We start from the raw sequence: 57,671 nt of genomic DNA on the forward strand, positions 1-57,671 counted from the left end.
CGCCACTGGAACCTCTCGACGTGCTCGATGGCGTGGGCGAAGGTGTGCCCGTAGTTGAGGATCTCCCGCAGGCCCCCCTCACGCAGGTCCTCCCCCACCACGCGCGCCTTCACGGCGACGGCGCGCTCGACCAGCTCGAGCAGCACGGGCGACGAGGCCGCCGCGACCGGGTCGGTGAGCACCTCCGTGTTCGCCTCGACGAGCTCGAGGATGCGCGGGTCGGCGATGAAGCCGCACTTGACCACCTCGGCCAGGCCGGCGACGAAGTCGTGCTTCGACATCGACTCCAGCGCGGCGAGGTCGCACAGCACGCCGGCCGGTGCGTGGAAGGCGCCGACGAGGTTCTTACCCTCGGCCGTGTTGATGCCGGTCTTGCCGCCGACGGCCGCGTCGACCATGGCCAGCAGCGTGGTCGGCACGTGCACGACGCGGATGCCGCGCAGCCAGGTCGCGGCGACGAACCCGCCGAGGTCGGTGGTCGCTCCCCCGCCGACCGCGACGACGGCGTCGGTCCGTGTGAAGTCGGCCTGGCCGAGCACCTGCCACAGGAACGCGGCGACCTGCGCGGTCTTCGCCTCCTCGGCGTCGGGCACCTCGGCGATGAAGGCCTCGTACCCGTGCGCGCGCAGGTCCTCGCGGACGGCGTCGGCAGTCGTGGCCAGAGCGGCCGGGTGCACGACGAGCACCCGCCGGACCCCGGGGCCCACCAGCTCCGGCAGCGCACCCAGCAGGTGCCGCCCGATCACCACGTCGTACGGACGCTCGCCGGGCACGTGGACGGTCCTGGAGTCGGTCATGACGGGCTCCCTTCGCCGCGGCGCAGGACCGCGAGCTCTTGCTCGATCAGCTCCGCGACGTCGGCGGGCCGCAACCCGTCCGTGAGGACGCGGACGGTGGACAACGCCTCGTAGACCGGGCGACGGGCCTCCATGAGGGCCTGCCACTGCGCCCGCGGGTTGCCCAGCAGCAGCGGGCGCGACTGGTTGAACCCGACCCGGGGTGCGGCATGGGCGAGCGTGACGTCGAGGAAGACGACCACCCCTCCGCCGGCGACGTAGCCGACGAGGGCCTCCTGCGTGGCGGGGTCCAGGACAGCTCCCCCACCGAGCGCGAGGACACCGTCGTGCTGCGCGAGGGCCAGCCGGACCGCGTCGCGCTCGAGCGCCCGGAACACGGGCTCGCCGTCCTCGACGAAGATCTCGGCGATCGCCTTGCCCGCGGTGCCCTCGACGTCGTGGTCGGTGTCGCGGACGGCCAGGTGCCAGCGCTCGCCCAGCGCGGCGGCGACCGTGGACTTGCCGGAGCCAGGCGGACCGACGAGGACGATGGCCGGACCTGCCGAGAGGAACTCGGGCATCAGGCCAGCAGGTCCGGGATCGACGTCACGTACGCCTCGAGGTTGCGGCGCACCTCCGCGACCGAGTCGCCGCCGGTCTTCGCCAGCAGCGCGTCCGCGAGCACGAGCGCGACCATGGCCTCGGCGACGACGGCGGCCGGCGGGACCGCGCAGACGTCGGAGCGCTGGTGCTGCGCCTTGGCGGGCTCGCCGGTGGCGGTGTCGACGGTGTCGAGCGCGCGCGGGACCGTCGAGATCGGCTTCATGGCCGCGCGGACCCGCAGGATCTCGCCGTTGGTCATCCCGCCCTCCAGGCCGCCGGCCCGGTTGGTGCGGCGCACGATCCGTCCGGAGGCGTCGCGCTCGATCTCGTCGTGCGCCTGCGACCCCCGACGCGCGGCCGTGCGGAAGCCGTCGCCGACCTCGACCCCCTTGATCGCCTGGATCCCCATGAGCGCGGCCGCCAGCAGGCCGTCGAGCCGCCGGTCGGAGTGCACGTACGAGCCGAGGCCCGACGGCAGCCCGTAGGCGAGCACCTCGACGACCCCGCCGAGCGTGTCGCCGTCCTTGTGGCACTCGTCGATCTCGGCGACCATCGCCGCCGACGCCGCCGCGTCGAAGCAGCGCACAGGGTCGGCGTCCAGCGCGGCCGTGTCGTCGGGCGTCGGCAGCGCGGCGTCGTCGGGCGAGGACACCGGGCCGATGCTCACGACGTGAGAGACCAACCGGACCCCGGCAGCCTGCTCGAGGAACCGGGCAGCCACGGTGCCGAGCGCGACCCGGGTGGCGGTCTCCCGCGCGCTGGCCCGCTCGAGGACCGGCCGGGCGTCGTCGAACCCATACTTGCGCATGCCCACGAGGTCGGCGTGCCCGGGTCGCGGTCGCGTGAGCGGGGCGTTGCGGGCCCGGAGCAGCACGTCGGTGTCCTCGACCGGGTCGGACGACATCACGTCGACCCACTTGGGCCACTCGGTGTTGCCGATCTCGATGGCGACGGGCCCGCCCTGGGTCCGACCGTGCCGCACCCCGCCGAGGATGCGGACCTCGTCCTGCTCGAACTTCATGCGGGCGCCGCGGCCGTAGCCGAGCCGCCGCCGGGCGAGCGCGTCCTGGATGTCCGAGCTCTGCACCTCGACGTCGGCCGGCAGCCCCTCGAGGATGCCGACGAGCGCGGGGCCGTGGGACTCACCGGAGGTCAACCAACGCAGCATGGGGCGATCCTTCCATGGGCGCGGCGCGGGTCCGTACCGCGTCCGCTGGACGAACGAAGGGGCTCCCCCGCCTGAGCGGGAGAGCCCCTTCGTGGTGCCGCGTCGACTACGGCAGCGGCAGGAGCGGGTTGCGACCGTTGGCCGGCGGCAGCGGCGCGGGCGCCGCGGGGGTGGCCGCCGGGTCGGGCACCGGCACGTCGGCCGCCTCGGGGGGCAGGACGTAGACGGACCCGGTCACGAGCACCTCGAGGTCCCCCTCGTTGATCTGCGGCTTGCCGTTACCCGCCTCGGCGGGAGCCTGGGCGGACCCGGAGATCTGCTCGACGAGCAGGAGCCGCGGCGTCGCGTTCTGGAGGTCCTGCAGGAAGGCCAGGACGTTGTCGTAGGTGCCGACCACGTCCATGGTCACGGGCACCGCGAACATCGACGGGGCCGGCGGGGGCGGCGTGACGGCCTCGGTGTCGGTGGCAGCACCCTCGGCCGGAGCCGCCGCGGGGTCCACCACGGGCGCGGGGGCCGCCGGAGCCTCGATCGCGACGGCCGGGGCCACACCGAAGGAGACCACGGTGACCGCGTGCGCCACGGCGACCGCGTCGACCTGGCGCTTGTAGGTCGACATGTCCTGCGTCGACGGGACCTGGAGCTGGAGCGCGGCGAGCTCGGCGCGCAGCGCGTCGATGTTCTCGAACTGCTCCTTCAGCTTGCCCAGCTTGATCTTGGCGATCTCGTTCTGGTCCAGCTGGGCCTGGGCGGCCTCGCGCGTCTCCGCGGCCGTGGCCAGCGTGGGCGAGACGAGGACGAACCACGCCGCCGCGAGCAGGAGGACGCAGGCGAAGGCTGTTCCGGCGATCCAGCCGCCGGCCTTGTTCTTGGTCATGTCAGCTGCCTTCGGGGGTCGTGGCGGGGAACCGGTTGGCCAGCGCGGACAGGTTGACCTGCACCATCGACGTGACCGTGTACGCGATGCTGCCGTCGGTCTCACCGAGGGTGTCGGTGCTGGTCGAGGCCGCGTAGAAGCCCGGGATCGTGTTGAGGGCCTCGGTCCACGCCGCGCTGTCCGGGAGGGTCTTGGCGCGGGCGGAGAACTGCACCGTCGCGACACCCTGCTCGGTCAGGGCGTCCGGGGCCGCGGGTGCCGGCGCGTTGAGGCCGGTCTGCACCACCGAGAACGTCGTGATGCTCACGTTCGCCGGCAGGACCGCGGCGATGGCGTCGAGGTACGGCTTCCACATGATCTCGGGCGCCATGCCCTGGGCGCGAGCGTCCGTGGTGCGGCGCAGCCCGTTGAGGACCGGCTGCACCTCGGAGTACTTCTTCTCCTGCGCCTGCAGCTGGCTCGCCTCGTCCTGGGCGTCCGCGAGGGCGGAGTCGGCCGAGGTGCGGGCCATCAGGGCGAACGCGTACATCACGGCCGCGACCGCGAGCACGATGAGCAGGACCACCACGAGCCACTGCTTGACGTGCCGCAGGGCGCGGGCGGCCTTGACCTCCGGCGGGAGGAGGTTGACCTGGGGCAGACCGATCGTGAGGGCGCCGGCCGGGCGCTTCTGCGGCCGGGCACGCTCGAGCATGGTGGTCATGCGGCAACTCCGTACGCGAGTCCGACGGGGAGGGCGATGAGCGACTCGTGGCCGTTCAGGGAGTCGCGGCTGACGGTCTTGGCCATCCGGAGACCCGCCAGCGGGTCTCCGAGGGTGACCGGCAGGCGGCTGGCGCTCGACAGGTACTGACCGAGGCCCGGCAGGTGCGAGCCGCCGCCGGTGAGGACGACGACGTCGATCCCCTGGCCCGGGTGGCTGCCCGAGTAGTAGACGAACGTGTTGCGGATCGACTCGACCAGCGACGTGACCACGGTCGTGATGGCCTCGGCCGCGTCCGCCCGCTCGGGGCCGACCGCGTAACCGATGCCGATCTCGCGCTTGAGGATGTCGGCCTCGGTCGCCGGGATCTTCAGCGCGGTCGCGACCGCGTTGGTGACGTTCATGCCGCCGGACGGCAGCGCACGCACGAGGCGAGGCGAACCCTGGGCGGAGATCACGACGGTGGTGAGGCTGGCGCCGATGTCGACGAACGCCGCGGTCGCGTTGTTCAGGTCGCCGCGCGACAGCGCCCGGATCAGCGCGAACGCGTTGAGGTCGACCATGCGCGGCTTGAGCCCGGCGCCCTCGACCGCGACGACGTTGGAGGCGACGGTGTCGCGCTGCGCGGCGACGAGCATCCCGCGGACCATCCGGCCCTGCGGACCCTCGACCTCGCCCGTCGGGAAGAAGTCGAGCAGCGCGTCGTCGGTGGACATCGGCAGCAGCTCCATGACCTGGAACGGCAGCGACTCTTTGAGCTGCGCGAGCGGCATCCACGGCAGGTCGAGGTCACGCACGATGACCCGCTGGTTGCCGACGCCGATGATGACGTCCTTCGACTCGAACTTGGCCTGCGCCCAGAGCTGGCGGAGGGCCTGCGAGACGATCGAGGGCTGCTGCACCTCTCCGTCGCGCACGGCACCGACCGGGAGGGGCGCCTGCCCGAAGCGGACGAGGGTGGGGGCGTTCTTGCCGCTGGGGCCGCCGCTGCCGAACTCCAGCTCGGCTGCGCGCACCGACGACGAGCCGATGTCGAGCCCGATGACACGTGACGTGGCCACGAGGGTCCTTCCGAAGGGTCGATGCGTTCCCTGGTGCTATCGGGTGGAACGCAGGGTGACTTGAGCACTTCGTGCAGCAGCACGCGATCTGTCAGAGCAGCTGGAGGTACCAGTCCGCGACGACGGGGCCGAGCACGAGCCCGACCGCCGCGCCGGCGAGCATCCACGGGCCGAACGGGATCCCCGAGCCGCGACCCGCGCGGCGGGTCACGAGCAGGGCGACGGCGTACAGGCCGCCCAGCAGGAACGCCGCGAACCACCCGACCACCAGCGCGTCCCAGCCGATCCACCCGAGGTACAGGCCCAGGACGCCCGCCAGCTTCACGTCGCCCAGGCCCATGCCGCGCGGGTACACCAGCACGAGGACGAAGTAGACGACGAGCAGGATGACGCCGCCGAGCACCGCCCGGACCAGGGCAGCCCAGTCGGCCTGCCCGGTCGGGTTCCACGACGCCAGGGCGAGCAGGACGAGCGCGACCGGGTAGGACGGCAGCACGATGGCGTCGGGTAGCCGGTGCACGTCGATGTCGATCAGCGCGAGGGCCACGGCGATCGCCGCGAGGTACCAGTAGGCGGGCAGCGCCCACGACGCCCCGAGCCACAGCGTCGTGAGCCCGAAGAGCACCCCGGTGCCCAGCTCGACCGCCGGGTAGCGGACCGAGATCGGCGCCGAGCAGTCGCGGCACCGACCCCGCAGCACCAGCCACGAGACGACCGGGACGTTGTCCCAGGGCCGGATCGCGTGGCCGCAGCGCGGGCAGGCGCTCGGCGGGGAGACGACGGACTCCCCACGGGGCACCCGCCACACCACGACGTTCAGGAACGAGCCGATCACGCACCCGATCACGACCGAGAGCCCGATCAGCGCACCCGTCACGTCATGTCCCCCTCGTGCATCAGCTGGTCTCCTCGAGGTAGTTGCCCACCTCGGCGTCGACATTCTCCGCCGGGGCGTTCCACTTCTGCGCGGTGCTGCCGTCGCACGCGGCCATCACCAGCGAGGTCCAGTTGCCGTTGTACTTGCCGCCCGCCGCGGAGACGCAGCGCCCGGAGTTGTCGCGGATGGTCCAGCTCGTCGTCTTGTCCCCGGTCGCCATGCTCCGGGTCCACTGCTGCTCGACGGTCGAGAGGTTGCACGAGCTGGTCAGCGTCGGGTAGTACCCCACCCCGACGCCCGTGTACCCGCTCGGCGTCGACTGTGCCGTCGGCGTCTGGAGGCAGTACTGCGTGCCGCCCGCGTCCTTGATGTAGATGAGCTGCTTGGGTGCGACGGCGCCCACGAGGGGCTCGTTGTAGAACCACTTGTGGTTCCACTTGAGGCCTGCGCCGGCGGGCGGGTCCTGCTTGCACGGGTACGAGATCATGAACGGCCGGCTCGTGGTCTCGTCGGTCACGTCGAAGCAGCGGCCGAACTCGAGGTAGTTGACGATCTGGTGCGTGTTCACGCTCGCCGCGCCGGGTCCGACCGCCGGGTCCGGCGAGAACGAGCCCCAGGGCTGGTTGGCCACGCAGGTGTCGTTCATCACGAGCAGGTCGCCGTCCTGGGGCGTCCCGGACGTCCGGATGGAGCCCAGGCAGTCGGAGCTGTCCGCGATGCCCGACGTCTGACCCTGCCACGTCGCCTTGCCGCTCTCGTCCCACGACCAGAGCTGCTGGTAGGTCGGCGAGGTGCAGGCCTTCAGCTTGACCGACGTCCCGACGGTCGTCAGGCAGAGCGGGGTCGTCGTCAGCGTCGAGCTGGCCAGCTTGATCGTGTAGTCAGTGTCGTAGATCCACAGCTCGTAGTCGGTGTTCGCCGCCGTGCCGCACGTCGAGCCCGTCTTGTACGCGACGTCGGAGCCGTCGACCAGGCCCGTCGCGCGCAGGCAGAACTGCGCGACGCTCGCGCTGTTGCTGTACGAGTAGATCCGGCCACCCTTGACGTTCGTCGTGGTGGTGGAGAACTGGTAGATCATCGAGATGGACCGGTCGGCCAGGCCGCTGCCCACCCGCGCGGAGGACACGGCCTGGCCGTGCGAGGAGATGTAGGCGTACGCGGGCAGGACGGTCCCGGTCCCGGTGCCGTTCGTGCAGCTGATCGCCTTGGCGGTGCGCCACGCCGCGGTCTGCCCGGCCGGGTCCTCGCCGAAGTACTGGATGACGACGTCGTAGGTCGTGCCGGTGGCGGCCGTGTCGACGGCGCCGGTCATCGTGCACGGCAGCTTCTTCGGGTCGCCGTAGATCTTGCCGGTGAAGTCCGCACCGCCGACGGCCGTCCGGATGCGCGCGAGGCTCGACTCGACCCCCGCCTCCGCGGCGAAGATCGTCCGCGTGCTCTTCTCGGAGAACTGCGTCGGCTTGATCTGGCTCACGACGAGGCCGAGCACCAGGATGCTCATGGCGCTCATGATCATGACGAGCAGGAGGGCTGCGAGGAGCGCGACCCCGCGGTCCTGCTCCTCCCCCCGCGTCCGCGCCTGCAACGCGCGCACGGCGCGCCGCAGCACGAGTCCCTGACGGGTCATGGCCGCACTCCTGTCTTCCAGCACACGGGGTTGTCCGAGACACCGTCAGCCGGCGGGCTGTCGACGTTGCTGATCGATTCGACCGAGCTGTTCCGTGCCACGAAGCTCGAGGACGCCGACACCTTCGCGCCCTCGGCACCGGTGACCAGCAGCGAGAGGGTGACCTCCTGCCGCGGGTGGACGGGTGTGGCGAGATCCATCGCGAAGGGGTACTTCGTCACGGACGGGTCCGCGACGATGCCCTTGGCCACGGAGACGAACGGCGGCAGCACGGCCGCGCCGTCGGCCCAGGAGCGCATCTCCATCAGCTTGGTCGTCGGGTCCCAGCGCCACTGCGTGCAGGTGGTGACCCCGCTCTTGGCGACCGTGGCGGGCGTCCGGAACTCGATGTACTGGCGCCCGAGCGTCCCCGCACCGGGCAGGTTGATCGCGTCGGCGTAGCGGACCTGCTTGTCGAACCGCTGGATCACCAGCCGCGCGCTGTCACCGGCATTCACCGTCACCGTGCTGCGGACCGCGTTGTTGGTCATCATCACGACGCCGCTCATGAAGATCGCGATCACCGTGACGAAGATGCCCATCGCCACGATCAGCTCGACCGTCGTGATGCCCGAGTCGCGCTCGTCGCCGCGCGCCTGGCGCAGTGCCGCGCGCATCAGTTGGTCACCGTCAGCGTCACGTTGACCGTGTTGGACGTCGTGTAGCTCGTATCGGTGGGCACGATCTTGTAGCTGAAGTTGCAGCTCTTCGCTGTCGTCGGCGACGTGTACTTGACCTTGCCGGACGTCGCCCACGTGGTCAGGTCGAGGGAGCCGCAGCCGGACGGCATGGCCGTCACGACCGTGAAGGTCGTCCCGACGTAGGCACCGTCGTTGAGCCCCAGGTCGAGGTCCGTCTTCACCGCGGTCCCCGTCGCCGGCGACTTCTTGGCCGACACCACGTCCGCGACGGCGACGGGCTGTGCGCGGACCGTCGCCACAGCCGTGCCCGAGCTGTTGCCGTCCGGGTCGAGGATCGCGTAGGTGAACGTGTAGACGGCCAGGGTCTTGGCCTGCGGCGAGAACGTGGCCGACGCGCCGACCGTGCCGGTCCCCGACGCGCCGTTGCCGTCCACCTTCAGCGAGGTGCTCGACGACGGCGACGCCGGCCCGAAGACCTTGACCTTGTAGGTGCTCGCGTTGCCCGACGCCGTCTGGAGGTTCAGCGCGAAGTCGGTCGAGTTCGCCGGGATGCTGATCGACAGAGGACCGACCACCGGGGGCGCGTAGTTGGTGACGTGCAGCGACACCGTGCCGGGGCGGCTCACCATCTGCTCCGAGTCCGTGTACGTGTAGGTGATCGTCGGGTCACCGGCGGTCGTCGGCGTCCACTTGATCGTCGTCCCGCTGATGGTCACGCCCGGCGGGGGCGTCCCCACGAATGCGATGGAGGTCGGGTTGGTGCCGTACCGGGTCTTGACCGCGACCGAGCCGGCGACGCCCACCACGGCGTTGCTCGAGTAGTTCACCGCGAGCGGGTTCACGTAGGCGTGCACGGTGCCCGTCGCGGTGCGGGCACCGATCGTCAAGGTGTAGTTGAACGTGACCTCGCCGTGCGCGTCGTCGTTCGGGTCGAACTTGATCGTGCCGTTCCCGGTGTTGATCGTCGCGGTCCCCATGGACGGCGTCGCGGTCGACGGCTTGAGCGGCTGCGTGATGGACGCGATCGGGTTCGCCGTCAGGGCGGGCAGCGTGTCGTTGTCGAGGACGTCGATGTCGACCGGGGCCGCGTCCGCGTCGATGGACAGCGAGTCGTCGGCGGCCAGGATCAGCGTGGTGTTGTTCCACTCGAGGTCCTGGTTCGGGTCGATCAGGGACGAGATGTTGTAGCTGCAGGTCCCACCGCAGTTCCCGGTGACGTCGGCCCAGGTGACCATCACGGCCGCGCGGATCATGCGCTGGTAGCCGGAGCTGGCCACCCAGGCGGCCGACCCGCCGGTCTTCGTGCAGGGCGCCGACGCGAGCGTGGTGCTCCGGTAGCACGAACCGAACAGGGTGGTCACGGTGTACTTGATGCGGGACTGCGTGACCTGCTGGGTCAGCGGGACCGCGTCGTCCGCGGTTCCGGTCAGCGGGGCGGGCGCGGTCGCCGCGTCCCAGTCGGGGTAGGCGTCGACGAGCCCGTTGACGCCGGCCGCGACCGCCGCCGTCCAGGCCGCGGTCACCTCGGCCTGCGTGCGCCCGACGACGACCCCGGAGGTCTTCGTGGTGGAGAACTTGGCGACGCGCGAGTACGCGTCCTCCATGGCCTTGTTCGCGACCGACGTCGCGTTCTGCTGCCGCTGCTGCGTGGTGACGCTGCGCGTGCCGTTGATGAAGAAAGCCAGGGATGCGCTGGCCACGATCGCGATGATCGCGAGGGCCACGAGCACCTCCATCAGCGTGAAGCCGGCGTCCGGCGCGTCGTCGCGCTGCAGTCGCTGGATCATGGCTGGCCTCCTCTTGTCGGCGTGTCGTGCACGGAGGCGGTGCGGAGATGGACGTGTCGCCATCTCCSCACCGCCCGCTACTACGTGGTGCTGATCAGCAACCAGCGGCCTTCGCGGCCGCGGCGCCCGGCTGCAGGCCACCGGTCGCGCTCAGGTAGCTGAAGCCGGCCGTCGCGGCACCGGTGCCCTTGGCGTTGTAGCCGTAGACGCAGTACGCGTCGGTGCCGATGATCTTGTAGCTGACGACGTTGCCGGCGCTCAGCGAGATCGTGCTGCCCGTCGTGACGACGATCGTGTTCGGCGAGGTGCCGGTCGACGCCGCGACGGTCGCGGGGTACGCCTGGTTGTCGGTGTAGTACGTCTCGACCTCCTGGGCGACCGTACGCAGGTCGGACTTGATCGACGCGTCGACCGCCTTCTTGCGCTGGTTGAGGAACACCGGGATGGCGATGGCCGAGAGAATGCCGATGATGATGATGACGACGAGGAGCTCGATAAGGGTGAAGCCCTTGTCCTTCTCCGCGATGGACTTCTGCATGCGAGCGATCATGTCCGTCTTCTTTCGTGAGGTCTGGGTGTTCAGGATCTAGCCGAGCCGTTCGCTACTGCAGGGGATCAGGGCTGGACCTTGGGGTTCAGTCCGCCGAGCGCGCTGTCGTACAGGAAGTACTTGCCGGCGGTCGCAGTGGACTTGTCATTGGTCCCCTGGAGCGTGTAGGACTGCCCGCTCGCGTCGAGCGCGTACACGATGACGTTGTTCGCGCTGACCGAGACCGTGTCGCCGAGGGTGATGGCGAACTTGGTGCCCGCGCCACCCGTCTGCGCCGCGTCCGCCGTCAGCGGGTACTTCTGGTTGTCCGTGTAGTACGTCTCGATCTCCTGGGCGACCGTGCGCAGGTCGGACTTGATCGACGCGTCGACCGCCTTCTTGCGCTGGTTCAGGAACACCGGGATGGCGATGGCCGAGAGAATGCCGATGATGATGATGACGACGAGGAGCTCGATCAGGGTGAAACCCTTGTCCTTCTCCGCCATGGACTTCTGCATGCGTGCGATCACAGTCAGCTCCTGAGTGTGCTCGAGGGGTCAATTGTCTGAATCAGTCCGGCGGAGCCGGTTCGGTCGTGCATCACGTGTATCGACCCTGTTCGGAGCGTTCTTGACGACGTTCGGGAACCTTTTTCGACCAGTCACCCGGACGGCGCAACGAAGGCACGGCAGCCGCGCTGCCGTGCCTTCGTAGAGGTATTTCCTGGTATCAGGAGATGAGGTTGAAGATGCCGAAGATGGGCATGTACATGGCGATGACCATGGCGCCGATGATCGCGCCGATGACCACGATCATGAGGGGCTCGATGAGGCTGGTGAGCTGCTCGGTGGTCGCCTCGACCTCGGCGTCGTAGAAGTCGGCGATCTTGCCCAGCATGGTGTCCAGGGCACCGGTGTCCTCACCGACGGCCATCATCTGCACGACCATCGGCGGGAAGACGTCGTGCTGGGACAGCGGCCCGGACAGCGACTCGCCGCGACGCACGGACTCCTGCACCGCCTTGGCGGCCTTCTCGATCACCAGGTTGCCGCTGGTCTCGCCGACGATGTCGAGCGCCTGCAGGATGGGCACGCCGGCGTGGATCATCGTGCCGAAGTTCCGGGTGAACCGGGACACCGCGATCTTGCGGAACAGGTTGCCGAAGACCGGCAGCTTGAGCTTGAGCGGGTCCAGCCGCATGCGGACCGACTTGTCGTTCTTGTGCTTGCGCCACCAGAACGAGAACCCGATGAGCACCACGACCGTCGGGATGATGGTCACCTTGAGGATGGCCGAGAGGGTCATGAGGATCCGGGTGGGCAGCGGCAGGGTGCCGCCCAGGCTCGCGAACATGCCGGCGAACACCGGGACGATGAAGAGCAGCATGCCCGCGACGGCCAGGATGGCGACGATGAAGACGACCACCGGGTAGGTCATGGCCGACTTGATGGTGCTGCGCAGCTTGACCTCCGACTCGAAGTTGTCCGCGACGCTCACCAGCACCTGGTCGAGGAAGCCACCGACCTCGCCGGCCTTGACCATGTTGATCATCAGCGGCGGGAACGTCTCGGGGTGCTTCTGCAGCGCGACCGAGAACGCCGTGCCGACCTCGACGTCGTTGCGCACCTGGGCGACGACCTTGGCCAACGGCTTCGACTCGGTCTGGTCGGCCAGGATGCTCAGCGCCCGTAGGAGGGACAGGCCCGAGTCGATCATGGTCGCCAGCTGGCGGGCCATGATCGCGAGGTCCTTGAGCGAGACCTTGTTGTTGCCGAACCCGGGGATGTTGATCTCGGCGTTGAGGCCGCCGGTGCCCACCTCGGAGATCGAGACGGCCGCGAGGCCCATCTCGCGGAGGCGGTTGGCCACCGCGGCCTGGTTGTTGGCCTCGACGCGGCCCTTGACCAGCTTGCCGGACTTGTCGCGGACCGCGTACTCGAAGGTCTTCTGCGCGGTAGCCATCAGAAGGCCTGGTTCCCGTAGGAGGTGCCGCCCATGGAGACCGCGTCACCCATGCCCGCGGCACCCTGCGACCCGCCGGAGAACCGGCCGGTGAGGCGGTTGAAGTCCTCGACGTGGTGGCACTTCTCGAGGCCCATCTCGTACGAGATCTTGCCGACCTTCACCAGGTCGGCGAGGTGCTGGTCCATCGTGTGCATCCCCTGCTTCGCGCCGGCCTGCATGGCGGAGTAGATCTGGTGCGTCTTGCCCTCACGGATGAGGTTGCGGATGGCGGGGGTGGCGACGAGCACCTCGGTGGCGACGGCACGGCCGGGGGCGTCCGAGCGCTTGGCCAGCGTCTGGCAGACCACGCCCTGGATCGCGCCGGCCAGCTGCGTGCGCACCTGCGCCTGCTGGTGGGCCGGGAAGACGTCGATCACGCGGTCGATGGTCTGGGCCGCGTCCTGCGTGTGCAGGGTCGCGAAGACCAGGTGACCGGTCTCGGCGGCCGTGAGGGCCACGGAGATCGTCTCAAGGTCACGCATCTCACCGACGAGGATGATGTCCGGGTCCTGGCGCAGCACGTGCTTGAGCGCGTTGGCGAACGAGTGGGTGTCCTGGCCGACCTCGCGCTGGTTCACCACGCACTTCTTGTGCCGGTGCAGGAACTCGATCGGGTCCTCGACGGTCATGATGTGGTCCTGGCGCGTCCGGTTGGCCAGGTCGACGATCGACGCCAGCGTCGTGGACTTGCCGGAGCCGGTCGGGCCGGTGACCAGCACGAGACCGCGGGGCAGGCCCGCGAAGGTACCGACGATCGCCGGCACGCCGAGCTCCTCGAGCGGCTTGATCTCGTACGGGATCACGCGGAAGGCCGCGCCGATCGACTCGCGCTGCTGGTAGATGTTCACGCGGAACCGGGCCAGGCCGCGGACCGCGTAGGAGAGGTCGAGCTCGAGGTTCGTCTCGAACTTCTCGCGCTGCTTCTGCGTGAGGAACGCGTACAGCGACCGGCGCAGCCCGTCCGGGGTGACCTGGCCGAAGCCCTCGAGCGCGGACAGCGAGCCGTTGATGCGGACCATCGGGGTGGTCCCGGTGGTCAGGTGCACGTCGGACGCGCCGACGCGGACCATCTCGGTGAGGATCGCGTCGATCGGGAGGTCGCCCTCCTGCTTGTCCTCCCCCATGCCCCGTCGCGGGCCCCGCTCGCGGCCGGGGGCCGGCGCTGCGGCGCGCTGCGTGGGCGCACCCTCCGGCGGGGTCGCCGGCGCGGCGACCGGGGCCGCGGGGGCCGGCGGCTGCACGGGCATGAAGACCTTGGTGGCGGGAGCCGCCGACGGACCGGCGGGCTGGAACGTCGCCGGAGCCTGCGGGGCGCCGTAGGCGGGCGCGGCCGACTGCGGCGGGAGGTAGGCGGGCGGGCCGGTGGGCGCCGCCTGGTAGGCCGGAGGGCCCGAGGGCGCGGCCTGGTACGAGGGAGCGGGCGCCGCGGGGGCACCGGGCGCGCTCTGCGACGGGATGGGCGAGAACATCGCTGTCGCGCCTGGCTGGACGGGGGCACCGACCTGCGGACCGGCGGGCCGGTACGGCGGCAACGGCCGCGAGGGCTCCCCCATGGGTGCCGGATAGTTCTCGCTCACGTCATTCCCTCCACGTGGTCGCGGTGTGCGACCGGCACGGACGTGCCGCTGGACCGTTCATCGGCGGCGCCGATGCCCGACTTGAGACTTCGGTGCACGTTGGGGTGCACCGACGGGGTCACGCCACGACGCGGAGGATCTCCTCGATCGAGGTCTGACCGAGCACGACCTTCTGCCAGCCGTCGTCGCGGAGCGGGATCATGCCCTGCTTCACGGCGGTGGCGGAGATGTCGGCCGACGACGAGTGCGCGACGGCGTGGCGCTCGATGTCCTCGGTGACCTGCATGACCTCGTGCAGCGCGAGCCGCCCGCGGTAGCCGGTCTTCGAGCACGTCACGCAGCCGGCCGGCCGGTAGAGCTCGGGGATCGGCTCGCCCGGCATCCACGGGAAGCGGGCGCTCATCATCTCCTCGGGCGACGGCTGGTACAGCTCCTTGCACTTGCTGCACAGGCGCCGCGCGAGCCGCTGGGCCACCACGCAGTCCAGCGCGGAGCCCACGAGGAAGGGCTCGATCCCCATCTCCGTGAGACGCGTGACCGCCGACGGCGCGTCGTTGGTGTGCAGCGTGGAGAGCACGAGGTGACCGGTGAGGGCCGCCTCGATGGCGATCTGCGCCGTCTCGTGGTCGCGGATCTCACCGAGGAGCACGACGTCGGGGTCGGAGCGCAGGATCGAGCGCAGCGCGCCGGCGAACGTCAGGCCGGCCTTCGGGTTGACCTGGACCTGGTTGATGCCCGCCAGCCGGTACTCGACCGGGTCCTCGACGGTGATCACGTTGATCTCGGGCTTGGAGACCGCGTTCAGCGTCGCGTACAGCGTCGTCGACTTGCCCGAACCGGTCGGGCCGGTGACCAGGATCATCCCGTAGGGCTTGGTGTACGCCTCGCGGTAGACCTCGTAGTTGGAGTCGAGGAACGACAGGTCGCGCAGGTCGAGGCTCGCCGTGGAGTTGTCGAGGATTCGCATGACGATCTTCTCGCCCCACACGGTGGGCAGCGTCGCCACGCGGAGGTCGATCTTGCGACCGTTGTGCACCACGGACATGCGGCCGTCCTGCGGCTTGCGGCGCTCCGCGATGTCGATGTCGCTCATGATCTTCACGCGGCTGATCACGCCGCTCTGGATCTGCTTGGGCGCCCGCTGGGTCTCGTGCAGCACGCCGTCGATGCGGTACCGGACGCGCAGGTCCTTCTCGGACGGCTCGATGTGGATGTCCGAGGCGCGGTCGGTGATCGCCTGCGTGACCAGCAGGTTGACGAATCGCACGATCGGGGCGTCGTCGTCGGCGATGTCCCCCATCTTCGACAGGTCGGCCTCGGGCTCGGCGGTGAACTCCTCGAACGCCTGCGAGAGGTCTTCCATCTCGTCGTCCGCGCGGCAGAACCGGTCGATCGCCCGCAGCAGGTTGTCGTGCGTGGCGATGACGGGGATCACCGGCATGCCGGAGACGTTGCGCACGTCGTCGACGGCCATGACGTTGCCGGGGTCGGACGTCGCGAGCACGATCGAGCCGCCCTCGAGGGCGACCGGGAGCACCGAGTACCGGCGGCACAGCGCGCTCGGCACCAGGCTCACCGCGGTGCGGTCGACCGGGTAGTCGTCGAGGTCCACGAAGTTCATGCCGACCTGGGCGGCGAGGGCCTTGACCAGCTGGCCCTCGGAGAGCACGCCCAGCTCGACGAGCGTGCGGCCCAGCGACGAACCTCGGGCCTGGGTCTCGTCCAGCGCCGCGAGCAGCTGCGCCTCCGAGACGAGGCCTTCGTCGAGCAGAATCTCTCCGAGCTGCTTCACGCGCGTCCCTCCGCCTCTGCCGGCGGCCGGTGACCGCGCGGATGTCTCCTCGGGTCAATCGGCAGGTGCAGCGACCTGCGTGAGCGGATCAGTGGGTCAGTTTGCCCTCGAGCGCCGCCGACATGGCGGCCAGGGGGGCCGACCTCCCGGTCATCAGGCGCACCTGCTCGGCCGCCTGGTGCAGCAGCATCTGCTCCCCACCGACGACCGCCCCCCCGGCGGCGGCCCAGGCGACGGACAGCGCGGTGGGCCGCGGGTCGTAGGCGACGTCGAGCAGCACGCCGCCGACCGCGCTCAGGCCGGCGGCGAGATCGTCGGCGGCGTGCGGCGGCAGGGTCGACACGACCACGTCCGCCCGACCGATCTCGGACGGCGCGGTGTCGAGGTTCCGGTACACCGGTGTGACGCCCATCCGGTGGGCCGCGCGCATGAGACCGCCCGCCCGGGCGACGGACCGCACGTACACCACGGGCGACGTGCAGCCCAGCTGCGCGAGGGCGGCGAGCGTGGACGACGCGGTCGCGCCGGCCCCGAGGACGGCCGCGGTCCGGACCGGGCCGTCGAGCGCGAGCGCCGCGACGATGCCGTGCACGTCGGTGTTCGCGCCGATGAGCGTGCGGCCCTGGACCAGCACCGTGTTCACCGCGCCGACCACCTCGGCCAGCGGCTCGACGTGGTCGAGGAGCGGGATCACCGTCTGCTTGAGCGGCATGGTGAGGCTGAGCCCCGCCCAGGTGCCGTCGAGACCGGCGACGAACGCCGGCAGCGCCTCCTCGGTCACGTCGATCGCGTCGTAGCGCCAGTCGTCGAGCCCGAGCGCGGCGTAGGCGGCACGGTGCAACGTCGGTGACAGCGAGTGCGCCACCGGGTGTCCGAGCACCGCCGCCCGTCGGGGGGCGGAGGACGTCACTTCCCGTTCGCCGCCTGCCACTCGCGGAGCTGCTCCACGTTCGCCTGGTGGTCGGCCAGGTTGTTGGCGAAGAGCGTCTCGCCCGTGTCGAGGTTGACGGTCACCCAGAACAGCCAGTCGCCCTCGGCCGGCGAGAGGACGGCGTCGATCGATGCGGTGCCCGGCGACGCGATCGGGGTCGGCGGCAGGCCCAGGTTCTTGTACGTGTTGTACGGGTTGCTGGGGTCCTGCGTGTCCGCGGTGGTGACGGCCGTGCCGGGCTTGCCCAGGCCGTAGGCCACCGACGAGTCGATGTCGAGCGGCATCTCCTTGGCCAGCCGGTTCTCGATCGCGCGGGCGACCTTCGGCCGGTCCTCGGCCAGGCGCGCCTCGCGCTCGACCAGGGACGCCTTGGTGAGCACGGTCTCCCACTGGTCCTGCGGGACACCCTTCTGGGTGAGGACGGCGACGGTCTGCGCGGTCATCTGCGAGAGCACGCTCGCCGCGGTCGCACCGGGCTCGACGTCGTACGTGGCCGGGAACAGCCAGCCCTCCGAGTTCCCGTTCGCCTCGGCCGGCAGGCCGATCGCGGTCGGGTCCGCCAGCGCGGCGGTGATGTCCTCGACGGGGATCAGGGTCTTCTCGTTGATCTTGGCGACGATCTGGTCCCGCGTGAGCCCCTCGGGGATGGTCACCTTCATCGAGACGCGGCTCGACGGGTTCAGCAGCGCGATGACCGCGTCCGACGCCTTCATCTCGAGCAGCATGCGGTACGTGCCCGGCTGGATCGAGCTGGCCTGCGGGTTGGCGGCGAAGGCCTCGTTGAACGCCGTCGCGCTGGCGACGACACCGGCATCCACCAGGGTCGACGCCATCAGGGCGCCGGTGTCCCCAGGCTTGATGACCACCTCGACGCTGCCGTGCCCGACACCCGAGTAGTCCTCGACGTTGCCGCCGGCGTTCGAGCCGCCGACGTGGAACATCCCGCCCATGAGCTCGACGACGACGTAGGCGGCGCCGGCGACCATGAGGACCGCGACGACGAGCACCCAGATCGAGCGGCGACGGCGGCGCTTGCGCTCACGCTGCTCCTTGGCCCGGCCTCGGGCGCGCGAGGGCCGGTGCTCGACGGGCGCGACGCGGGTGTCGCCACCGAACAGGTCGCTCACCTCGTCACTCCGATCTACAGGGGCCCAGCGGTCGGTCTGGCTGTTGGTCACGTGCGCGTCACTCCACTGTCGTCCGTGCGTCGCCCGCAGCCCCCCCGCGCGCCACCGGACCGTGCTTCGCTGGGTCGACGACGACCCGCTCACCGGGACGACGCCCCGACGCACGCTCCGCGTCAAGCGCGGACTGCAAGATCACCACCGCGGCCGCCTGGTCGACGACCTGACGGTGGCTGCGTCCGGATCGGCCGGACGCATGCAGCGCGTGATGGGCGGACACCGTGCTCATCCGCTCGTCGACGAGCCTCACCGTGACGGGTGCGACTGCCTGCGCCAGTTGGACAGCGTACGCGCGCGCGGCCTCTGATGCTGAGCCTTCGGTCCCCGACAGGTGCATGGGAAGTCCGACGTACACAACACCCACACCTCGCTCCTGCACCTCGCGCACCACCTCGGCGATGTCGGCCGGCAGCCGGCCCTTGCCGCCGGTGGCTCGCGCCAGCGTGGCGACAGGGGTCGCGATCAGGCCGTCAGGGTCGCTCGTCGCGAGCCCCACGCGCACGGAGCCGACGTCGACCCCGAGGCGCCGCCCGCGGGCGACGACCTCACCGGGGTCGGTGTGTCCCTGCACGTCAGCCGTTCGCCGCAGCCGCGACCGCAGCCAGCGCCTCGGCCAGGCGAGCGGGGTCGGTGCCGCCGCCCTGCGCCAGGTCGTCCTTGCCGCCACCGCCGCCGCCGAGGATCCCGGAGGCCGTGCGGACCAGCGCGCCCGCACGCACGCCGCGCTCGCGGGCGCTCGCGTTCGTGGCCACGACGACGACCGGCCGACCCTTGCTGATCCCGCCGATGGCCACGACCGCGGGCGTGCTCTCGCCCAGGCGCGACCGGACGTCCAGCACGAGGGTGCGCAGCTCGTCGCCGCCCACCTCGCCCGCGTCGTGGGTGACCACGCGGGTCTCCCCCACCGTCGCCGCGCCCGAGGCCAGCGAGCCCGCCTGCGCGAGGAGCGACGCCTGCCGCAGCGTCGCGAGCTCCTTCTCGGAGTCCTTCAGCTTGGTGAGCAGCGAGGACACCCGCTCGGCGAGCTCGTCGGGACGAGCCCCCAGCAGGCCGGAGAGCTGGCCAACGACCGCGCGCTCCTTCGCCTGGTAGCCGTAGGCCCCGGCACCGACGAGGGCGTCGACGCGCCGCACGCCGGAGCCGATCGCCGACTCGGACAGCAGGGTGACGAGCCCGAGCTCGCCGGACCGCTTCACGTGCGTGCCCGCGCACAGCTCCAGGGACCAGCCGTCGCCGATGTCGACGACGCGGACCTCGTTGCCGTACTTCTCGCCGAACAGGGCCATCGCCCCCCGGCCGCGGGCCTCGTCGATCTGCATGACGGAGTCGGTGACCTCGAGGTCGTCCTGGAGCCGCTCGTTCACGCGCGCCTCGATCTCCGCGACGACCTGCGACGGGGTCGCCGACGGGGAGCGGAAGTCGAACCGGAGCCGGCTCGGCGCGTTGAGCGATCCCGCCTGCGTGGCGCTCTCGCCGACGGACTCGTGCAGCGCCTTGTGCACCAGGTGCGTGGCGGTGTGCGCACGGGCGATCGCGCGCCGCCGGTCGACGTCGATCGACGCCGTGCCGGACTCGCCGAACGTCACCGTGCCGTCGACCAGCCGGCCGTGGTGCACGGACAGCCCCTTGACGGGCGCCTGCACGTCGTCGACCTCGATGCGCGCGCCGCCGTCCAGCAGGATCGTCCCGGTGTCGGCCAGCTGGCCGCCCGCCTCGGCGTAGAACGGCGTCACGTCCAGCACGACCTCGACGTCCGCGGGCGCGGTCGCCGCAGGCGCGGGCACCCCGTCGACCAGCAGGCCGACCACCCGCGACCGCGCAGTCGCGTCCGTGTAGCCGATGAACTGCACCGGCTTGGCGTTCTCGGTGCTCAGCGTGCTGTGCAGGTCCTGGTAGGCCGCGTTGTCCGCGCGGCCCGCGCGCTTGGCCAGCGCGTCCGCCCGCGCCCGGTCCCGCTGCTCCTTCATGAGCGTGCGGAACGCGGTCTCGTCGACGGCCACACCCTGCTCGGCCGCCATCTCGAGGGTCAGGTCGATCGGGAAGCCGTACGTGTCGTGCAGCTGGAACGCGTGCGAACCCGAGAGCACCGAGAGCGCCTTCTGCTTGACGTTCTGCACCGCCGTGTCGAGGATCGTCGTCCCCGCTGCCAGCGTGCGACGGAACGACTCCTCCTCGGCGTACGCGACCTGGCTGATCCGCTCGAAGTTCTGCGCGAGCTCGGGGTAGGACGGGCTCATCGCGTCACGGCTCATCGGCAGCAGCGTGGGCAGCGCGACGTCGTCGACGCCCAGCAGGCGCATCGAGCGGATGGAGCGGCGCAGCAGACGGCGCAGGACGTAGCCGCGGCCCTCGTTCGAGGGGGTGACGCCGTCGCCCATGAGCATCAGCGCGCTGCGGACGTGGTCGGCGACGACCCGCATGCGCACGTCGTCGTCGTGCACCGCGCCGTACCGCTTGCCGGACAGCTCCTGCGCACCCTGGATGACGGGGAAGACCTCGTCGATCTCGTACAGGTTGTCGACGCCCTGGAGCAGGTACGCGACCCGCTCGAGCCCCATGCCCGTGTCGATGTTCTTCTGCTTGAGCTCGCCGAGGATCGGGAAGTCCTCCTTGCCGCCCCCGTTGCCGCGCTCGTACTGCATGAACACGAGGTTCCAGATCTCGAGGTAGCGGTCCTCGTCGACGACCGGGCCACCCTCCGCGCCGAACTCCGGACCGCGGTCGACGTAGATCTCGGAGCACGGACCCGCGGGGCCGCGCGCACCGGTCGACCAGTAGTTGTCCTTCCAGCCGCGGCGCTGGATCCGCTCGTCGGGCAGGCCCGCGATCTGCTTCCAGAGCGCCGCCGCCTCGTCGTCGTCGTAGAAGACCGTGACCCAGATGCTGTCGGGGTCGAAGCCGAAGCCGCCGTTCTCGCGCGAGCCCGTGACAAGCTCCCAGGCGAAGGTGATCGCGCCTTCCTTGAAGTAGTCGCCGAACGAGAAGTTGCCGTTCATCTGGAAGAACGTGCCGTGGCGCGTGGTCTTGCCGACCTCCTCGATGTCGAGGGTGCGCACGCACTTCTGCACGCTGGTCGCCCGCTTCCACGGCGGCGTCTGCTCGCCGAGCATGTACGGGATGAACGGGACCATGCCGGCGATGACGAACAGCGTCGACGGGTCCGGGGAGATCAACGAGGCCGAGGGCACGACGACGTGGCCGTTGCCCTCGAAGTAGTCGAGCCAGCGCTGGCGGATCTCGGCGGTACGCATCGTGTCCTCGTCGTCCATCTGTCGTGTCTGTGGTGCAGCGTCAGGTGACGCCCTGGGTGTTCCCGGTAGCTCAGAAGAAGGTGTAGCCGTCGTCGTCGTCGGGGTCCTCGGTGGGTCCGGCGGCCCAGTCCTCGTCGCGGTGACGGGCCGCGGACCAGGACCGGCGCAGGTTCTCGACCCGTTCGGGTCGCTCGGCCTTCAGGGCCTCCACGTCGACGTCGCCGACGAGGTCGTGCCGCAGCTGCTGCTCGCGCTCGGCCATGCCGGCGAGGAACTCGCTCTTGAGCGTGGCCACGGCGTGCGAGACGCGCTGGACACCGTCGAGCGCGTCCGTCGTCCCGGCGGGGAGGTACGTCTCGACGATCGTGCGGCCCTTGCGGATCACGATCACCGTGACGACGACGCCCAGGGCGAGCCAGGTCAGTCGGCGCGCCATCATCGGCTCCGGCGCGCGCTCGCCGCGAGGCCCGACAGGGCGCGGCGCACACCGTAGGAGAAGGCGGCGACCTTGATCATCGGCGAACCGACGGTCGCGGCGAACAGCGACGTGAGCGCCGACACGTTCTCCGACACCTGCGCGGCGGCGGTGGTGACGGTGTCGATGTTCTCGAGCTGCGTGTTGGACGAGGCGACCAGCGTGGCGGTCTCGTCGAGCACCGGCACGGTGTGGTCGGTGATCTCCTTGACGGAGGTCCGGGTCTCGTCCAGCACCCGCCCGAGCTTGATGAGGGGCACCGCCAGGAAGCCCACCAGCAGCACGAACGCGATCGCGGCGATCAGCCCCGCGACGTCACCCACCGACATGTCTTGCCTCCTGGTCCCGGGGCCTTCGACCCCGCGGAAACCCTACCGGTCCCGGACGCACGGACGCCCCGCAGCGCAGGTGCGCGGCGGGGCGTCAGTGAGAGATCGGATCAGCGGGCGTAGTACTCGACGACCAGCTGGACCTCGCACGTCACGGGGATCTCCGCGCGCTTGGGGTGGCGGACCAGGACGGCGCTCAGCTTCTCGAGCTGCACGTCGAGGTAGCCCGGGACGGCCGGGAGGACGTCGCGGTGGGCGCCGGCGGCGGCGACCTGGAACGGGACGGTCGCCTGGCTCTTCGGCTTGACCTGGAGCGTCTGGCCCGGCTTCACGCGGAAGGAGGGACGGTCCACGATCTTGCCGTCGACGAGCACGTGACGGTGCACGACGACCTGGCGGGCCTGGAGGATCGTGCGGGCGAAGCCCGAGCGCAGGACGAGCGCGTCCAGGCGGGTCTCGAGGTTCTCGACGAGCGCCTCACCGGTCAGGCCCGGGGCCTTGCGGGCGTCCTCGTACGCACGAGCCATCTGCTTCTCGCGCAGCGCGTACTGGGCGCGCAGACGCTGCTTCTCACGCAGACGGACGGCGTAGTCCGACTCGGTGCGACGACGCGCACGGCCGTGCTCGCCGGGGGGGTACGGCCGCTTCTCGAAGTGCTTGACGGCCTTGGGCGTCAGCGCGAGGCCGAGGGCGCGGGAAAGGCGCACCTGGCGACGCGAGCGGGTCACGCTGCTCACAGAGTTACTTCCTGTCGTTGTAGACGTCACACCCGGAGACGGAGATGTTCCGCCGGGCGTGGGGCCGACCGTGGATGCGTCGCGTCTGTTCTCGACGCTGGCTAAGGCCCCAGGTGGTCGTCCGGCCGGGGGCGTGCTGCACGTTCAGAGCACACCCGTCCCGCGGACGACCTCGACACTCTACCCTGCGACGACCCCGATCCCCGAATCAGGCCTGGTCGTCGAGGATCGCGCGGATGCGGTCGAGGCGTTCGGTGACCTGCCGCTCGTAGCCGCGGTCGCTGGGCTCGTAGTAGCGCGTGCCGAGCAGCTCGTCCGGCAGGTACTGCTGGGCGGCGACGGCGTGCGGCTGGTCGTGCGCGTACAGGTACGAGGTCCCGTGGCCGAGCTGCTTGGCGCCCGGGTAGTGGGCGTCGCGCAGGTGCTGCGGGACCGAGCCGATGCGGCCGGCCCGGACGTCGGCCAGGGCGCGGTCGATCCCGAGGTACGCGGCGTTGGACTTCGGCGCCGTCGCCAGGTGGACCACGGCCTCGGCCAGGATGATCCGCGCCTCCGGCATGCCGATGAGCGCGACGGCCTGCGCCGCCGCGACCGCCGTCTGCAGCGCGCTGGGGTCGGCCATGCCCACGTCCTCGGCCGCCGCGATCACGATGCGGCGGGCGATGAAGCGCGGGTCCTCCCCCGCGGCGATCATCCGCGCGAGGTAGTGCAGGGACGCGTCGACATCGGACCCGCGCATCGACTTGATGAACGCGCTGATGACGTCGTAGTGCTGGTCGCCGTCGCGGTCGTAGCGGACCGCGGCGACGTCGATCGCCCGCTCCATGGTCGCCAGGTCGACGCGCACGGGCGGGACCGCGTCGTCCTCGGACAGCGCCGAGCCCGCGGCCGCTTCCAGGATGGTCAGGGCCTTGCGCGCGTCGCCGCCGGCGAGCCGCAGCAGGTGGTCCTCGGCGTCGTCGGCCAGCGTGATCGAGCCGTCGAGGCCGCGCTCGTCCTCGACCGCCCGCCGGACGAGCCGCCGCACGTCCTCGGTGTCGAGCGGCTGGAGCGTGAGCAGCAGCGACCGGGACAGCAGCGGGGAGTTGACCGAGAACGACGGGTTCTCGGTGGTCGCCGCCACCAGGGTCACCCACCGGTTCTCCACGCTGGGCAGGAGCGCGTCCTGCTGCGCCTTGGTGAACCGGTGCACCTCGTCGATGAACAGGACCGTCTCGGTCCCGTCGGTGGCGAGCCGGCGCCGGGCGTCCTCGATGACGGCCCGGACGTCCTTGACGCCGGCGGTGACTGCCGAGAGCTCGACGAACCGACGGCCCGAGGTCGCGGCGATGAGGTACGCGAGGGTGGTCTTGCCCGTGCCCGGAGGGCCCCAGAGGACGACGGACGTCGGCGCCGCGCGCCGGGCCGCCTCGTTGGCGGGCTCCACCAGGCGGCGCAGCGGGGAGCCCGCCACCAGCAGGTGCTCCTGGCCCGCGACCTCCGCCAGCTCCCGCGGGCGCATCCGTACGGCGAGCGGAGCGCCGGCACCGACGGCGGGCAGCCCCGTGGCCGTCTGCGTCACCGCATCGAACAGGTCCATGCGGGCAGGGTACGCACGCGGACCGACGTCCGAGAGCCGCGGGCGCGCCGAACGGGTGCCCCGTGTGCGCACCGGTCGTTCCACCTGCGACGATGGCCCGCGTGTTCGCCCGTGTCGGTCGCGCCGTCGCCCATCACCCACGCCTCACCGTCGTCGCGTGGCTGGTCCTCGCCGTGCTCGGATACGGCCTGGCCGTCGTCGGGGTGCACGGCGAGAACCTCTTCGACCGCCTGAGCACGGGTGCGCCCTCGGTCCCCGGCTCGGAGTCCGCCGAGGGACGCCAGATCCTCGAGGACGCCGACCAGAGCGGACCGTCGCTCACGCTCGTCCTGCAGGGTGTCGACCCGACGGACCCGGACGTCGCCACGGCGATGGTGCCGGTACGAGCCGAGCTGACCGCGATCGACGGGGTGGCGTCGGTCATCGACCCGCTCGGGCTGCCGGACGGCGCGGCCAACCCCGCAGCCGCTCCCCTGGTGGCCACCGACGGGGACGGCTTCCTCGTCGTCGTCGAGATCGAGCCGGACCTGTCGGCCGACGACGAGCAGGCCGCGCTCGACGAGGTCGAGGCGCGCCTGCGCGACGTCCCCGACGACCTCGAGGTGGCGGCGCCCGGCGTCACCGGGATCGTCGGCGGCAACACGCTCATCGTGCAGGCCATCACGGACCAGGTGGAGACCGACCTGCGCACGGGCGAGACGATCGCCCTGCCCGTCGCGCTGCTCATCATGGTGCTGGTGTTCGGCGGGTTCCTCGCCGCCGCGATGCCGATGGCCGGGGCCATCGCGTCGATCGCCGGGGGTCTCGCCGCGCTGCTGGCCTTCTCGTACGTGCTCGATCTCGACTCGTCCGTGGTCAACATCGTCACGGTGCTCGGGCTCGGTCTGTCGATCGACTGGGGCCTGCTCATGGTGTCCCGGTTCCGCGAGGAGCTGCACCGCCTGGTCGACGACGACGGCGGTCAGGGCAGCCGGCGGCGGCGTGGCGACGGCGCCGTGCTCACCGCGATCGAGCGCACCATGGCGACCGCCGGGCGGACCGTGACGTTCTCCGCCCTCATCGTCGCGATCTCGATCGCGGGCCTCCTCGTCTTCCAGCCACCGATCCTGCGAGCGTTCGGCGCGGCCGGCGTCGCCGTGATCCTCGTCGCGATGGCGACCGCGCTGACCCTCGTGCCGGCCCTGCTGGTGCTCGCCGGGCGGCGCCTCATCCGGCCGAGCATCCTCGCGCGCGTCCCCGGCCTCCGCGGGATCCTGCGCCGGACTGCCGACGTGCAGACGGAGGAAGGCGTCTTCTCGCGGCTGACCGGCCGCGTGCAGCGCCACCCCTGGCTCGTCCTCACCGGGTGCCTGGTGGTGCTCGGCGTGCTGGCCCTCCCCCTGCGGCACCTCGAGCTGCGCAACTCGACCACCGAGCTCCTGCCCGCGGGCAGCACCCAGCGCGAGTTCGTCGACACGCTGGCCAGCGACTACCCCGCGGCCTCCACGCCCGCGATCACGGTGGTCACCCAGACCTCCCTGGAGGACGCGACCGCGTGGGCGACGACGCTCGAGGACATCGAGGGCGTCGTCTCCGTGGACCCGCCCTCGCCGGTCGGGTCGTACGTGGTGATCGGGGTCCGGCCGGACACCGACGACCCCGGTGACGCGGTCGCCCGGGGCGTCGTCGAGGACATCCGCGCACTCGATGCCCCCTTCCCGACGTGGGTGACGGGCCAGGCCGCCGCGCAGATCGACTTCACCGCGGCCGTCGTCGCGCGGGCGCCGTGGGCGATCGGCATCGTGGCCCTCGCGACCCTCGTGCTGCTGTTCCTCATGACCGGCTCGGTCGTCGTGCCGGTCAAGGCGCTGCTCACCAACGCCTTGTCCCTGGCCGCGTCGCTCGGCGTGCTCGTCTGGGTCTTCCAGGACGGACACCTCTCCGGCCTGCTCAACTTCACGTCCACGGGCGGCATCGAGACCTACGTGATCGCCCTGGTCATCGCCTTCGCGTTCGGGCTGGCCATGGACTACGAGGTGTTCCTGCTGTCCCGGATCAAGGAGTGCGTCGATGCCGGCATGCCCAACGACGCGGCCGTCCGGCTCGGGCTGCAGCGCTCGGGCCGCATCATCACGTCCGCGGCGCTCATCGTCATCGTCGTGTTCGCGGGCTTCGTCGCCGGTGACCTGCTGGTCATCAAGGAGGTCGGGTTCTCGCTGGCCGTCGCCGTGCTCATCGACGCGACCCTCGTCCGCATGCTCCTGGTGCCCGCCACGATGACGCTGCTGGGCAAGGCCAACTGGTGGGCGCCACCGTTCCTGCGCCGGCTCTACGCCAGGCTCTCGATCACCCACTGAGGAGCACCGTGCCGACCGACCACGCCACCTACCGCCGGGCGCTGACCTGGGCCGTGCTCGCCTCCGTGGCGGTCGCGTTCTACGTCTACCGCCTGGTCCGCAAGATGGTCGTCCTCCAGAGCGACGGGATGGGTCCCCTCGCGACGATCACGTTCCTCATGCTGTCCGCGGTCCTGATCGGCGCGTGGTTCGGGCTCCGGCACCTGTGGCGCAGGGCTCTGCGGGCCCGCCCCCAGCAGGTCGCGCCCGAGCCCGAGGAGCCGTCCGGCCGTCACCTCACGCTCGACGGGTCCGAACCGCCGCCGACGCGCTGGTGAGTCAGTCCGGCGGCCGGTCCGCCGTCGCGGGCGCGAACGAGGACAGCTCCGCGTCGGTCCGGTAGCCCAGGCGGTGGTAGATCCGCCGGGCGTCGTCGTTCTGCGCGTACATGCCGAGCGACACCCACGCCGCGCCCTCGGCCAGCCCGGCACGGGTCGCCGCCGCGGTGAGCGCGGTCCCGACGCCGCTGCCCCGCAGCCCGGGCAGCACGCCGAGTCCGTGGACGTGCCACGAGAGGCCGTCGCCGGGCCCGGCCCGCTCGGCGACACCGACCACGCCCGCCAGGGCGCCGTCGCCGTCCACGCCCCACCAGCCGACCTCGCCCGGACCCGTCGGGTCCGCCGACGTGCCCGGGTTGGCCAGGCGCAGGCACGCCCGGATCGCGTCGGCGTCGGCCACGGGGTCGAGCCGACGGACCGCGTCCTCGCCCGGGACGGGCGGCGGCGACGCGTCGGTCGAGAGCCAGTCCCAGGTGGAGAAGGGCACCAGACCGAGGCGCGCGAGGGCTGTAGGCCCGGGCACGCTGTGGCGCGGCACGCTCATCCACCGCGCGGCGCCGAGATCCAGTCCGGCGACGAGCCCGTCGACGACCCCGGGGTCCCCGCGACCGAGCAGGACCGGGCGCTGCGGACCGTCGATCACCAGCAGCACGCCGTCGTCGTCGCCGAGGACCTCGACGGCGCCCCAGCGGGTGCGGTCGCCGAGCAGCATCCGGTCCTGCCGCCAGCGCGGCGGCAGGAGCTCGAGCACGTCAGCCATCAGACCGCGGGGTTGGCCTTCGGCTTCGCGTCCACGCCGGCCTCGCGGCGCTGCTCGGGCGTGATCGGCGCCGGAGCGGCCGTCAGCGGGTCGAAACCGCCGCCCGACTTCGGGAACGCGATGACGTCGCGGATCGACTCCGAGCCGGTCAGCAGCGCGAGGATGCGGTCCCAGCCGAACGCGATCCCGCCGTGCGGCGGCGCGCCGAACTGGAACGCGTCGAGCAGGAAGCCGAACTTCTCGTCAGCCTCCTCCGGACCGATCCCCATGATCCGGAACACGCGCTCCTGCACGTCACGGCGGTGGATACGGATCGAGCCGCCGCCGATCTCGTTGCCGTTGCAGACGATGTCGTAGGCGTACGCCAGCGCGGCGCCCGGGTACTGCTCGAACGTGTCGAGCCACTCGGGCGTCGGCGACGTGAACGCGTGGTGCACGGCCGTCCAGGCGCCTTCGCCGACGGCCACGTCGTCGTCCTCGCCCGTGGGCTTGAACAGCGGGGCGTCGACCACCCAGACGAACTTCCACTCGTTCTCGTCGATCAGGCCGCCGCGGCGACCGATCTCGAGGCGCGCCGCGCCGAGCAGCGCGCGGGCCTCGTTGGTCGAGCCGGCGGCGAAGAACACGGCGTCGCCGGGGCTCGCGCCGACGGCTGCCACGAGGCCCGCGCGCTCGGCCTCGGAGATGTTCTTGGCCACGGGGCCGCCGAGCTCGCCGTCCTCGCCGACCGTGACGTAGGCGAGGCCCTTGGCGCCGCGCTGCTTGGCCCACTCCTGCCAGGCGTCGAAACCGCGTCGCGGCGTCGAGCCGCCGCCCGGCTGCACGACGGCACCGACGTACGGCGCCTGGAACACGCGGAACGGGGTGTCGGCGAAGAAGGAGGTGAGCTCGACCAGCTCGAGGCCGAAGCGCAGGTCGGGCTTGTCGTTGCCGTAGCGCGCCATCGACTCGGCGAACGTGATCCGCGGGATCGGCGTCGGGACGGTGACCCCGATGAGGTCCCACAGCGCGACGAGGATCTGCTCGCCCAGCGCGATGACGTCGTCCTGCTCGACGAAGCTCATCTCGACGTCGAGCTGCGTGAACTCCGGCTGACGGTCGGCGCGGAAGTCCTCGTCGCGGTAGCAGCGGGCGATCTGGTAGTACCGCTCGAGCCCGCCGACCATGAGCAGCTGCTTGAACAGCTGCGGCGACTGCGGCAGGGCGTACCAGGAGCCGGGCGACAGGCGCGCGGGGACCAGGAAGTCGCGCGCACCCTCGGGCGTGGAGCGCGTGAGCGTCGGCGTCTCGACCTCGACGAAGTCCTGGGCGTCCAGCACGCGGCGGGCCGCCTGGTTGGCCTTGGCGCGCAGGCGCATCGCGCGGGCCGGAGCCGGCCGACGCAGGTCGAGGTAGCGGTACTTGAGGCGGGCCTCCTCGCCGACGGACTCGTCGAGCGACGACGACACCTGGAACGGCAGGGCGGCGGCCTCGTTGAGCACCACGACCTCGGTGGCGACGAGCTCGACCTCGCCCGTGGCCAGGTTCGGGTTCTCGTTCCCCGCCGGACGACGACCGACCTCGCCCGTCACCTGCAGCACGTACTCCGCGCGCAGGCCGTGCGCGACGGCCTCGTCCCGGATGACCACCTGGGCGATGCCCGAGGCGTCCCGCAGGTCCACGAACGCCACCCCGCCGTGATCGCGCCGCCGGTCCACCCAGCCCGTGAGGGTGACGGTGGTGCCGATCTGCTCGGCTCGCAGCGAGCCGGCCGTGTGGGTGCGGAGCACGGAAGGTCCTTCGGGTCGGGGTGGGAGCGCCCGTCGGACGCCCGCACGATCTTAGTGCCCGTCCGCCGAGGGGCTCGCCGACAATTCGACGGTGGTCCGCACCCGGGTCACGCTCGGCGCCGCCGGCACCGACGAGAACCCGAACCGCACGGCGGGCCGGACCTGAGCGAGCGCGCCGAGGTCCGACGAGCCCCACAGCGCCCGCACGGCCGTGATCTCGTGCTGGTCGCTCGCCGCATACCACTCCCGACGCCCGCGGCCCGCGGTGCCACGGGTACGGACGCCGTCGAGCACCACGCGGGCGACCGGGTCGGCCACCGTGGCGACGAGGGGCGCGACCGCCCGGTGCCGCGGGAGCACGACGAGCACACGGCCGAGCCGGGTGCGGGTGCCGATCGTGAGGTCCGCGGTGAGCGGCCCCGCCCGCAGCCGCCAGCGTCGTCGGGCCTCGTCGACCCGCAGGCTGACCGGCACCACGTGCACGGCGTCGAACGCGTACGTGGCCGCGACCAGGTCGGCGACGTCGTCGCTCGGGGCCAGGAGCAGACGGGTGCCGTCGTCGCGCTCGGCCATCACGTCCACGAACGGCCCGAACGGAGTCTCGAGCCATCGGCCGACGACCACCCGGGTCCCCTCGGTGGTGCCGAAGCCGGCGATGTGGCCGCCGAAGTCGACCCGGGTCGTACCGTCCGCTCGTCTCCACGCCACGTCGTCACGCTAGGGCTGCCCGGGGTCCGCCGCCCGTCGTCAGAAGAGGACCGGCTGCGCGGCACCGAGCGACGGCTCGTGCACCGGGAGGCCGGCGCCGGCGATGCTGCCCTCCGGGTAGGACCCCTCCCCGGGCGTGCGGTACCGGTTGCGATCCGCGAACCCGTGCCGCACCAGCAGCGGCCGTACGCGCTCGTCGAGCCACCGGGCGTACTCGCGCGGCACGTAGGCGCCCCGGCCGTAGAGCTCCTCGTAGCGGTGCACCAGCGCCGGCGCGTGCTCGCGCAGCCAGGCCATGTACAGCGGCTTGACCGGGCCGCGCAGGTGCAGCGGCAGGACCGTGACGCCGGTCGCGCCCGCGTCGGCGAGCTCCCGCAGCAGCGAGTCCAGCCGCGCCCGGTCGTCAGTGAGCCACGGCAGCACCGGCGCGACCATCACGCCGCACGGCAGGCCCGCCTCCCGCACCGCGCGGATCAGCTCGAGGCGTGCGCGAGGAGTCGGCGTCCCGGGCTCCATCGCCTGCTGCAGCGCCTCGTCGCCGATCGCCAACGACACCCCGATGCCGACCGGCACCTCCTGCGCCACCTGCGTGAGCAGCGACAGGTCCCGGCGCAGCAGCGTCCCCTTGGTGAGGATCGAGAGCGGGGTCCCGCTGGCCCCGAGCGCCTCGATGATCCCCGGCATGAGCCGGTACCGGCCCTCCACCCGTTGGTACGGGTCCGTGTTGGTGCCGAGCGCCACGTGCTCGCGCACCCACGACGGTCGCGCGACCTCGGCCCGCAGCACGTCGACCACGTTCGTCTTCACGACGATCTGCGTCTCGAAGTCCCGACCGGCATCCATGTCCAGGTACTCGTGCGTCGGCCGGGCGAAGCAGTTGTGGCTGATCACGCCGTTGGCGACGAAGTCTCCGGTGCCGGTCGTGATGTCGATGAGGTCCGACTCGACGCCGAGCTCCTCGATGCACGTGACGCGAAGCGGCGCATCCGACTTCACCGCCATGCCGACCAGACCGAGCTTGCGGGTGATCGCCGGGCTCGTCTCGGCGAAGAACCGCCGCCGCGCGGCCAGACCACCGACCACCCGGATGGTGGCGACGCCGCTCTCCCTCGCAGCTTCCTGCACGTGCCCGATCTGCAACGTCGACAGCGCCGCGCGAGCCTGCGCGAGGATGACCGGGTCCGAGTTGGAGATCCGCAGGACGCCGCGCGAGCAGCTGCCTTCGGCGTCGAACAGGCCCGAGAGGAATCCCCGGCTCCAGTCCGCGCTCGGTGCGGCCGGCCACGCGATGAGCTCGGTGATGGTGTCGAAGTGGCCGGAACGCGACGTGTGGATCGCGGCCATGGGTCGGCGACGCTCGTGCGGAACCCCGAACGGCCGCCGAGACGTCGAGACGCCCTCGTCGGCGAGGTACTGCTCACTCCGGTCGAGTGCCTCGGCGTCGGCGAGAGCGAGCCGGAACATGCTGACGCGGTTGTCCCGGCCGGACGGCCGCTGGTACGTCCGGCGGAGCATCATGGCGTCACCGCGGATCATCCCTGCGAGGTAGCCGCGCCGGAACTCGGGCTCGGCCATCACTGTCCCGCCCACGGCCGGCCGCGGCCCCACACCGAACCCGAGCAGCTTGTCGTTCAGCGTCAGGTGCGGGCGCCGGGCGTCGCCCGAGGTCGCGCCGGCGACGTGCTTCCAGCCGCGGCGGGTCAGGAACCGATGATCCCCGCTGGCCACGAGCGTCGTCCCGTCCTCGAGCGTCACGCGGTAGGTGGGCTTGCGCGTGTGCCACGTGTCGCGGACGACCGTCGACACGTACCGGCGGTAGCGACCGACGAGGTACGTCCCCATGACCAGGTCGCCGACCGCGATGTCACGCAGCGCGCGTTCCCGGCCGTCGGCCATGAGGATCCGCGTGTCGGGATCGAGGCAGTATGCGCAGGCATGGAGGCAACCCCTCGTCGGGTTGACCGTCCAGCGGAACGGCATCCGCGACGCCTCGGGCACCTTGTTCAGCGCGCTCTTGCAGGTGACCTCGTGGAACGTCACCCCGGCGAACTCCGGCGTCCGGACGCTGCGCTGCAGGCCCGAGAGCGCGAGCCCGGGCAGCGTCGTCGTCTCGTCCGTCCCCAGCTTCTGGCCGTCCCACCGCATGGCACCCATGCGAACATGTGTTCGAACAGGTGTCAAGCGTCCACGACGGCGGCGATCCGCTCAGCCCTGTGCGGGAACCACCCTCGGCCAGAGGTCGGCGGCGTCAGGCGCCCACGAGCCGGCGTCGGCGTCCACCTGCTCGCCCGAGCGGATGTCCTTGACCTGGTCGGCGGCGCCCTCGTCGTCGGCGACGAACCACACGAACGGGATCCCCCGACGGTCGGCGTGCCGGATCTGCTTGCCGAACTTGGCCGCCGACGGCGCCACCTCGACCGGGATGCCGCGCGAACGCAGAGCCGCCGCGACGGCGTCGGACCGGTCCCGCGCCTCCTCGTTCGAGACCGCGACGAGCACGGCGCTGGGCACCGACCGCGTGGCCGCGACCAGGCCGCTGCTGATCAGGCGGGAAACCAGCCGGGACACCCCGATCGAGAGCCCGACGCCGGGATACGTGGTCGCACCGTCCGACGCCAGCGTGTCGTACCGGCCGCCGGAGCAGATCGAACCCAGCTGCTCGTGCCCGACCAGCACGGTCTCGTAGACCGACCCCGTGTAGTAGTCGAGCCCACGGGCGATCTTCAGGTCCGCGACGACGACACCCGGTGCCCGGACGGCCGCCGCGCGCACCAGGGCGCCGAGCTCGGCGAGGCCCTCGTCGAGGAGCTCGTTCGACTCGCCCGCGAGGGCCCGCACCCGGTCGATGACGGTCTCGTCCGACCCGCTGATCGACGCGAGCGCGAGGCATGCCCGCGCCTGCGCCTCGTCGGCACCCGCCTCGGCCACGAGCAGCGCGGCGACGGCGTCGGCACCGATCTTGTCCAGCTTGTCGATGCTGCGCAGCACCGCCTCGACGTCTGTGAGGCCCAGGCCGCGGTAGAAGCCCTCGGCGACCTTGCGGTTGTTCACCAGGATGCGGACCGGCGGCACGCCGATCTCCTGCAGCGCGCCGAGCGCCTCGGCCATCACCAGCGGCAGCTCGACCTCGTAGTGGTACGGCAGCGCGCCGGCGCCGACGACGTCGATGTCGGCCTGCACGAACTCGCGGAAGCGGCCGTCCTGGGGCCGCTCCCCGCGCCAGACCTTCTGGATCTGGTAGCGGCGGAACGGGAACGCGAGGTGCCCGGCGTTCTCCAGCACGTACCGCGCGAACGGCACGGTCAGGTCGAAGTGCAGCCCGAGCGTCCCGGCCCGGTCCGGCTCGGCCCCGGCCTCCTCCTGGAGGCGACGCAGCATGTAGACCTCCTTCGAGGTCTCGCCCTTGCGCAGCAGCTGGTCGAGGGGCTCGACCGCGCGCGTCTCGATGCCCGCGAACCCGTGCAGCTCGAACGTGCGGCGCAGGACGTCGAGGACGTGCTGCTCGACGAGGCGCCCCTCGGGCAGCCACTCGGGAAATCCGGACAGGGGGGTCGGTCGCGCCATGGGGCCCGATCTTTCCAGACGCCCGGGGTCTCAGAGACCGGCGAGGTACGGGTTGCGTGCCAGCTCGGCGGCGATGTCGCTGGTCGGCCCGTGTCCGGGCACGACGACGGTGGCCGGCGGGAGGGTCGCGACCACCTCGCGCAGCGTCCGCGCCATGGTCGCGCCGTCGCCACCGGGCAGGTCAGTCCTGCCGATCGTCCCGGCGAACAGCACGTCGCCGGTGAACGCCACGGACTCCACCAGGTACAGCGTCGAGCCCTCCGTGTGCCCGGGCGCGTGCCGCGCGACGATCTCGAAGCCCCCGAGCGCGAGCACCGTGTCCGGGGAGCGCTCGCCGTCGTCGGACCCGAACGTCTCGACGCGCCGCGGGGCGACGTATCCGGCCGGGTCGACGCCGACCGCGGCCAGGGCCTGGCCCAGCGGGCCCGACGGGTCGTGCGTGGGCTGCCCGAGCCCGAGCGTGCCGAACGGGTCCTCGAGCCGGTAGGCGTCGGCGGCATGGAGCATGACCGGGACCCCGAGGGCCTCCGAGAGCCGCCCGGCGTCCCACGTGTGGTCGACGTGACCGTGAGTGGCCAGGACGGCGACCGGACGCAGCCCGCGATCGGCGACCAGCCCGAGCACGTCGTCGGTGACGCCCGCGCCGGCGTCGATGACGACGCACGACCCGTCGTCGTGCACGAGGACGCTGCAGCGGGCCCCGAAGACCGCGGACTCGATCGTGATGACCTGCATGGGAGGCACGGTAGCCGTCGCGCGTGTCCGGACTGTGATGTCACCCCGTGGCGTCGCTGGTCGCCGGATGCGCAGGCTTGCCTAGACTGTCCCGGGTTCCCTTCATGCAGTGCGGCAGGTGGATGACCTGCCGCACGGCACGACGACGCGAGGAGTGTGTGCGTGTCCAGCAAGCGCGAGCGTGAGTACGAGCGCCGCCGGTACGAGAAGTGGCAGCAGCGTCAGGCCGCCGCCCGCGCCAAGCGGCGCCGTAACCAGGTCATCGCCGGCTGCGTCGTCGGAGCCTTCGTGCTGACCATCGGCGTGGTCGGTGCGTTCGCGCTGACCAACGACACGCCGAGCGCCGCGCCGACCGCCACCGCCTCGCCCACGTCGACGACTCCCCCGGCGAACTCCGCCGAGGTGCCGGACCCCTCGCTCGCCGAGAACCGCACCTGGACCGGGGACATCACGCTCACGCAGGGCGACGTCGGCATCGAGCTGGACGGCGCCGCCGCGCCCCAGGCGGTCGCCAACTTCGTCACGCTCGCCGGCAAGGGCTTCTTCGACACCACGAAGTGCCACCGCCTGACCACGACGGGCATCTTCGTGCTGCAGTGCGGCGACCCGACCGCGCTGGGCGTCGCCGACACGACGACCGGCGGCACCGGCGGGCCCGGCTACACCTGGGGCCCGATCGAGAACGCGCCCGCCGACGGCATCTACCCCGCCGGCACCATCGCCATGGCGCGGACCAGCAACGACGGCAGCTCCATGGGCAGCCAGTTCTTCCTGGTCTACAAGGATTCACCTATTCCCGCAGACAGTGCGGGTGGCTACACCGTGTTCGGCCACATCACGTCCGGGATGGACGTGCTGCAGGCCATCGCCGACGCGGGCACCGTCGAAGGGACCCAGGTCCCGGTGTCCGACGTCATCATCGAGGGAGTGAACATCCAGTGACTCAGACCCCGACGTCCGGACCCGTACCCGAGGACTCCGCGCCCGAGCTCGAGGACTCCGCCCCCGCGCTCGAGGCCGAGCAGCCCGAGGTGGTGGCCGACGAGGTCGACGCTGCGGCTCCCGACACGGTCACGCCCGACGCCCCCGAGTCCGCAGACGTTCCGGCACCGGTCGAGGGCGCTTCGGTCGAAGACGCTGCGGTCGAGGACGCTCCGGCTGAGGACGCTCCCGGCGAGGACGCGGCTGTCGACGACGCGGCTGTCGACGACGCGGTCGCCGATGAGGCGGCTGCCGATGACGTTGCCTCTGACGATGCTGTTGCCGACGACGTGGCTGTTGCCGACGACGTGGTTGCCGACGATGCCGCTCCCGTCGCCGAGGTCGCCGTCGCCGACGACGCCGCTCCCGCCGAGGCGGTCGCCGACGAGACCGTGACCGACACCCCGGCCGACGTCGTCGCCGACGAGACGTCCGCGGTGGCCGTCGCCGCTTCTGCGGATGGCGCCACCGACGCTGCCGAGGCGGCCCCCGCCGAGGCGAGCGCGCAGGAGACGGCTCCCGCCGCGCCCGCGCCGAAGCCGGCCCCGTCAGCGATCCGCCCGGTCCCCCGGCCCCGCCCGGTGCCGCACCCGCCGGCGCACCCGACCCCGGCGGCGGTCGCCGCCGCCCCGGCCGCACCGGTCGCGCCCCCGCAGGACGCCGCCGAGGCGGCCCACGCGGCCACCTTCGGCAGCGTCGACGAGGAGGGCAACGTCTCGGTGCGCGAGGCCGCAGGCGAGCGCGTCGTCGGCCAGTACCCCGGCGCCACGCAGGAGGAGGCTCTCGCGCTCTACGTGCGGCGGTTCCTCGACCTGCAGGCCAAGGTCACCCTGTTCGAGGCCCGGCTCGGCGCGACGGACCTGTCCGTCAAGGAGATCGACCAGACGCTCGTGCGGCTCACCGACGAGGTGGCCGAGCCGGCCGCGGTCGGCGACCTCGACGGCCTGCGCGCTCGTCTCGAGGCCCTCCAGGCGACTGCAGCCGAGCGCCGCGCGGCGGCCGAGGTCGAGCGGGCGGCGGCCCGTGAGGCGGCCGTGGTCGCCCGGACCGAGATCGTCGAGCAGGCCGAGAAGATCGCCGCGACGGACCCGTCCCGGATCCAGTGGCGCCCGGCCGGTGAGCAGCTGCGCACCCTGCTGGACCAGTGGAAGGAGGCGCAGCGTTCGGGGCCGCGCCTCGACCGGCCGACCGAGGAGTCGCTCTGGAAGCGGTTCAGCCACGCCCGGACCACCTTCGACCGTGAGCGCCGGCACTTCTTCGCCGAGCTCGAGACGCGCAACGCCTCGGCGAAGCACGTGAAGGAAGAGCTCGTGGCCGAGGCGGAGCGTCTGCAGTCGAGCACCGACTGGGGCGCCACGGCCGGGGTCTTCCGCGACCTCATGGCCCAGTGGAAGGCCGCAGGACGCGCCAGCCGCGCCGACGACGATGCGCTGTGGGCCCGCTTCCGCGCCGCCCAGGACGCCTTCTTCGCGGCGCGCGACGCCCAGTCGGCCGCGACCGACGAGGAGTTCCGCGGGAACCTCGAGGTCAAGGAGGCGCTCCTCGCCGAGGCGGAGGCTCTCCTGCCCGTCACGGACCTCGTGGCCGCCAAGGCTGCGCTGCACAAGATCCAGGACCGCTGGGAGGCCGCCGGCAAGGTTCCGCGCGGCGACGTCCAGCGGATCGAGGGCCGCCTGCGCGCCGTGGAGACCGCGGTGCGGGACACGGACCAGGCGCAGTGGCGTCGCACCAACCCCGAGACGCGCGCACGCGCCGAGGGGGCTGCGGCTCAGCTCGAGCAGGCCATCGCCGGGCTCGAGGCGGACCTCGACCGGGCCAAGGCGGCGGGCGACACGCGTCGTATCGCCGACGCCCAGGCCGCCCTCGACGCCCGGCGCGCGTGGCTCGAGCAGGTGCAGCGGGCCGCGCAGGACGCGCGCGGCTGACCGGACCGTCGACGCGGGCCTTCGTCCTCACCGGCCAGTTCGGTTTGTGGTGGGGGTACACGGTGCGTGATGTGCCGGGCTCTGGGGCCAACGGCCCCGACTACGCCCTCACGCCTCCCTCGGAACGGTCTCCGCGTAGGAAGCGGTCTGGGCCGGGTCGGCCACCAGTCCTACGTGCGTGCGGGTCGACGTCAGCGCTCGCACGGCCCAGGCGCCCGGGGCGACACCCAGCGCCACCGATGCTGTTGAGCGGCACGTCGTCGATGTCCGCACTGCGCCCGAGGAAGTACTGCGTGACCCCAACCATGAGCGAAGGCGCCGTGCAGGGAGCGTTGAGGTCCGCCGGCGGGTGCCGAGGCCAACGGCACGCCGGTGCAGCAGTAGCTCCGTGCGCCGGAGGAGGGAAGGGTCACGACGACTTTGTGGGGCACGTCTGCCGGTAGGGACCGAGTGCGGAGGCGTAGGTCGCCCACTCGACCTCGGTCAGGTTCCGACCTGCGACCGCGCACGCCGCTGCGCTGAGATGGGCGGGGTCGAGGTCCCACTCCGCGACGCCCTGGGCGACGGTGACCAGCACGCCTCGCCCGTCGGGGCGCAGGTAGCCCGGGTACATGACGGGGGTTCCGTACGGCAGCTCGGGGCCGATGGGCACGCTGACCTCGCGATACCGGGGTGCGGAGCTCGGGATCGGCTCGCCGAGCCGGATTCCGGCGTCCGCGTCGTAGACACTGACGCTCTGGTCGTCGGCCGCAGCGATGAGGGTGGTGCCGTCGTCGGAGAACTGCAGGTTCGAGATGGCACCGCGCGCTCCCGGCAGGTCACGAAGCGTCTGCATCGTCTCGCTGTCCACGAGCGAGACCGACCCGCGTCGGGCGACGGCGAGCAGGCCGTCGTCCCTGAGGGCGACCGCGTCGGCGCCGGGCCGAGCCGTTCCGAGGGGCTTGCCGGTGCGGCCGTCGTACATCTGCACGACCGTGGTCGTCCCGACGTCCGCGGACAGGGCGCTGGTCTGATTCGGGTCGCCGTCCTGGAGAGCGATCGCCAATCGTGAGCCGTCCGAGGTCGCGGACATGTCGATGACGGCCTGGTTGCTGCCGTCGATCGGGTGCTCGTCCCACTCCTGCGTGGCCCGGCTGCCCACCCAGAGCTGCCAGCCGGGCATCGACACGTACACGCGGTCGCCCGACGGGGTGGACCAGATCTCTCCGGCGCTCTCGGGCACCAGCAGGCCACCAGGCACCTGCCGGCCGGTCTCCACATCGATCGGGCGCAGGTTACTCAAGCCCTGCACGTAGGCCGTGACGATGCCCCGGAACATCCACTCCACACCGAGAACCCGGTCGGGCAACGCCTGCACCTGAGTGTCCGTGCGCGCGTCCCACACCGCGTAGGACGTGAGGTCCGCCGTGCTCTGCGCGTCCGCGGGCCGACGCGCCGTCAGGAACAGCTTCCCGTCCGGGTCGTACCCGGCCACAGCGACAGAGCCCCGGGGCAGGAGGCGGGTCACGGGTCCCGACCCGTCGACCATCCAGCGCGTGATCACCGGCGCTCCGGCGCCGAACACCACGAGCTCGCCCTGCGACACCGACAGCTCCCCGACGTCTCCCCGCTGGATGTCGAGCTCGACGCCGTTCTCGACTCCGGTGGTGAGGCTGCGTTCCCGCACGACTCCGAACCGGTCGCCGCAGAGCACGAGACCGGCCTCGAGAGCCACCGTGGACCACGAGCACGAGGCCCTGCGGTCGGCTCCGAGGTCGGCCGTCCACGCGATCGCCCCGGTGGACGGCGCGACGGCCAGCATCGAGGACGTGCCGATCAGGACGACCAGGTCGTCCCCGGCAGCGACGGCGTGGTCATCGACGACGGCCTGCCTGCCCGGGAGGTGCTGATCGACGGGGGACTGGTTCGGGGTGCCCTCCACCCCGCCCGTACGGTTCCTGGAGGACGGTGCTGGGGCGTCGATGGTCCGCAGCGTGACCAACGAGGTCGGGTCGAGCACCCGGACGACGGGACCGTCCGACGAGCCCACGACCAGTCGCCCCGAGCCGTCGAACGCAGCTGCTGCCTTCCCGGTGCCCCTGGCCGTCGCGAGCACGACGCCGTCCTGGACCCTTCGCGACGTCACGGAGCCGTCGTTGCCCGCGACGGTCACGACCACCTGCCCGTGCCGGTCGAGGGCGAGCTCCCCCGCCGGGCCCGTGGTCACAGGGCCGAGGAGCCGTGTCCCGGTGGCGATCTCGTCCACGGTCAGGGACCTGCCGCACTGGATCGCCACTCGGGTGCCGTCGTCACTGACCCGGATGAGCGGGCGCGGCCCCTGGTCGGACGTCGAGATCGGATCGAAGGGACGGATGAGAGAGCCGTCCTCGATGTTCACCAGCTGTGGCGTCTGGCCATCGAGGACGACGACCGCGGTTGCGGTCCTCGGGACGCTCGCCCCCGCGATCCGTGTGGCGGCACGGACCCGTCGGTAGCTCACGAAGCCTGGGGCGGCGGTGAAGGTGCTCAGCAGAGCCGAGCGTGCATGCGCGTCGCCGGGTGCTCGGCGGTAGGCCTCGACGGCCAGCAGCGCCGCCGCGTCACGGTTGGTGGCCTGCAGCGCGATGGACTGGTTGACCAGCACCTGGAGCTCGGCGGCATCTCGCGCCCGTGCAGCGTCCGAACGGCTCACGCCCGCCAGCGAGGCCGCCACGATCGCGAGGACGAGGACCGCTACCGCGCCCGCGAGGGCCGCCCGCAGCCGACGGTTCTGGCGGGCGTCGCGTGCCGCTCGCTGGGCCAGCTGGTCCTCGTCTGCCTCGCGCTGTGCCTGTGCAGCGTCGAGGAAGTCGTCCTCGACGGCAGTCAGGTCGGGTGTCGTGGTCGCCCGCCACTCCAGCGCGACATCCAGGCGGGCACCCCGGTACAGCTCGCCGTTCGGGCGCCCGAGGGTGTCCCAGCCGTTCGCGGTTGCGCTCAGGTGCCGCAGGATGCGCACGCCGGCCGCGTCGTCGTCGAGCCACGCTCGCAGGCGGGGCCAGGCGCGCACCAGCGACTCGTGCGCGATCTCGATCGTGCCTTCGTCGGCGGTCAGGAGGCGCGCCCGGACGAGATCGCTCATCACCCGGTCGCGGCCACCCTCGAGGCCCAGGGCGCGCAGCGGTTGGCGACGATGGATCGCGCCGCCCTCGACCGACGGCGTCACCAGGCGCAGCAGCAGGGCTCGACACGTGGACCGGTCCGCCTCCGAGTAGCCCTCGTAGATGCGCTCGGCGGTCTGAGCGACGGCTGCCGAGATGCCCCCGGACGCCTCGTAGCCGTCGACGGTCAGTACCGCCCCGTCCCGGCGGCGCCAGGTCTCGACGAGGGCGTGTGACAGCAGCGGGAGCGACCCGGCGCCGTCGCCGGCGTCGTTGACCAGCAGCTCGACCAGGCCGTGCTCGAGCCGCAGGCCGGCCTGCCGGGCCGGTTCCTCGATGACCTCCCGCAGCTGGTCGTCGGTGAGCGGTCGGACCAGGTGCAGCCCCTTCTCCGTCAGCTGTGCCAGGCCGGCGTCGATGCTCAGTCCCGCGATCTGGTCGGCCCGCACGGTGACGACGACGAGGCGCTCGTCCGTCGCCGCCGCGAGGACGTGGCAGAAGTCGCGGACCGCGCTCTCGCGGTACCCGCCGACGAACAGGTCCTCCAGCTGGTCGACCACCAGGGCCGCGCCCGCCGGGGTACCACCGATCGCCTCCCGCAGGCTGCCGACCGGGTCCGGCCCCGGCATCACGACGACCGCAGGCCTACCCTGGCGACGGAGCGCCGCGGCCACGCCGGCGCGCGCCAGCGAGCTCTTGCCCGCTCCGGACGGCCCCGCGATCAGGAGCAGCGGACTCGCGCGCAGCCGGTCCATGCACGCGGCAATCTCCGTGTCCCGACCGAAGAAATGTTCGCTGTCGTCCACGCCGAATGCGGCGAGGCCGCGGTAGGGGCAGTCCTGGTGGCCGACTGGCGCGGGCGGGATCGCGGCGATCCTGGGGTCGTGATGGAGGATCTGCTGCTCAAGGTCGGTGAGCTGGGTGCCGGGGTCGACTCCGAGCTCGGTGACCAGGTGCCGGCGAGCGTCCCGCAGGGTGAGCAGGGCGTCCCCTTGTCGTCCGCAGCGGTACTGCGCCAGTGCCAGGGTCGCCCACCGCCGCTCGCGGAGCGGGTCTTGTTCGAGCAGCTTGCGGGCGTCGCTCGCCACGCTGCGGTGCTCGCCGGCCGCCAGTCGGGCATCCAGGAGGTCCTCCTCGCAGGTGGACCGCAGCTCGGTCAGCCGAGCCACCTCGCTCGCGGCGCCCTCCCACTCGCGCAGCTCCACGAACGGGTCTCCCCGCCAGAGCGCCAGCGACCGGCTGTACGCACTCACGGCGCGGTCCGGTTCCCCGGAAGCCGCGAACGACCGCGCGCGAGCGACGCCGTCGTCGAACGCGTCGACGTCGACCTCCCCGTGCGGCAAGTCGAGGCGGTAACCGCCCGGGCAGGTGACCACCGCGTCTTTCGGCAGGGCCTTGCGCAGGTGCCCGATCGTGGCCTGCAGCTGCTTCGGCCACGTGGTCGGAAGCGCCGGACCCCAGCTGGCGTCCGCGAGCTCGTCCAGGCTGACGGCGAGCGGACGGCGCAGCACCAGTGCGCACAGGGCCGTGCGCGCCCGTGGGCTCAACGATGAATCGCCATCGAGCTCGATCGGCCCCAGAACGCGGACGGCCATCTCCGCAGTGTGTTCTCGCCGCCCACCACGGTCAATTACCCGTATACCGGGTGCATACCGGAGGAGGGACGGTCTCATACCGCCCCGGCCGACGGTCGACCCATGAACCGATCACGTCGACCTCATGTCACGACCCTGCTCACCTTCGACTTCGAACTGGAACCGGAGCCGACCCCCGCTCGGACGACGTCACCGCACCGCGCTCGTCTGGCCGGTGCCGTCGCTGTGCTGGCGGTCGCCGCGGCCGCCGTGTCCGCGCCGAACATCGTCGGCAGCCCGCCGGCGCCGGCGCCGAGCTCGTCGGTGACCGCAACGTGCGGGTCGGTGATCCCGTGCTCACCGTCCGGTGAGGTCGCTGCCCGGTCGGCTCGGGAGCGAGAAGCCGAGCGAATGACGCCCGTGCCGTGCCCGCCGACCCCCGTCCCCCCGTCGACCGAGCGTTGCCTCCGACCTTTCCCCGGCCGACCGTGACTCTCGGCGGTCGCATTCGTGTCGGTGCTCCTGGAAGTTGTGGCGAGTGGGGCACTGCTGCCGGCGGTCGACCGCCGGCTCAAGCTCCGGCAACGCGAGCGCGGTCGTGAAACTGTGGCAGGTGGCCGTGGAACCTGCACCGTCACCGACACTCAAGGCCGAACTGGCTCACCGGGACGGGGGCCCTCGTCGTCCACAGGTCCGCTCGGGCTTCCTTGGCGGCCCCGCCGGCCGCCATGCTGCACGGGTGAGCAGCCTCCTCGACGACTACCGCGCCACCACGCTCACGCTCCCCCGGACAGTCCGGCGCCAGGACGTCGGGTCCGCCGCGTGGTTCGGGCTGCTCCGGGACGGCGTGCTCCGGGTCGTCTGGGGAGACGTCGCCATCGCCGCCGACCTCGACGACACCCCGGAGCTGCGCGCGATCGCGCTGGCGCCGCTGGTGCCCTCCCGCGGGGTGATCGGTCGGCGGACCGCCGCGTGGGTCCACACGGGCGCACACCCGCCGGACCGGGTCGACGTGCTGGTCCGGACCGGCGGGCGGCGGACCGACCCGCATCCGGCCCGGGTCGCGGCCGAGGCCATCCTGGCGCCCGACGACGTCGTCCGGGTGGGCGACCTGCGCGCCACCTCGGTGCAGCGGACCGGCGTCGACCTGGCCAGGATGCTCGAGCCCGACGAGGCCGTCCCGCTGCTCCACGACCTGCAGGCCGTCGGCTTCGACCCCGACCGGGCGGTGACGCACCTGGAGACCCTGCGAGGGCACCGCGGGATCCGCCGGGCGCACGCCACCCTGCAGCTGCTCGGCGACGTCAGGCCCGGATGACCGGCTCCTCGGCGGCCTTGGCCCCCGTGATGCGGTAGACGTCGAACACGCCCTCGACCTTGCGCACGGCGGCGAGCACCGACGCGAGGTGGTTCGGCTCGGCCATCTCGAACACGAACCGCGACAGCGCGACCCGGTCCCGGGACGTCGAGACGGACGCCGACAGGATGTTGACGTGCGAATCGGACAGCACGCGCGTGACGTCGGAGAGCAGGCGGCTGCGGTCCAGCGCCTCGACCTGGATCTGGACCAGGAACAGCGACGTGCTGTTGTGGCTCCAGGCGACGTCGACCATGCGCTCGGGCTCGGCCCGCAGGCTCTGCACGTTGATGCAGTCGCTGCGGTGCACGCTCACGCCGGCGCCACGGGTCACGAAGCCGACGATGTCGTCACCCGGAACGGGTGTGCAGCACTTGGCCAGCTTGACCCAGATGTCGTCGACACCCTTGACCGCCACGCCCGGGTCGCCGGTGCGCACCCGGCGCTGCGTCTGGCCGGGCCGCGCGACCTCCGCCAGGTCCTCCTCGGCCGCCGTCTCGCCGCCCATCGACTGCACGAGCCGCTGCACGACCGTCGCCGCCGAGACCTGCCCCTCGCCGATCGCGGCGTACAGGGCGGACACGTCGGCGTACCGCATCTCGTTGGCCAGGGCCACCAGGGACTCGTGCGACAGCAGGCGCTGGATCGGCAGGTTCTGCTTCCGCATCGCCTTGGCGATGGCGTCCTTGCCGTGCTCGATCGCCTCCTCGCGGCGCTCCTTCGAGAACCACTGGCGGATCTTGTTGCGCGCGCGGGGGCTCTTGACGAAGCCGAGCCAGTCCCGGGACGGCCCCGCGGTCTCGGACTTCGAGGTGAAGACGTCGACGACGTCGCCGTTCTCGAGCGAGGAGTCGAGCGGGACCAGGCGGCCGTTGACGCGGGCACCCATGGTCCGGTGGCCCACCTCGGTGTGCACCGCGTACGCGAAGTCGACCGGCGTCGAGCCCGAGGGCAGCCCGATGACGTCGCCCTTGGGCGTGAACACGTACACCTCGGAGCCGGCGATCTCGAACCGCAGCGAGTCCAGGAACTCGCTGGGGTCGGCGGTCTCCTTCTGCCAGTCGACCAGCTGCCGCAGCCACTGCATGTCGTTGCCGGCGGTATCGGGGTCGGCCGAGCTGCCGTTCTTCGCGCTCTCCTTGTACTTCCAGTGCGCGGCGACGCCGTACTCCGCACGGCGGTGCATGTCGTGGGTCCGGATCTGGATCTCGACGGGCTTGCCGCCGGGACCGATCACCGTGGTGTGCAGCGACTGGTAGAGGTTGAACTTGGGCATCGCGATGTAGTCCTTGAACCGCCCCGGGACCGGGTTCCACCGCGCGTGCAGCGCACCCAGCGCCGCGTAGCAGTCCCGCACCGAGTCGACCAGGACGCGCACCCCGACGAGGTCGTAGATGTCCGCGAAGTCGCGGCCGCGCACGATCATCTTCTGGTAGATCGAGTAGTAGTGCTTCGGCCGGCCGGTCACCGTCGCGCGGATCTTGGCCTTGCCCAGGTCCGCGCCCACCTGCTCGCGGACAGTCGCCAGGTACTCCTCGCGGGCCGGCGCGCGCTCCGCCACCAGGTGCACGATCTCGTCGTAGACCTTGGGGTACAGCGTGGCGAACGAGAGGTCCTCGAGCTCCCACTTGATCGTGTTCATGCCGAGCCGGTGGGCCAGCGGCGCGTAGATCTCGAGGGTCTCGCGGGCCTTCTTCTCGGCCGACGCCGCGGCGACGAACTTCCAGGTCCGGGCGTTGTGCAGCCGGTCGGCCAGCTTGATGACCAGCACGCGGATGTCGCGCGACATCGCGACGACCATCTTGCGCACGGTCTCGGCCTGCGCCGCGTCGCCGTAGGTGACCTTGTCCAGCTTGGTCACGCCGTCGACCAGCATCGCGATCTCGGGGCCGAACTCCCGCCGCAGCTGGTCGAGCGAGTAGTCGGTGTCCTCGACCGTGTCGTGCAGCAGCGCCGCCGCGAGGGTCGACGGCGTCATCCCCAGCTCGGCGAGGATCGTCGCGACAGCCACCGGGTGCGTGATGTACGGGTCGCCGCTCTTGCGCAGCTGGCCCCGGTGCGCCTTCTCGGCGACGACGTAGGCCTGCTCGACCACGGCCAGGTCGGCCTTGGGGTGGTTGGTGCGCGCGGCCTGCAGCACCGGCTCGATCGCCGGGAAGGCGGCACCGCTGCGGGCGCCGAACCTGCCCAGGCGCGAGCGCATGCGGCTCGACGGGGAGTCGCTCTGTGCTGCCGGGACACCGGTCTCGGGCGTGCGGACGTCCTCGCTCATCACACCCCCTCCCACGGTCGAGGCGACAGTCTACGACCGCGCGCGGGGTGGGACGGTCACGAGGCCGGTGACGGGCCTGGTCAGGGCACCGCGACGAGCACGTCGATCGCGTGCCCGGCCAGCCGGTCGCGGCCGCGGAGGGCCTCGAGCTCGACCAGGAACGAGAGGCCGACGATGTGCGCACCGCACCTCTGCAGGAGGGACACCGTGGCGGCGGCCGTCCCGCCCGTGGCGAGCACGTCGTCGATCACCAGGACGCGTGCGCCGGCGGGAACCGTGGCGGGGTGGATCTCGATGGTCGCGGTGCCGTACTCGAGCTCGTAGGACTCCGAGGCGGTCGGGCCCGGGAGCTTGCCGGCCTTGCGGACCGGCAGGACGCCGGCGCCGAGCGCCACCGCGACGGGTGCGGCGAGCAGGAAGCCGCGGGCCTCCATGCCGGCGACGAGGTCGACCCGCCCGTCGACGCGGTCCGCGATCTCTGCGACGACGTCGGCGAAGGCCGCGGCGTCGGCCAGCAGCGGGGTGATGTCCCGGAAGAGGACGCCCGGCTGCGGGTAGTCCGGCACCAGGCGCACGAGCTGGTCGATGCGCCCCAGGACGGCCGCACGCGCGGCGGGGACCCCCGTGGGAGCCCCCGCCGCGCCGTCCGGTCCGGTCATCGCTTGCGCTTCGGCTGGGCGGTGACGCCCTGGTGGGAGCCCGGCTTGAGGGCCCCCGCCGCGACGTGCAGCCCCGGGCCGACCAGCTCGGCGTCGGTCTCGCCGCCGGCCGCGCGCGCGGCGCGGGCCGCGAGGATCTTCGCCGTGTGGGCCTTGAGCGCGGGCTCGCGCTCGCGCAGGGTCACCTCGAACGGCGTCGCCAGGAAGATCGACGAGAACGTGCCGATGAGCATGCCGACGAACAGCGCCAGGGCGATGTCCCGCAGCGTGCCCGGGCCCAGGATGAAGGCGCCGACGAACAGGATCGCGCTCACCGGGAGCAGGGCGACGACCGAGGTGTTGATCGACCGCACCAGGGTCTGGTTGACCGCGAGGTTGGCCTTCTCGGCGTACGTGAACCGCGACTGGTCGAGCGTGTCCGCGGTGTTCTCGCGCACCTTGTCGAACACGACGACGGTGTCGTAGATCGAGTACCCGAGGATCGTCAGGAAGCCGATCACCGTCGCCGGCGTGACCTCCCAGCCGACGGCCGCGTACACGCCGACGGTGATGATCAGGTCGTGGAACAGCGCGAGCAGCGCGGCGACGGCCATCCGCCAGTTGCGGAAGTAGATCGTCATCACGATCGTCACGAAGACGAGGAACACCAGGATGCCGGTGATGGCCTTCTTCGAGATGTCCGCGCCCCACGAGGGCCCGATGAACGAGCTGGTGACGTTGGTCGCCTCGGGGACGTCGAACGCCGTGGCCAGCGCGCTCTTGACCTGCTCGACCTCGTCGTTGGTCAGCGTCGACGTCTGGATGCGCAGGCCGTCGGCGCCGATGGTCGTGACCTTGGGCTGCTCGTCCGGCGCGATCGCGAGGACCGTGTCGGTGGCGAGCTGCTGGTTCTCGTCGGCCACGCCCGAGACGACGAACTCGGAGCCGCCGCGGAACTCGATGCCGGGGTTGAGGCCCGGCTTGATCAGGAAGATCGCCGAGAGGATCACGAGGATGGTCGAGATCGTGAACCAGATCTTGCGCCGGCCGACGATGTCGTACGACCGCCGGCCCGTGTACAGGTCGTTGCCCCACTGGGCGAATCCGGCGGCCATCAGTGCTCGTTCCCCTCGGTGCGCCCGGACTCGGGCTCGGACTCGGTCGTCGGGTCGTCGGCGGGAGCATCGGCCGTCGCGGCCTTCTGCTCCGCCGCCTTCGCCGCGGCACGGCGCTCGGCGATCGTCAGCCCGCTCGTGCCCGCACCGACGGTGACCGGCACGCGGGGCGTGGGCTCGGCGTCCACCGGTGCGTCCTCGACGACGGCGTCGTCGACGCCCGAGGGACGCGGGCCCGTGACGACGCGGCCGCGGCCGACGTAGCGGGAGCCCTCGACGCCGAGGCGCCGCGGGTCGAGGCCGGAGAACCGGTGCCCCTCGCCGAAGAACTTCGTGCGGGCGAGCAGCTGCATCACGGGGTGCGTGAACATGAAGACCACGAGCACGTCGATCAGCGTGGTGAGGCCGAGGGTGAACGCGAAGCCGCGCACCCCGCCGACCGCGAGCAGGTACAGCACGATCGCGGCGAGGAAGTTCACGGCGTCGGACGCCAGGATGGTGCGGCGCGCGCGCTCCCAGCCGCGGTCCACCGCGGCGACGAGCGTGCGACCTTCGCGCAGCTCGTCACGGATGCGCTCGAAGTACACGATGAACGAGTCCGCCGTGATACCGATCGCCACGATCAGACCGGCGACACCGGGCAGCGAGAGCCGGTAGCCCTGCGTCCAGGAGAGCAGCGTGATCACGCCGAAGACCAGGATCCCCGCGACCACGAGCGACGAGACCGTGACCAGGCCGAGGGCCCGGTACTGCAGCATCGAGTAGAGGACGACGAGCACCAGGCCGATGAGGCCGGCGATGAGGCCCTTCTGCAACTGCTCGGACCCCAGGGTCGCCGAGATCTGCTCCTCGCTCTGCACCGTGAAGGTCAGCGGCAGGGAGCCGAAGTTCAGCTGGTTGGCCAGGTTCGCGGCGCTCTCGCGCGTGAACGTGCCCGAGATCTCGGCCTTGCCGTTGGAGATGATCACGCCGGACGCCAGGCTCGGCGCCGAGATGACCAGGCCGTCGAGCACCATGGCGAACTGGTTCTGCGGCGGGGTGGCCGCCAGACCCTGCAGCCGGGTGGTGACGTCCGTGAACTGCGTCGTGCCCTTGCTGTCGAACGCGATGTTGACGACCCACTCGTTGCCCGTACCGCCGCTGGGCAGCTGGTTCAGACCCGAGCTGGCGTTGGAGATCCGCGCCCCCTCGATCTCGATCGGACCAAGGATGTACTTCGCGCTGCCGTCCTGGCTGCACGTGACGAAGGCCTTGTCCGGGTCACCGTTGACACCGCCGGTGAGGTTCTTGGGGTCGGTGCAGTCGAGGGCGTCGAAGTCCGCCTGCACCTTCGGGGTGATGTAGTACGCCGCGTCGCTCGGGCTGTCGGGCGCCGCCTTGGTGGGCGTGTCCGACGGCGCCTCCGCCGAGGCGCTCGGCGTCGGCGTCGGGGCCGGGGTGGACCCGTCCGCTGCCGCCGCGGCCGAGGCCGTGGGCGTCGGGGTCGCCGTCGAGGTGTCCGTCGGCGTGGGGTTGCCGATGGCCAGCACCGGCCGGAACGCCATCTGCGCCGACGTGCGGACCAGCTCGAGCGTCTGCTCGCTCGGGTGCCCCGGCAGGGCGACGACGATGTTGCCGCCGCTCTGGCTCGTGATCTCCGCCTCGGCGACGCCCGAGGAGTCGACGCGCTGACGGATCACGTCGATCGCCTGCGCGATGGTCGCGGAGTCGGGCTTCTTGCCCGTCTCCGTGAGCACGGGCTGCAGGATGATCTGCGTGCCGCCCTCGAGGTCCAGCGCGAGGTTCGGCGTCCAGGTCGCCGTCGACCACTTGACGCCCGCGGCGATGGCGCCGAAGAGCGCGAGGATGATGATGCCGAGCACGACCAGCGTGCGGACGGGCCTCTGACGGCGTGTAGGAGGAGCCAACGGAGTTTCTTCTCTCGTGCGCGCACCGACCGCGGAGGCGGCCGGTGGGGTCAAGGCCGGGGCGTCGTCACCCCGGCCAAACGGTCTACTTGGTGTCCGGGTCCCCGTCCTTGCGGGCGGGCGGCAGCGAGGACAGGTCGTCCGGGACGTCGATCACGTCGTCGTCCGTGGCGTCGAGCACCGCGTCGTCGTGCACGTCGTCCTCGACGTCATCGTCATCCACGTCGTCGTCGATCGCGTCGACCACCGGCTCGATCTTCTTGGCGATCGCGGCGCGGATCCACCGCGTCTGCGTGCCCGGCGCCGACTCCAGCGTGATCACGTCGTCCTCGACGTCCACCACGGTGCCCAGCAGACCCGACGCCGTCATGACCTCGTCACCGGCCGCGAGGTTGTTGCGGAACTCCGAGGCCGTCCGCTGCTGCTTGCGCGTGCGGTTCGACATGAGCCACAGGGCGCCGAGCGCGACGGCAAGGATGACGAGGAAGGAAGGATCCACGGCTGACAGGCTCCGATCGGGTGGTGTGTCCGCCGCAGTCTAGGCGCAGCGGCTCGCCGCTCCAACGCACAGACCCCGGGAAGGGTTCCGGGATGCGGGAACGGCTCAGCCGAACAGTGTGCCCGATCCGTGGGGCATCTCGAGACCAAGGTGCGCCCAGGCGGCCGGCAGCGCCACCCGACCGCGGGCCGTCCGCCCGATCAGCCCCTCGCGCACCAGGAACGGCTCGGCCACGGTCTCGACCGTCTCGGCCTCCTCCGCCACGGCCACCGCCAGGGTGGTCAGGCCGACGGGTCCGCCGCCGAACCGGGTGCACAGCGCGGTCAGCACGGCGCGGTCCAGGCGGTCGAGGCCCCGCTGATCCACCTCGTAGACCTCCAGGGCCGCGCGGGCGGCCGCGAGGCTCAGCGTGCCGTCGCCGCGCACCTCGGCCCAGTCGCGCACGCGCCTGAGCAGGCGGTTCGCGATGCGCGGGGTGCCCCGCGACCGCGACGCGATCTCGGCCGCCGCCTCGTGGTCGAGCGGGACGCCGAGCAGCCCGGCGGACCGCACCAGAACCCGCTCCAGCTCGTCGGCGGAGTAGAAGTCGAGGTGCGCCGTGAAACCGAACCGGTCCCGCAGCGGCGCGGGGAGCAGCCCCGCCCGGGTGGTGGCGCCGACCACCGTGAACGGCGGCAGCGTCAGGGGGATCGCGCTGGCCCCGGCTCCCTTGCCGACGATCACGTCGACGCGGAAGTCCTCCATGGCCATGTAGAGCAGCTCCTCGGCGGGCCGGGCGAGCCGGTGGATCTCGTCGAGGAACAGCACCTCGCCCTCCTCGAGGGAGGACAGGACGGCGGCGAGGTCGCCCGCATGCTGGATGGCCGGTCCACTGGTCACCCGCAGGGGCGCGCCCATCTCGGCGGCGATGATCATGGCGAGCGTCGTCTTGCCCAGTCCCGGAGGGCCCGAGAGCAGCACGTGGTCGGGCGCCCGGCCGCGGCCGCGCGCGGCGTCGAGCACGAGCGAGAGCTGGTCGCGCACCACGCGCTGGCCGACGAACTCGTCCAGCCGCCGCGGGCGCAGCGCGGCCTCCGCGGCCCGCTCGAGGTCGTCGGCGCCCGGCCGGACCAGCGACTCGGCGGCGAACCGCTCGGTCACCAGCTCGTCGTACTCGTCAGCCACGTCCGCCGCCCAACGTCCGCAGGGCGGCCCGCAGGACGCCGGCCACCTCGTCGGCCGCGACGGGCCCCTCGGCGCCCTCCAGGACGGTCGACACCGCGTCCCCTGCGGCCCGCGCGTTCCAGCCCAGCCCCACGAGCGCCTCGATGACCTGGTCGCGGCGGTCTCCACCGAAGACGGCCGCCGCAGGCGCGGACGTGGTCGCCGGGGCACCGATCCGGTCCTTGAGCTCCAGCACGATGCGCTGGGCGCCCTTGAGCCCGATGCCCGGGACGCGCTGGAGCGCCTTGAGGTCCTCGTCCAGCACCGCGCGACGCAGCCCGTCCGGGGTGTGCACGGCGAGCATGGCGAGGGCGAGCCGCGGACCGACGCCGCTGACGGTCTGCACGACCTCGAAGACCTCCCGCTCGTCGGTGTCGGCGAACCCGAAGAGCGTCAGCGCGTCCTCCCGGACCAGCAGCGACGTGGCCAGCTGCGCGGTCGACCCGACCCGCAGGCCGGCGAGGGTGGCGGGCGTGGCGTGCACCAGGAGGCCCACTCCCCCGACCTCGACCACCGCCGCGTCGAGCCGGACCGCCTGCACCGTGCCGTGGACCGACGCGATCACCGGTCACCCTCCTTGACTGAGAGAACAAGAGCTGACGGACACTCTGGCACACCCAGACGAACAGGTGTACGAAGACACGCGGTCAGCCGCGGCGCCGCGCCGCCTGCTCGGCGGTGGCCCACGCGCGCTGCGCGGCGGTCAGCGACCCGGGTGCGCGCTGGGGTGCCCCGAGCGCGCCGGCGGGACGCCACAGGTGGCAGACCGCGAGGGCCAGGGCGTCGGCGGCGTCGGCCGGCCGGGGCAGCTCCTCGAGCCGCAGCAGGCGCTGCACCATCGTCTGGACCTGCGCCTTGTCGGCCCGGCCGTTGCCGGTGACGGCGGCCTTGACCTCGCTCGGGGTGTGCAGGGCCACGGGGATCCGACGACGGGCCGCGGCGACCATGGCGATGCCCGCCACCTGCGCGGTGCCCATGACGGTCCGCAGGTTCTGCTGGGCGAACACCCGCTCGACGGCGACCGCGTCGGGGGCGTGCTCCTCGAGCCACTCCTCGATCTGCCGCTCGATCGAGAGCAGCCGCTGGTCGACGTCCCACAGGGCGTCGGACGTCGCCACACCGACGGCGACCATCGCGAGGCGCCGGGACGGGAGGCCGTCGACGACGCCGAGACCGCACCGGGTCAGGCCGGGGTCGACTCCGAGGACGCGCACGCCGTCATGGTCGCAGCCGACCGGGGGTCAGCCGGGGAGGCCACGCCCGGGACGACGAAGGGGCCCGACCGCGGTGCGGCCGGGCCCCTCCGGGACAGGCTCAGTCGTCCTCGAGCTCCGCCATGACCTCGTCGGAGGCGTCGAAGTTCGCGTAGACGTTCTGCACGTCGTCCGAGTCCTCGAGCGCGTCGATGAGGCGCAGGATCTTGCGGGCGCCCTCGGCGTCGACCTCGATCTGCGTGGCGGGCCAGAACACGACGTCCGCCGAGTCGTACTCGATGCCCGCATCCTGCAGCGCGGTGCGGACGGGCACGAGGTCGGTGGCCTCGGACAGGACCTCGAACGCCTCGCCCAGGTCGTTCACCTCTTCGCCACCCGCGTCGAGGATCGCCTCCATCACGGCGTCCTCGTCGGTGCCCTCCTTGGGCACGATGACGACGCCCTTGCGCGAGAACAGGTACGAGACGGAGCCCGGGTCGGCCATCTGGCCGCCGTTGCGCGTGAACGCGACGCGCACGTCCGACGCGGCGCGGTTCCGGTTGTCCGTCAGGCACTCGACCAGGACCGCGATGCCGCCGTGCCCGTAGCCCTCGTACATGATCGTCGTGTAGTCGGCGCCGCCGGCCTCCTGGCCGGAGCCGCGCTTGACCGCACGGTTGATGTTGTCGATGGGCACCGAGTTCTTCTTGGCCTTCTGGACCGCGTCGAAGAGGGTCGGGTTGCCCGCGAGGTCACCGCCGCCGGTGCGCGCGGCGACCTCGATGTTCTTGATCAGCTTGGCGAAGAGCTTGCTCCGCTTGGCGTCGACCACGGCCTTCTTGTGCTTGGTGGTGGCCCACTTGGAGTGACCCGACATCGCTTCAGCTACCCCTTCGTCTCCCGGTCGACCCCGCGCCCGGCTGCAGCGCCGGTGCTCACAGGGTGTCGCGGACGATCTCTACGAACAGTTGGTGCACCCGGGTGTCCCCCGTGACCTCCGGGTGGAACGAGGTCACGAGCAACGGGCCCTGGCGGACGGCCACGATCCTACCGGCGGCGGGACCGGACTCCACCCGCGCCAGCACCGTGGCCGCGGGTCCGACCTCCTCGACCCACGGCGCCCGGATGAACACGGCGTGCACCGGGCCGTCGATGCCGTCGATCGCCAGGTCCGTCTCGAACGACTCGACCTGCCGGCCGAACGCGTTGCGCCGCACGGTGACGTCGACCCCGCCGAGCGTCTGCTGCCCCTCGATCCCGCCGAGCACCCGGTCGGCCAGCAGGATCATCCCGGCGCACGAGCCGTACGCGGGCATCCCGGCGCGCAGCCGGTCCTGGACCGGGCCGAACAGGTCGAACGCGCGCAGCAGCTTGTCGATGGTTGTCGACTCCCCGCCGGGGATGACCAGCGCATCCACCTCGTCCAGCTCGCGGCGGCGTCGCACCGGGACGGCCGTGGCACCCACGGCGGTGAGGGCGCGCACGTGCTCGCGCACGTCTCCCTGCAGGGCGAGGACTCCGACGGTCACGGTCACGACGGGCGATCCTAGTTCGCGATCGGGCACCGCGACCGCTGCGCCCAGTCCGCGGCCGGCCCGTAGGCTCCCGCCCTGTGACCCACGAACTCGACCAGCGCGCAGCGGCTCTGGACGCCGCTCACGCCCTCACCGACCTGCGGCACCGGTTCCACCTGCCCCCCGGCGTCGTGTACCTCGACGGGAACTCGCTCGGCGCGCTGCCGGTGGGCGTGCCGGAGGCGGTCGAGCGTGCGGTGCGCCAGGAGTGGGGCCACGACCTCGTCGCGTCCTGGAACACCCACGGCTGGTGGGACGCGCCGGTCCGGGTGGGCGACGCGATCGGCCGGCTCGTCGGCGCGGCGCCCGGACAGGTCGTGGTCGGCGACTCCACCAGCGTGCGCCTGCACCAGTCGCTGCACGCCGCCGCCGCGCTGCGTCCCGGTCGCTCGGTCGTGCTCACCGAGCCGGGCTCGTTCCCCACGGACCAGTACGTCGTCGCCGGCGTCGCGGACCAGGTCGGGTGGCACGTCGAGCACGTCACCCCGGACGAGGTCCCCGGCCGGCTGGGCCCCGACGTCGCGGTCGTCGTGCTGTCCCACGTGGACTACCGGACCGGCGACCTGCTCGACCTGCCCGGCATCACGGCGGCGGCGCACGACGCGGGCGCCCTCGTCCTCTGGGACCTGTGCCACTCCGCGGGTGCCGTGCCGGTCGGGCTGGACGAGCACGGCGTCGACCTGGCCGTGGGCTGCGGCTACAAGTACCTGAACGGCGGACCCGGCGCCCCGGCGTTCGGGTACGTCGCCGCCCGGCACCAGGACGCGTTCGTCAACGTGCTGCCCGGCTGGCACGGGCACGCGCAGCCGTTCGCGATGGCCGACGAGTACGAGGGCGCCCCCGGGATCAGCCGGGCGCGGATCGGGACCCCGCCGATGCTGTCGCTGCTCGCGCTCGAGGCCGCTCTGCACGCGTTCGACGACGTCGCGATCGAGGACGTCCGCGCCCGGTCCGTGTCCCTGACCCGGTTCCTGCGCGACGCGATCACGACGGTGCTGCCGGACGCCGAGCTCGCCTCGCCCGAGGCCGACGACCGCCGCGGCTCCCAGGTCGCCCTCCGGCACCCCGACGCGTACGGCATCGTCCAGGCGCTGGCCGCCCGCGGCGTCGTCGGCGACTTCCGCATGCCCGACATCGTCCGCCTGGGCGTCGCCGCGCCGTACCTGACCCACGCGGACCTCGTCACCGCCGTGCGGGCGCTGCGGGTCGTGCTCGAGCGCGAGGAGCACCTCGACCCGGAGTGGACGACGCGGAACGCCGTCACCTGACCTACTCGCGCGCGAGGCCCAGGTGCCGTGTCACGCCGTCCCAGGCGGGCAGCAGGCCGCGCACGAGCTCGACCAGCGACTCCGGGAACACCTCGATCTCGACCCGGTCCAGGTCGTCGAGCGCCCACCACCGCAGCTCGTCGATGACGTCGTGCTCGAGCTCGGTCCAGCCGGCGCGGTCGACGGCCTCGAAGGACGCCGCGGGCACGCGCGCCAGGTAGAGGATCTCGTCCTGCCGGCAGTGCTCAAGGAAGAAGTCGAAGATGGCCGAGCGCGTGAACACCGGCCCCACCAGCTGCGCGGCGTCGAGCAGGATGCCCGTCTCCTCGCGCACCTCGCGCAGCGCGGCCGACGCGGCGTCCTCGCCGTCGTCGATCCCGCCGCCGACCGTGAACCACCAGCTGCGCTCCGGCTGGTCGACGTCGTGCCCGCGGATCAGCAGCACGCGGTCGTCCTCGTCGAGCAGGATCACCCGCGCGGCCTCCCGGAACAGCAGGCCGTCGTCGCCGCGCCGCCACTCGGGCCCGAGACCGTGCACCGGGCCTCCCCCGTCGGCGCCGGAGCGGCCACCGACGGGCGCAGGGACGGCAGAGGCCGCGGACTGCTCGTCCGCGGCCTCCACCACTGCGTCGTCCTGCGTCACCAGCCGCGCTCGGCCAGGCGGTGCGGCTCCGGCACGTCCTCGACGTTGATGCCGACCATGGCCTCACCGAGGCCGCGCGACACCTTGGCGATCACGTCCGGGTCGTCGAAGAACGTGGTCGCCTTGACGATCGCCGCGGCACGCTCGGCCGGGTTGCCCGACTTGAAGATGCCGGAGCCGACGAACACGCCCTCGGCGCCGAGCTGCATCATCATCGCGGCGTCGGCCGGGGTGGCGATGCCGCCCGCGGTGAACAGCACGACGGGGAGCTTGCCCAGCTGGGCGACCTCCTTGACCAGGTCGTACGGCGCCTGGAGCTCCTTGGCGGCGACGAACAGCTCGTCCTCCGGCAGCGAGGTGAGGCGGCGGATCTGGTCCCGCAGCGTGCGCATGTGCGTGGTCGCGTTGGAGACGTCGCCCGTGCCGGCCTCGCCCTTCGAGCGGATCATCGCCGCGCCCTCGGTGATGCGGCGCAGGGCCTCGCCCAGGTTGGTGGCACCGCAGACGAACGGAACCGTGAAGCCCCACTTGTCGATGTGGTGCGCGTAGTCGGCGGGGGTCAGCACCTCGGACTCGTCGATGTAGTCGACGCCGAGCGACTGGAGCACCTGCGCCTCGACGAAGTGGCCGATGCGGGCCTTCGCCATGACGGGGATGGAGACGGCTTCGATGATGCCGTCGATCAGGTCCGGGTCGCTCATGCGCGCGACGCCGCCCTGGGCCCGGATGTCGGCCGGGACGCGCTCGAGGGCCATCACGGCGACGGCTCCGGCGTCCTCGGCGATCTTCGCCTGGTCCGCGGTGACGACGTCCATGATGACGCCGCCCTTGAGCATCTCGGCCATCCCCCGCTTCACGCGGGCGGTGCCGATGACGCCGGCGTGCGTCGCGGTGGTGGGCTGGCTGTTCTCGCTGGTCACGTCGAGCCTCACAGATCGTGGTGCGGTCGGGGTACGGCCGCCACGTGGGAGGTCAGCGGCCTGATCGGGCAATCGTAGTCCGTCCGGGAGGGCGTCCCGGGCCTGTCTCAGCGGGGCGGCAGGGTCTCCACGGGGCCGCTGCGGGCACCCGGTCGACCCAGGTTCTCAGGCCACGCGTCGTCGAGCTCGAGGCTCTGCGGCTCCGGGGCGTGACCCGCCAGCCGCAGCAGCCGCACCAGCGGACCGCGGCGGGCTCGTCGGGTCTGCACGACGGCCTCGTTGTGGAACCGCCGGGCCAGCTGGACCCGGTACCAGGACGAGGCCAGGAGGTCCACCAGCTCGTCGCCGGCGGGGTCCGACCGCAGCGCGGCGACCTCGTCGGCGTCGTCCAACGCCTCCCGCAGGGTGGCCGACAGCTCGCTCTCGATCCGCCCACGGTCGACGGCCAGGAGGGCGGCGCCACCGGGCGGGACGTCGTCGGGACCGACGAGCGCACGCAGGTCCGCGGGCAGCTCGCTGGTCCCGGTGGACAACGCGGCCCACGCGGCCTCGCCGACGAGCACGGAGCTGACCGGGTCGAGCAGGCCGGACGTCGCAAGCTCGGCCGCGACGGTCGCGCGCCGGACCAGCTGCGCGTCGAGCACCGCCCGCGAGGAGTTGACCTTCCGGTGCAGCCGGTCCAGGCGGGACGCCGCGACCCACACCCACCACAGGACGAGCGCGAGGACGATCGTCACGTAGACGGTG

49 protein-coding genes (2 of these 49 cut by a window edge) are annotated in these 57,671 nt (G+C 72.0%); 6 read left to right on the top strand and 43 right to left on the bottom strand.

Features of this window, described 5'->3' with window-relative positions; translation table 11 throughout:
- The 23 genes from aroB to AC1DWH_RS01900 form a co-directional block, all read right to left on the bottom strand.
- Positions 1–797 carry the 5' portion of a 3-dehydroquinate synthase gene (aroB, locus tag AC1DWH_RS01790; protein ID WP_477092221.1) on the bottom strand. 328 nt of this gene lie to the left of the window's left edge, so 797 of the gene's 1,125 nt are visible here — the first part of the coding sequence; the start codon lies at positions 795–797; the stop codon falls past the left edge of the window.
- Entirely contained in the window at positions 794–1,357 is a 564-nt protein-coding gene (locus tag AC1DWH_RS01795) for a shikimate kinase (protein WP_477092222.1), read from the bottom strand. The genes aroB and AC1DWH_RS01795 overlap by 4 nt, the downstream gene beginning before the upstream one ends.
- Positions 1,357–2,547 (bottom strand): chorismate synthase, encoded by a 1,191-nt coding sequence (gene aroC, locus AC1DWH_RS01800; RefSeq protein WP_477092223.1) that lies wholly within the window; start codon positions 2,545–2,547, stop codon positions 1,357–1,359. Before aroC ends, AC1DWH_RS01795 begins: the two co-directional genes overlap by 1 nt.
- Positions 2,548–2,653: 106 nt before the next feature.
- Entirely contained in the window at positions 2,654–3,424 is a 771-nt protein-coding gene (locus AC1DWH_RS01805) for a hypothetical protein (protein ID WP_477092224.1), read from the bottom strand.
- A gap of 1 nt (position 3,425) precedes the next feature.
- Complete coding sequence (locus AC1DWH_RS01810) at positions 3,426–4,127, bottom strand: PilN domain-containing protein (protein WP_477092225.1); 702 nt, start codon at positions 4,125–4,127, stop codon at positions 3,426–3,428.
- Positions 4,124–5,188 carry a type IV pilus assembly protein PilM gene (gene pilM / locus AC1DWH_RS01815; protein WP_456845835.1) on the bottom strand — a complete coding sequence of 355 codons (1,065 nt, stop codon included), beginning with the start codon at positions 5,186–5,188 and terminating at the stop codon, positions 4,124–4,126. Before pilM ends, AC1DWH_RS01810 begins: the two co-directional genes overlap by 4 nt.
- Before the next feature lie 91 nt (positions 5,189–5,279).
- Positions 5,280–6,065 (bottom strand): prepilin peptidase, encoded by a 786-nt coding sequence (locus AC1DWH_RS01820; protein ID WP_477092226.1) that lies wholly within the window; start codon positions 6,063–6,065, stop codon positions 5,280–5,282.
- Positions 6,066–6,084: 19 nt separating this feature from the next.
- A complete protein-coding gene (locus AC1DWH_RS01825) occupies positions 6,085–7,692 on the bottom strand; it encodes an RICIN domain-containing protein (protein WP_477092227.1) in 1,608 nt (535 codons plus the stop codon).
- Positions 7,689–8,348: a PulJ/GspJ family protein gene (locus AC1DWH_RS01830; RefSeq protein WP_477092228.1), complete on the bottom strand. Its 660-nt coding sequence runs from the start codon at positions 8,346–8,348 to the stop codon at positions 7,689–7,691. Before AC1DWH_RS01830 ends, AC1DWH_RS01825 begins: the two co-directional genes overlap by 4 nt.
- Positions 8,348–10,159 (bottom strand): Ig-like domain-containing protein, encoded by a 1,812-nt coding sequence (locus AC1DWH_RS01835; protein WP_477092229.1) that lies wholly within the window; start codon positions 10,157–10,159, stop codon positions 8,348–8,350. The genes AC1DWH_RS01830 and AC1DWH_RS01835 overlap by 1 nt, the downstream gene beginning before the upstream one ends.
- Positions 10,160–10,253: 94 nt before the next feature.
- Positions 10,254–10,709 carry a prepilin-type N-terminal cleavage/methylation domain-containing protein gene (locus tag AC1DWH_RS01840; protein WP_477092230.1) on the bottom strand — a complete coding sequence of 152 codons (456 nt, stop codon included), beginning with the start codon at positions 10,707–10,709 and terminating at the stop codon, positions 10,254–10,256.
- A 65-nt stretch (positions 10,710–10,774) separates the two neighbouring features.
- Positions 10,775–11,218, bottom strand: a complete 444-nt coding sequence (locus AC1DWH_RS01845) for a prepilin-type N-terminal cleavage/methylation domain-containing protein (protein WP_477092231.1) — start codon at positions 11,216–11,218, stop codon at positions 10,775–10,777.
- A gap of 199 nt (positions 11,219–11,417) precedes the next feature.
- Entirely contained in the window at positions 11,418–12,650 is a 1,233-nt protein-coding gene (locus tag AC1DWH_RS01850; protein ID WP_456847580.1) for a type II secretion system F family protein, read from the bottom strand.
- Positions 12,650–14,269, bottom strand: coding sequence for a type IV pilus twitching motility protein PilT (locus AC1DWH_RS01855; protein ID WP_477092232.1), 1,620 nt, complete (start codon positions 14,267–14,269; stop codon positions 12,650–12,652). The genes AC1DWH_RS01850 and AC1DWH_RS01855 overlap by 1 nt, the downstream gene beginning before the upstream one ends.
- Before the next feature lie 118 nt (positions 14,270–14,387).
- Positions 14,388–16,061: a GspE/PulE family protein gene (locus tag AC1DWH_RS01860; protein WP_477092233.1), complete on the bottom strand. Its 1,674-nt coding sequence runs from the start codon at positions 16,059–16,061 to the stop codon at positions 14,388–14,390.
- 88 nt (positions 16,062–16,149) lie between these two features.
- Positions 16,150–16,971: a shikimate dehydrogenase gene (locus tag AC1DWH_RS01865; RefSeq protein WP_456846403.1), complete on the bottom strand. Its 822-nt coding sequence runs from the start codon at positions 16,969–16,971 to the stop codon at positions 16,150–16,152.
- Positions 16,968–18,119 (bottom strand): endolytic transglycosylase MltG, encoded by a 1,152-nt coding sequence (gene mltG / locus AC1DWH_RS01870; protein WP_456846404.1) that lies wholly within the window; start codon positions 18,117–18,119, stop codon positions 16,968–16,970. Before mltG ends, AC1DWH_RS01865 begins: the two co-directional genes overlap by 4 nt.
- Positions 18,120–18,177: 58 nt before the next feature.
- Positions 18,178–18,747, bottom strand: coding sequence for a Holliday junction resolvase RuvX (gene ruvX, locus AC1DWH_RS01875; protein WP_456846405.1), 570 nt, complete (start codon positions 18,745–18,747; stop codon positions 18,178–18,180).
- A 1-nt stretch (position 18,748) separates the two neighbouring features.
- Positions 18,749–21,427, bottom strand: a complete 2,679-nt coding sequence (alaS, locus tag AC1DWH_RS01880) for an alanine--tRNA ligase (protein WP_477092724.1) — start codon at positions 21,425–21,427, stop codon at positions 18,749–18,751.
- 70 nt (positions 21,428–21,497) lie between these two features.
- Entirely contained in the window at positions 21,498–21,863 is a 366-nt protein-coding gene (locus AC1DWH_RS01885; protein WP_477092234.1) for a hypothetical protein, read from the bottom strand.
- Complete coding sequence (locus tag AC1DWH_RS01890) at positions 21,863–22,231, bottom strand: DUF948 domain-containing protein (protein WP_456846407.1); 369 nt, start codon at positions 22,229–22,231, stop codon at positions 21,863–21,865. Before AC1DWH_RS01890 ends, AC1DWH_RS01885 begins: the two co-directional genes overlap by 1 nt.
- A gap of 110 nt (positions 22,232–22,341) precedes the next feature.
- Positions 22,342–22,968: a 30S ribosomal protein S4 gene (gene rpsD / locus AC1DWH_RS01895; protein WP_370505192.1), complete on the bottom strand. Its 627-nt coding sequence runs from the start codon at positions 22,966–22,968 to the stop codon at positions 22,342–22,344.
- Positions 22,969–23,176: 208 nt separating this feature from the next.
- Positions 23,177–24,547: a replication-associated recombination protein A gene (locus AC1DWH_RS01900; protein WP_477092235.1), complete on the bottom strand. Its 1,371-nt coding sequence runs from the start codon at positions 24,545–24,547 to the stop codon at positions 23,177–23,179.
- A gap of 92 nt (positions 24,548–24,639) precedes the next feature.
- Between AC1DWH_RS01900 and AC1DWH_RS01905 the strand changes: the two genes are divergently transcribed.
- Together AC1DWH_RS01905 and AC1DWH_RS01910 are read left to right on the top strand one after the other, a co-directional pair.
- Positions 24,640–26,883, top strand: coding sequence for an MMPL family transporter (locus tag AC1DWH_RS01905; protein WP_477092236.1), 2,244 nt, complete (start codon positions 24,640–24,642; stop codon positions 26,881–26,883).
- Positions 26,884–26,891: 8 nt separating this feature from the next.
- On the top strand, positions 26,892–27,200 hold the full coding sequence (locus AC1DWH_RS01910; RefSeq protein WP_477092237.1) for a hypothetical protein: 309 nt from the start codon (positions 26,892–26,894) through the stop codon (positions 27,198–27,200).
- Position 27,201: 1 nt separating this feature from the next.
- On the opposite strand, the gene AC1DWH_RS01915 is transcribed toward AC1DWH_RS01910, so the two are convergent.
- Genes AC1DWH_RS01915 through AC1DWH_RS01940 form a run of 6 tightly spaced genes read right to left on the bottom strand, consistent with a single transcriptional unit; the run spans position 27,202 to position 34,736 of the window.
- Positions 27,202–27,960 (bottom strand): GNAT family N-acetyltransferase, encoded by a 759-nt coding sequence (locus tag AC1DWH_RS01915; protein ID WP_477092238.1) that lies wholly within the window; start codon positions 27,958–27,960, stop codon positions 27,202–27,204.
- Positions 27,960–29,729: an aspartate--tRNA ligase gene (gene aspS, locus AC1DWH_RS01920; RefSeq protein ID WP_477092239.1), complete on the bottom strand. Its 1,770-nt coding sequence runs from the start codon at positions 29,727–29,729 to the stop codon at positions 27,960–27,962. The genes AC1DWH_RS01915 and aspS overlap by 1 nt, the downstream gene beginning before the upstream one ends.
- A gap of 51 nt (positions 29,730–29,780) precedes the next feature.
- Positions 29,781–30,437, bottom strand: a complete 657-nt coding sequence (locus AC1DWH_RS01925) for a hypothetical protein (RefSeq protein WP_477092240.1) — start codon at positions 30,435–30,437, stop codon at positions 29,781–29,783.
- A gap of 39 nt (positions 30,438–30,476) precedes the next feature.
- Positions 30,477–32,582, bottom strand: coding sequence for an intein-containing Rv2578c family radical SAM protein (locus tag AC1DWH_RS01930; protein WP_477092725.1), 2,106 nt, complete (start codon positions 32,580–32,582; stop codon positions 30,477–30,479).
- A 60-nt stretch (positions 32,583–32,642) separates the two neighbouring features.
- On the bottom strand, positions 32,643–34,001 hold the full coding sequence (gene hisS / locus AC1DWH_RS01935; RefSeq protein ID WP_477092241.1) for a histidine--tRNA ligase: 1,359 nt from the start codon (positions 33,999–34,001) through the stop codon (positions 32,643–32,645).
- Positions 34,002–34,031: 30 nt separating this feature from the next.
- Positions 34,032–34,736, bottom strand: coding sequence for an MBL fold metallo-hydrolase (locus tag AC1DWH_RS01940; protein ID WP_477092242.1), 705 nt, complete (start codon positions 34,734–34,736; stop codon positions 34,032–34,034).
- A gap of 162 nt (positions 34,737–34,898) precedes the next feature.
- Here AC1DWH_RS01940 and AC1DWH_RS01945 point away from each other — a divergent pair, with 162 nt between their 5' ends.
- Together AC1DWH_RS01945 and AC1DWH_RS01950 are read left to right on the top strand one after the other, a co-directional pair.
- Positions 34,899–35,678 carry a peptidylprolyl isomerase gene (locus AC1DWH_RS01945; RefSeq protein ID WP_477092243.1) on the top strand — a complete coding sequence of 260 codons (780 nt, stop codon included), beginning with the start codon at positions 34,899–34,901 and terminating at the stop codon, positions 35,676–35,678.
- Positions 35,675–37,642 (top strand): DUF349 domain-containing protein, encoded by a 1,968-nt coding sequence (locus tag AC1DWH_RS01950; protein WP_477092244.1) that lies wholly within the window; start codon positions 35,675–35,677, stop codon positions 37,640–37,642. Before AC1DWH_RS01945 ends, AC1DWH_RS01950 begins: the two co-directional genes overlap by 4 nt.
- 409 nt (positions 37,643–38,051) lie before the next feature.
- Here AC1DWH_RS01950 and AC1DWH_RS01955 read toward each other — a convergent pair whose 3' ends face one another.
- Entirely contained in the window at positions 38,052–42,356 is a 4,305-nt protein-coding gene (locus AC1DWH_RS01955; RefSeq protein WP_477092245.1) for an nSTAND1 domain-containing NTPase, read from the bottom strand.
- A 718-nt stretch (positions 42,357–43,074) separates the two neighbouring features.
- Between AC1DWH_RS01955 and AC1DWH_RS01960 the strand changes: the two genes are divergently transcribed.
- Entirely contained in the window at positions 43,075–43,653 is a 579-nt protein-coding gene (locus AC1DWH_RS01960; protein ID WP_477092246.1) for a hypothetical protein, read from the top strand.
- On the opposite strand, the gene AC1DWH_RS01965 is transcribed toward AC1DWH_RS01960, so the two are convergent.
- From AC1DWH_RS01965 to pdxT, 10 genes are all read right to left on the bottom strand, one after another.
- Positions 43,640–45,964 carry a RelA/SpoT family protein gene (locus tag AC1DWH_RS01965; RefSeq protein WP_456846953.1) on the bottom strand — a complete coding sequence of 775 codons (2,325 nt, stop codon included), beginning with the start codon at positions 45,962–45,964 and terminating at the stop codon, positions 43,640–43,642. The two genes, AC1DWH_RS01960 and AC1DWH_RS01965, sit on opposite strands and share 14 nt — an antisense overlap.
- 80 nt (positions 45,965–46,044) lie before the next feature.
- Positions 46,045–46,623 (bottom strand): adenine phosphoribosyltransferase, encoded by a 579-nt coding sequence (locus tag AC1DWH_RS01970; RefSeq protein WP_456846952.1) that lies wholly within the window; start codon positions 46,621–46,623, stop codon positions 46,045–46,047.
- Positions 46,620–47,717 (bottom strand): protein translocase subunit SecF, encoded by a 1,098-nt coding sequence (gene secF / locus AC1DWH_RS01975; RefSeq protein WP_456846951.1) that lies wholly within the window; start codon positions 47,715–47,717, stop codon positions 46,620–46,622. Before secF ends, AC1DWH_RS01970 begins: the two co-directional genes overlap by 4 nt.
- Entirely contained in the window at positions 47,717–49,579 is a 1,863-nt protein-coding gene (secD, locus tag AC1DWH_RS01980) for a protein translocase subunit SecD (RefSeq protein ID WP_477092247.1), read from the bottom strand. Before secD ends, secF begins: the two co-directional genes overlap by 1 nt.
- A gap of 130 nt (positions 49,580–49,709) precedes the next feature.
- Positions 49,710–50,123 carry a preprotein translocase subunit YajC gene (yajC, locus tag AC1DWH_RS01985; protein ID WP_477092248.1) on the bottom strand — a complete coding sequence of 138 codons (414 nt, stop codon included), beginning with the start codon at positions 50,121–50,123 and terminating at the stop codon, positions 49,710–49,712.
- 105 nt (positions 50,124–50,228) lie between these two features.
- The gene (ruvB, locus tag AC1DWH_RS01990; protein ID WP_477092249.1) at positions 50,229–51,287 is read right to left on the bottom strand and encodes a Holliday junction branch migration DNA helicase RuvB; all 1,059 of its coding nucleotides are present in this window, start codon (positions 51,285–51,287) and stop codon (positions 50,229–50,231) included.
- Positions 51,280–51,891, bottom strand: a complete 612-nt coding sequence (gene ruvA, locus AC1DWH_RS01995) for a Holliday junction branch migration protein RuvA (RefSeq protein ID WP_477092250.1) — start codon at positions 51,889–51,891, stop codon at positions 51,280–51,282. The genes ruvB and ruvA overlap by 8 nt, the downstream gene beginning before the upstream one ends.
- 82 nt (positions 51,892–51,973) lie before the next feature.
- Entirely contained in the window at positions 51,974–52,540 is a 567-nt protein-coding gene (gene ruvC, locus AC1DWH_RS02000; protein ID WP_477092251.1) for a crossover junction endodeoxyribonuclease RuvC, read from the bottom strand.
- A 100-nt stretch (positions 52,541–52,640) separates the two neighbouring features.
- Positions 52,641–53,396 carry a YebC/PmpR family DNA-binding transcriptional regulator gene (locus tag AC1DWH_RS02005; RefSeq protein WP_456844983.1) on the bottom strand — a complete coding sequence of 252 codons (756 nt, stop codon included), beginning with the start codon at positions 53,394–53,396 and terminating at the stop codon, positions 52,641–52,643.
- A 58-nt stretch (positions 53,397–53,454) separates the two neighbouring features.
- On the bottom strand, positions 53,455–54,054 hold the full coding sequence (gene pdxT / locus AC1DWH_RS02010; RefSeq protein ID WP_477092252.1) for a pyridoxal 5'-phosphate synthase glutaminase subunit PdxT: 600 nt from the start codon (positions 54,052–54,054) through the stop codon (positions 53,455–53,457).
- A 77-nt stretch (positions 54,055–54,131) separates the two neighbouring features.
- Between pdxT and kynU the strand changes: the two genes are divergently transcribed.
- Positions 54,132–55,361: a kynureninase gene (gene kynU, locus AC1DWH_RS02015; protein ID WP_477092253.1), complete on the top strand. Its 1,230-nt coding sequence runs from the start codon at positions 54,132–54,134 to the stop codon at positions 55,359–55,361.
- Between the two features lies 1 nt (position 55,362).
- Here kynU and AC1DWH_RS02020 read toward each other — a convergent pair whose 3' ends face one another.
- The 3 genes from AC1DWH_RS02020 to AC1DWH_RS02030 form a co-directional block, all read right to left on the bottom strand.
- On the bottom strand, positions 55,363–56,004 hold the full coding sequence (locus AC1DWH_RS02020) for an NUDIX hydrolase (RefSeq protein ID WP_456844986.1): 642 nt from the start codon (positions 56,002–56,004) through the stop codon (positions 55,363–55,365).
- A complete protein-coding gene (gene pdxS, locus AC1DWH_RS02025; protein WP_370503673.1) occupies positions 56,001–56,924 on the bottom strand; it encodes a pyridoxal 5'-phosphate synthase lyase subunit PdxS in 924 nt (307 codons plus the stop codon). Before pdxS ends, AC1DWH_RS02020 begins: the two co-directional genes overlap by 4 nt.
- A gap of 107 nt (positions 56,925–57,031) precedes the next feature.
- Positions 57,032–57,671, bottom strand: partial view of a hypothetical protein gene (locus AC1DWH_RS02030; RefSeq protein WP_456844987.1) — the 3' portion only. Its footprint extends 17 nt past the window's final position; only the last 640 of its 657 coding nucleotides appear in the window; its start codon lies beyond the right edge, outside the window — the gene reads right to left on this strand; it ends in the stop codon at positions 57,032–57,034.

The sequence above is a fragment of the Cellulomonas sp. P2_F12 genome, from assembly GCF_056403775.1.

Coding starts and splice junctions, on each gene's coding strand:
- AC1DWH_RS01905 (WP_477092236.1), top strand. CDS start 24,640: ATGGCCCGCGTGTTCGCCCGTGTCGGTCGCGCCGTCGCCCATCACCCA.
- AC1DWH_RS02005 (WP_456844983.1), bottom strand. CDS start 53,396: ATGTCGGGTCACTCCAAGTGGGCCACCACCAAGCACAAGAAGGCCGTG.
- alaS (WP_477092724.1), bottom strand. CDS start 21,427: ATGCGTACCGCCGAGATCCGCCAGCGCTGGCTCGACTACTTCGAGGGC.
- AC1DWH_RS01830 (WP_477092228.1), bottom strand. CDS start 8,348: ATGCGCGCGGCACTGCGCCAGGCGCGCGGCGACGAGCGCGACTCGGGC.
- AC1DWH_RS01965 (WP_456846953.1), bottom strand. CDS start 45,964: ATGAGCGAGGACGTCCGCACGCCCGAGACCGGTGTCCCGGCAGCACAG.
- AC1DWH_RS01900 (WP_477092235.1), bottom strand. CDS start 24,547: ATGGACCTGTTCGATGCGGTGACGCAGACGGCCACGGGGCTGCCCGCC.
- AC1DWH_RS01825 (WP_477092227.1), bottom strand. CDS start 7,692: ATGACCCGTCAGGGACTCGTGCTGCGGCGCGCCGTGCGCGCGTTGCAG.
- AC1DWH_RS01940 (WP_477092242.1), bottom strand. CDS start 34,736: ATGCAGGTCATCACGATCGAGTCCGCGGTCTTCGGGGCCCGCTGCAGC.
- AC1DWH_RS01850 (WP_456847580.1), bottom strand. CDS start 12,650: ATGGCTACCGCGCAGAAGACCTTCGAGTACGCGGTCCGCGACAAGTCC.
- AC1DWH_RS01955 (WP_477092245.1), bottom strand. CDS start 42,356: ATGGCCGTCCGCGTTCTGGGGCCGATCGAGCTCGATGGCGATTCATCG.
- AC1DWH_RS01885 (WP_477092234.1), bottom strand. CDS start 21,863: ATGGCGCGCCGACTGACCTGGCTCGCCCTGGGCGTCGTCGTCACGGTG.
- secF (WP_456846951.1), bottom strand. CDS start 47,717: ATGGCCGCCGGATTCGCCCAGTGGGGCAACGACCTGTACACGGGCCGG.
- AC1DWH_RS01890 (WP_456846407.1), bottom strand. CDS start 22,231: ATGTCGGTGGGTGACGTCGCGGGGCTGATCGCCGCGATCGCGTTCGTG.
- AC1DWH_RS01805 (WP_477092224.1), bottom strand. CDS start 3,424: ATGACCAAGAACAAGGCCGGCGGCTGGATCGCCGGAACAGCCTTCGCC.
- AC1DWH_RS01835 (WP_477092229.1), bottom strand. CDS start 10,159: ATGATCCAGCGACTGCAGCGCGACGACGCGCCGGACGCCGGCTTCACG.
- AC1DWH_RS01970 (WP_456846952.1), bottom strand. CDS start 46,623: ATGACCGGACCGGACGGCGCGGCGGGGGCTCCCACGGGGGTCCCCGCC.
- AC1DWH_RS01840 (WP_477092230.1), bottom strand. CDS start 10,709: ATGATCGCTCGCATGCAGAAGTCCATCGCGGAGAAGGACAAGGGCTTC.
- hisS (WP_477092241.1), bottom strand. CDS start 34,001: ATGGCGCGACCGACCCCCCTGTCCGGATTTCCCGAGTGGCTGCCCGAG.
- AC1DWH_RS01915 (WP_477092238.1), bottom strand. CDS start 27,960: ATGGCTGACGTGCTCGAGCTCCTGCCGCCGCGCTGGCGGCAGGACCGG.
- AC1DWH_RS01810 (WP_477092225.1), bottom strand. CDS start 4,127: ATGACCACCATGCTCGAGCGTGCCCGGCCGCAGAAGCGCCCGGCCGGC.
- AC1DWH_RS01795 (WP_477092222.1), bottom strand. CDS start 1,357: ATGCCCGAGTTCCTCTCGGCAGGTCCGGCCATCGTCCTCGTCGGTCCG.
- aroC (WP_477092223.1), bottom strand. CDS start 2,547: ATGCTGCGTTGGTTGACCTCCGGTGAGTCCCACGGCCCCGCGCTCGTC.
- AC1DWH_RS01930 (WP_477092725.1), bottom strand. CDS start 32,582: ATGCGGTGGGACGGCCAGAAGCTGGGGACGGACGAGACGACGACGCTG.